Raw genomic sequence first — 45,738 nt, forward strand, 5'->3', positions numbered from 1 at the left:
CGACCCGGTCGCCGACCACCGCGCTTTTGCGGCCCAGTTCGCGGGCCTTCATGGCGGTGACCGTGCGGCCCTCGATCAGGCAGGTCAGGCGGCCCCGGTCGACGGTCAGGACCAGGCCCTCAAGGGCGTCCTCGTGCTTGGGGCGGATGCTCGTCCGCGGGCGGTTGCCCTTGCGGTTGGGGCGGACGCGGACGTCGTCCTCATCGGGGTTCTTGCCGTAGCGGCGCATCGTGCGACGACCCTCAAGCTCTCCGGGCGGGGGCCGACGTCGGATCGAGCATCCGTGTCCACAGTGCCGGGAAGTCCGGCAGGGTCTTGGCGGTGGTGGCGACGTTCTCCACCTCCACGCCCTCGACGGCCAGGCCGATGATCGCGGCGGCGGTGGCCAGCCGGTGGTCCTCGTAGGTGTGGAAGATCCCGCCGTGCAGCGGGCGCGGCCGGATGTGCAGGCCGTCGGCGGTCTCGGTGACGTCGCCGCCGAGCTCGTTGAGCTCCTTGGTGAGCGCGGCCAGGCGGTCGGTCTCGTGCAGCCGGAGGTGGGCCACCCCGCGCAGCGTGGAGGGCGAGTCGGCGAGCGCGGCGACGGCGGCGATGCCCGGGGTCAGCTCGCCGACCTCGCCGAGGTCGACGTCGATGCCGTGGATCCGGCCGCTGCCGGTGAGGGTCAGGCCGTCGTCGGTCAGCTCGCAGGAGCCGCCCATGGCGGTGAAGATCTCGCGCAGCGCGTCGCCGGGCTGGGTGGTGTGCTCGGGCCAGTCCGGGATGGTGACCTTGCCGCCGGTGACCAGGGCCGCGGCCAGGAACGGCTGGGCGTTGGAGAGGTCCGGCTCGACGACCAGGTCGCGGCCGAGCAGCGCGCCGGGGGTGACCCGCCAGACGTTCGGCTCGCCGCCGGCCTCCGGGGTGTCCACCTGGGCGCCGACGCTGCGCAGCATGTCGACGGTCATCCGGATGTGCGGCATCGAGGGCAGCGCCGCGCCGACGTGCCGGACCTCGACGCCCTGGTTGAAGCGCGGCGCGGAGAGCAGCAGGGCGCTGACGAACTGGGAGGACGAGGAGGCGTCGATCTCCACCGCGCCGCCCTCCAGGGCGCCGCCGCCGAAGACCGTCATCGGGAGCGCGCCGCGGTTGTCGTCGTCGATCCGGGCGCCGAGGGCGCGCAGTGCGTCGATGACGCCGCCCAGCGGGCGCTCGTAGCAGCGCGGGTCGCCGTCGAAGCGGACCGGGCCGTCGGCGAGCGCGGCGACTGGGGGCAGGAAGCGCATGACCGTGCCGGCGTTGCCGACGTCGACGGTGGCCGGGCCGTGCAGGCCGGCGGGGATGATCCGCCATGCCTCGCCGCCGGAGCCGGCGGAGCCCGAGGAGACGGTCTCCTCGATGCCGACGCCCATGGCGCGCAGCGCCTCGGCCATCAGCAGGGTGTCGCGGGAGCGCAGCGGGCGGCGCAGCCAGCCGGGCTCGGAGGACAGTGCGGCCAGCACCAGGCCGCGGTTCGTGACCGATTTGGAGCCGGGCACGGTGACGGTCGCATCGACCGCCCCCGGGGCTACGGGGGCGGGCCACAGGGCAGGGGGAGCGGGGCTCTCGGTCATGCCCTTACTTTAATGGCTGGACAAGGGTCCCGATCTTGATCAAAAGCGGCGCAACCTGTGCGAAACACGGCCCTGCCAGAACAACCGCAGGCAGATGGCGTCTTCGGGGCAACAGGGGCGAGCCAGACATACGGAATGTGGGTTACTGGATGCCGTCGAGAGGGACATCGGCTCCTCATATACCGAGCAGCCAGCGCCCGCCGCCCAAAAGGGAGCAGACCGTCACCACGTGGAAGAAACCGAGCCAGACCGCGGCCGGGACGTGGGTGAGCCGCGCCAACTGGTCGGGGTCGGAGTCCACTGCGCCGCCCCGGCGCCGCTTCCCCTGGAGTTCGAACGGCGGCCGCACCCCGCCCAGCAGCAGGAACCACACCACCGCGTACGCGAACACCGCCTGCACCTGGGGATCGGTCAGCCAGGACACCAACAGGAAGGTGCCGCCGGCCAGTACGACGGTGAGCACGCCGTACGCGTTGCGGATCATCACCAGCATCGCCAGCAGCAGCGCGGTGGCCCCCCACAGCAGCGCCGTGATGTGCCCGGTGGCCAGCAGCGCGGCGCCGGCCAGGCCCAGCAGGGACGGGGCGAGGTAGCCGGCCGCGGCGGTCAGGATCATGCCGAGGCCGTGCGGCTTGCCCCGGGAGACCGTCAACCCCGAGGTGTCCGAGTGCAGTTGGATGCCGTCCAGCCGGCGGCCGGTGAGCAGGGCGATCAGGCCGTGGCCGCCCTCGTGGGCGATGGTGACGGCGTTCCGCGACAGCCGCCAGGCGGTGCGCGGGACGATGGCCCCCAGGGCCAGCACGCCGGTGATGATCACCAGCCAGAGCGCCGGGCCGGGTTGGGCCGAGACGACCCGGTCCCAGACGTCGGTGATGCTGTGGGTCTCCATGGTCTCCGCGTCTCCCTTCGAGGTGCATGGCAGTGTGGCATGCATGTGCGGTAGGTATGCAGCGAGCCGGAAGCCCGAGGACCTGGTGGGGATCTTCGGCGTCCAGCAGTGGGAGCCCACGGAGACCCTGGCGCCCAGTTGGAACATCGCCCCGACGGACAACGTGCAGGCGGTGTTGGAACGTCCCCTCAAGGGCGAGGCGGCCGCCGCCTTCCCTCCGGGACCGGTGCGTCAGCTCCGGACGCTCAAGTGGGGCCTGGTCCCGTCGTGGGCGAAATCACCCGAGGGCGCCGCGCGGATGATCAACGCGCGGGCCGAGACGGTGCACGAGAAGCCGTCGTTCCGGCAGGCGTTCGCCGCGCGTCGCTGCCTGCTCCCCGGGGACGGCTACTTCGAGTGGGTCACCGGCGCCGGCGAGCGGGAGCTGGAGGAGCAGGGGCGCAGGAAGCGGCCCCGCAAGCAGCCGTACTTCGTCACGCCGGCGGACGGCTCGGTGATGGCGATGGCCGGCCTCTACGAGTTCTGGCGGGACCGCACCCTGCCCGGGGACCACCCGCTGGCCTGGTGGGTGACCTGCACGGTCGTCACCACCGAGGCCGAGACCACGCCGCTGGCCGGGGCCACCGGCGGCGAGGGCCCGCAGTCGCTCGCCGCCATCCACCCGCGGATGCCGCTGGTGCTGCCGCCGGACCGCTGGGACGCCTGGCTGGACCCGACCCGTACCGACCCCGACGAGCTGCGCGCCCTGCTGGCCCCGCCGCCGCCCGGGCTGATGCGCGCCTACCCGGTCCCCACCGACGTCAGCAACGTCCGCAACAACGGTCCCGAGCTGGTCACCGAGCTCGACGGTCCCGAGGTCGGCACGCTGTTCTGAGCCGCCGCGCGGGCCGGGCCGCCCCGTGCGGGGCACCGCGGGGCAGGATGGGCGTATGAGCACGAGGGCGAATGAGAGCGAGACGGTCACGACGCCGGTGGGCGACGCGCGGATCTCCTGGTTCCGCGAGGCCCAACCGGCCCGGGCCGTGGTCGCCGTGAGCCACGGGGCCGGTGGGGGCATCGAGGCCCGCGACCTGATGGCCCTGGCGGCCGCGCTGCCGGCCCGCGGCTACACCGTGGCGCTGGTCGAGCAGCCGTGGCGGGTGGCCGGCAAGAAGGTGGCGCCCGCGCCGAAGACCCTGGACGCGGCCTGGACCGCGCTGTGGCCGGCGCTCACCAAGCCCGGGCTGCCGGTGGTCGCGGGGGGCCGGAGCGCCGGCGCCCGGGTGGCCTGCCGCACGGCCCGGGAGCTGGGCGCGCACGCCGTACTGGCGCTGAGCTTCCCGCTGCACCCGCCGGGCAAGCCGGAGAAGTCCCGGGTCGAGGAGCTGACCGGCGCCGGGGTGCCGACCCTGGTGGTGCAGGGCGGCCGGGACCCGTTCGGGCGGCCGGCGGAGTTCCCCGCGGGCACCGAGATCACCGAGGTGGCCCACGGGGACCACGGCTTCGCGGTGCCGAAGTCGGCCGGGGTGAGTGAGGCGGAGTCGATGGCGGTGCTCACCGACGCGGTGCTGGCGTGGCTGGACAGGGTGTGCGGCTGACCCGGCCCAGGCAGTGCGGCTTCCGGTGACTTTGGGCCCCGGCGCCGCCTGCCGCAGCGCGCGGAAACGGCCGGCCGGACCGGGAATGATCTGGCGGGGTGCCGCTGTTGTGCCATGCGTACGCAGTGGAGAACGTTCAGCGCGCAACGAGGAATGGGAGCCCGCCGCATGGGAATCGCTTGCCCGGCCCGCCCGGCCGCCGACCTGCAGTGGCCGAAGACGCAGGTGACCCAGTCCGCCCTTGTTGGAGCGGCGGGGGCACCGGATCGTCGTCTATTCTCCGAATCGAGAGGGTCCGCGGCGCAGGCAGCGGGGCCCGCCACGGTGTTGGAGGAGGTGGGTCCGGTCACCGGAGCCGACGAAGGGACCGACGGCCCGGCCGCGGGGCAGACCGCGGGCGGGGCGGAGAGCGACGCCGAGCGCAATGCGCGCTTCGAGCGGGACGCCCTCGTCTTCCTGGACCAGATGTACTCCGCCGCCCTGCGCATGACGCGCAATCCGGCCGACGCGGAGGACCTGGTGCAGGAGACGTACGCCAAGGCGTACGCGTCCTTCCACCAGTTCCGGGAGGGCACCAACCTCAAGGCATGGCTGTACCGGATCCTCACCAACACCTTCATCAACTCGTACCGCAAGAAGCAGCGCGAGCCGCAGCGCAGCGCCGCCGACGAGATCGAGGACTGGCAGCTCGCGCGCGCCGAGTCCCACATGTCGACGGGGCTGCGCTCCGCCGAGTCGCAGGCGCTGGACCACCTCCCGGACTCGGACGTGAAGGCCGCGCTCCAGGCGATCCCGGAGGAGTTCCGAATCGCCGTCTATCTGGCGGACGTTGAGGGCTTTGCGTACAAGGAGATCGCGGACATCATGGGGACACCCATCGGCACGGTGATGTCCCGTCTCCACCGCGGTCGTCGCCAACTGCGCGGCATGCTGGAGGATTACGCCCGTGAGCGCGGGCTGGTCCCGGCGGGGGCGGCTGCCGCCGAGGCGCAGTCCGCGGGCACGCCGGAGTCGCACGACCGGAAAGGCTCGGGATCATGAGCTGCGGAGAGCCGCACGAGAAGGACTGCTCAGAGGTCCTTGACCACCTTTACGAGTACCTCGACCGCGAGATGCCGGCCGGGGAGTGCGCCGAGTTCCAGGTCCATCTCGACGAGTGCTCGCCGTGCTTGGAGAAGTACGGCCTGGAGCAGGCCGTCAAGAAGCTGGTCAAGCGGTGCTGCGGGCACGACGACGTCCCCACCGACCTGCGTTCCAAGGTCATGGGCCGGATCGACCTGATCCGGGCCGGGGAGGCCGTGCCCGAGGTGAGCGTGTTGGACCAGGCGCGGCACGAACAGGCCCAGCGGGAGCGGGCGGACGCCGCCGGCACCACGCCGCCGCCCGCCCCGCAGGCCGACTCGGCCGGCAACACCGCGCACGCCGAGTAGGACCCGCCCCAACGCCCGCGCGCCGAACAGGTGCGCGTCGCACTCACCCCTGGGAGTGAGGGCGGAGCGGTCCGTCCCACCCGATTCATCGATGCGCCCCCTGTGGCGCCCCGGTCCCTCTATCCTCGCCGGACCCCGAGGCACGCGGCGCTCCGCCGCGACGGAGCGCCTTGGGCAGGGTGAGGAGGGCGCGATGCGGGAACTTCCGGCGGCCGCGCGGGTCTACATCGGCTGCGCCGCCCTGGCCGCGGCGCTCTGCGCGGCCCCCGCCCTGCGGCTCGGCGCCGCCGCCCCCTGGACCGGCGCCCTGGCGCTGGCCACCCTGCACGGCCTGTGCGAGCGGATCCGCCGCTGCCCGTTGACCGACGGAGAGCCGCGCCGCGCCCCGGGCCCCGACGGACCGCCCGGCACCTTCCCGCCGGGCTGGGCCGCCCCCGTGCTGCTTGCCGGATCCTTCCTGCTGCCCCCGCCGTTGGCCGCCCTGGTGGCCGCCCCCGGCGCCGCGCTGGCCCCGGCCGCCCGGCCCTGGCCGATCGCCCGCCGCCTGTGGCACACCGCCGAACTCGCCCTCGCCGCCTGGGCGTCGGCCCAGGTCTTCCGGGCCGTCGGTCCCGCCGCGCCGGCCGCGGCCCCCTTCCCGGAGCTGCTGCCGCCCGCCCTGGCCGGCGCCGGCGCCTGCTGCGCCGTACTGGTCGGGCTGGGCGGCGGGGTGTTGGTCCTCGCCGAGCGGCATCCGGCGCGCACCGCCTGGCGCGGCCTGGCGGCCCGGCTGCCGCTGGCGTACCTCGTCCACGGGCTGACCGGGCTGATGATGGCGGTGCTCTGGCGCAGCGTCTACGGGCCGCCCGCGGCGCTGTTGGTGCTGCTGCCGGTCCATCTGACCTGTTGGGCGTGGGCCCAGTACCAGCGCGAGCGGGCCGCCCACCAGGCCACCGTCCGCGCCCTCGTCCGGGCCGTCGACCTCAAGGACCGCTACACCCGCGGGCACAGCGAGCGGGTGGGTCGGGCCTCGGTGCTGATCGCGCGGGAGTTGGGTCTGCCGGAGGACCGGCTGGAGGTGCTGCGGTTCGCCGGGATCCTGCACGACGTCGGCAAACTCGGCGTGCCCACCCGGGTGTTGCGCAAGGACGGGCCGCTGACGCCTCAGGAGCGGCGGATCATCGAGCTGCACCCGGAGTACGGGCACGAGATCGTCCGCGGCATCGGCTTCCTGGGCGAGGCCCGGGCGGCGATTCTCCACCACCACGAGCGGATGGACGGCAGTGGTTACCCCTACGGCCTGAGTGGCGCCCAAATCCCCGAGTGCGCCCGGGTGGTGGCGGTCGCCGACGCCTTCGACGCGATGACCTCCACCCGCTCCTACCGGCGCGCCCGCCCGGTGTCGGCCGCCGTCGCCGAGCTCCGCCGGTGCGCCGGGACGCAGTTCGACCCGCGGATGGTCCGGGCGCTGGCCGCCGCCCTGGACCGGTACGGCTGGCGGCCGGAGCGGGTGACCGCGGGGGAGGGGCGGGCGCCGGAACCGGCCCCGGCCGGGCGCGGAAACGTCCCGCCAACTCGGCTGTCCCACGGGCCCGGTGCGGCCCGCGGCGCCGCCCGATGACCGGCCGACCGGCCGGCTGGCTGCACGCCCCGGCCGTCGCGTTGGCCGGTTGGGGCCTGGGGCACACCCTGTGGCACGGGATCGCCGGGCCGCGCGCCGCGCTGGCCTTCGGGGCGCTGATCGCGGCGGGCGAGGCGGTGCGCCGGGTCCCGGTCGGGGCCGGCCGCGGGCCCGAGCGCCCCGCGGCGCGGCCCTCTCGGACGCCGTACCCGGACGCCGTCCGCGCGGCGCCGCCGGTGCCCGGTCTGCGGGAGGGCGCCCCGCTCGGCGCCGCCGGGGCGCTCGGCTACGCGCTGCTCGGCGAGGTGGGCGGCCGGCCGGCGGTCCACGGGGTGCCGGGGACCCTCGCGGTGGTGGTGGCGGCCCAACTGGTCGGCCTCGTCCCGTACTTGGTGCGCGGCGGGGGCCCGGTGCTCGATCCGTTGGCCCGCCGGGTGCTGACCGTCGCGTTCGCCGCCACCTGCTGCCAACCCCTCTACGCCGCGGGCGTGTTGCGCGCCTGGGGCGTCGCCGGTCCGGCCCGCCCGCTCTTCCTGGCGGTGCTGCTGGCGCTCACCGCGCTGTGCGACGCGGTGGTGGCGGCCGCGCTGATCCGGGCCCGGACCGGCTGGCCGTACGGGCCGCTGCTGCGCGACGAGTTGCGGGCGCTGCCCGGCATCGGCACCGCCATCTGTGCCACCGGGGTGGTCAGCGCGCTGGGCGTGGCCGTCGCCGGGCTGTGGGCGCTGCCCGTCTTCTGCCTGCCGCTGCTGCTCGCCCAGAGCGCCATTGGCCGGTACGCCGCGGTGCGCGCCACCTACCGGCAGACCGTCGCCTCGCTGGCCCGGGCCACCGAGGTCGCCGGCTGCACCCCGCCGGGGCACGCCCGTCGGGTGGCCGCGCTCGGCCGCGAGGTGGGGCGCGAACTCGGGCTCGGCGGGCCGGACTTGGAGGTCCTCGAACACGCCGCGCTGATGCACGACATCGGCCAGCTCTCGCTCGTCGACCCGGTGCCGGCGGGCGCCACCGCCCCGTTGCCGCCCGCCGAACAGCGCCGGATCGCGTTGCTCGGCGGCGCCGTGGCCCGGCAGACCGGGGCCCCGCCACAGGTCGCGGTGATCGTCGAGCGGCAGGCCGATCCGTACCGGGATCAGCCGCTCACGGCCCGTATCGTCCGCACCGTCAACGCCTATGAGGACCTGGTGGCTCAGGGCGTGGGGCCCGCGGCGCGGCTGCGGGCGCTGGAGCGGCTGCGGCTGGCCACCGCCCGGGACCACGAGCCGCGGGTGGTCGAGGCGCTGGCCCGGGTCCTGGCCCGCGCGGACCGGGCGGGTTGAGGGGCGCCCGGGGCGCGAACACCGGCGATTGCGCCCCGTGGAGGGCTCCCGCGCACACCGTTGCGCAGTGTTCCGGGGCCGTCCACCGCCCGGGAACCCATGGGTAATGAGCGGCCCGCGAGATGGGCATGGTTGGATGCGAAGGGAGCCCCCTGAAGGGGGGTTCAGGGGGTCGGCGCAGGGCATGAGCCGCACGGGGGTGCTGTGCACCGGGCTGAGCCCGACGGCAATCTGTGGCAGGTTGTCGAGTGGGTCCCCAGCAAGCCCCGGGCGCCGCCCGGGACACCTCCGGAGCGGCACAAGAGCAACCAGCAGGCGGGAATCGTGAGGATCTTCGGCAAGGTACGGCACCGGCCCTCCGCCTCGTGGCGGCAGGCGACCGACCGGGCTTTCACGCTGATCGGCGACGGCCGTTACGAGGACGCGGGGGCGCTGCTGACGCGCGCGGCCGACATGGAGCCCTGGCTGTCGGAGTCCTGGTTCAACCTCGCGCTGCTGCACAAGTTCCGGCACGACTGGGAACAGGCCAGGGCCGCGGGCCTGCGCGCGGTGGCGCTGTTGGACCGCGAGACCGGAGCGCCCGACTGGTGGAACGTCGGCATCGCGGCCACCGCCCTCCAGGACTGGCCGTTGGCCCGCCGTGCCTGGCAGGCGTACGGCCTGAAGGTCCCCGGCGAGGGCTCGCCGACCGGGGAGCCGCTGGGGATGGCGCTGGGCAGCGCCGCGGTGCGGCTGTCCCCGGAGGGCGAGGCCGAGGTGGTCTGGGGCCGCCGGCTGGACCCGGCCCGGATCGAGGTGCTCTCCATCCCGCTGCCGTCCTCGGGCCGGCGCTGGGGCGAGGTGGTGCTGCACGACGGCGTCCCGCACGGCGAGCGGACCACCACCGGGGCCGGCGGCGAGACCCGGACGTTCCCGGTCTTCGACGAGATCGAACTGTGGGCGCCGTCTCCGGTGCCCACCTGGGTGGTGCTCCTGGAGGCCGCCACCGAGGACGACCGGGACGCCCTGGAGCAACTGGCCGCCGACGCCGGCTTCGCGGCCGAGGACTGGTCGTCGTCGGTGCGGCTGTTGTGCCGCACCTGCTCCGAGAGCCGGATGCCCAGCGACGAGGGCGACGGCGAGCACCTGGACCCCCACGACCACAGCGAACCGGGCCACCCCGGGCCGCTGGGCCACCGCACCGCGGGCTCCGGCTCGCTGTGGGTGCCCGAGCGCGAGTGCGGGATCGCGGCGCCGGCGGCGTTGGTGCGCGGGCTGCTGGACGGCTGGGTCGCGGACAGCCCGGACACCCGGGAATGGCGCGATCTCGAAGAGGTCTGCTGAGGCGGCCGACGGCGTTTCGCCGGCCCCGGAAACCGTCGCCCGCAACGGATTAGGCTGTAGGGCGTTACCCGAGGGTTTTGCAGGAAGGCGTACGGCGGAGATGGCCCAGCAGGACAGCGAGCAGCAAGCGAGCGACGAGTTCGTCGACGACGTCACGGACGCCAAGGAGCGCGAGGAGGCCCACCGGGAGCGCGGTACCTCCCGTCCGATCACCGTGGTCGGCAACCCCGTGCTGCACAAGGAGTGCAAGGACGTCACCGAGTTCGACGACAAGCTGGCGCAGCTGATCGACGACATGTTCGCCAGCCAGCGCACCGCCGAGGGCGTCGGCCTGGCCGCCAACCAGATCGGCGTGGACCTCAAGGTCTTCGTCTACGACTGCCCGGACGACGAGGGCGTCCGGCACGTCGGCGCGGTCTGCAACCCCGTCCTGGAGGAGCTGCCGGCCGGGCAGCGGGTGCTGGACGACTCCAACGAGGGCTGCCTGTCCGTCCCCGGCGCCTACGCCCCGATGCCGCGCCCGGACTACGCGGTGGTCCGCGGCCAGAACGCCAAGGGCGAGCCGATCGTGGTGCAGGGCACCGGCTACTTCGCGCGCTGCCTCCAGCACGAGACCGACCACCTCTACGGCTACCTCTACATCGACCGGCTCTCCAAGCGGGAGCGCAAGGACGTGCTCAAGCAGATGGCCGAGCAGGAGCCCCGCTACGACGTCGTGCCCAACGACTGAGCGCGGCGGCGAGCGGGGCTTAAGGCCCTGCGCGGGCCCGTGCGGCCCTACGTGGCGTTCTGATAGGCGGCCCAGACCCGGGGCGGGAGCGAGGTGCCCAGTCCGGTGTCGGGGCCGCCTACGCCGTTCATCGGCAGCAACTGGGGTGCGCCCGGCTTGTTCCGGAACAGTGTGATCGCCGTGGTCGGTTCGGCGCCGTCCGCCTCCTTGGGGGCGCGGTCGGCGCGGACCCCGGCGCCGGGGGCGACCTTCGACGACGGGCCCCAGGCGTCGGCCGGCGGCGGGGTGCCCACGAACCACGCCGACTTCATCCGGTCCCCGGACTCGGTGGCCCCGGCCGCGACCGGCTGCCGCGCCGACTCGCCGCCCACCGGACTCAGCGCGCGCCAGCCCAGCCCCTCCAGCGTGGCGGTCATCTCCTGCGCCACCGCCGGGGCGAGCACCTGCTGCGGCTCGCCGCGCGCGAAGCCGGCAACGCCCTTGCCCTGGTGGGACATGCGGGTCACCGCGTACGGCTCGGCATGCTGGCCGCCGTTGGCGAACGTGGTGTACGCGCTGGCCAGCCGGATCGCGCTGGGCGCCGAGGTGCCCAGCGGGAAGGTCTGCTCCAGTTGCGCCAGGCTCTCCTTGTGCAGCCCGGCGCGCAGCACCAGGTCCCGGATGCGGGCAAGCCCCAGCTTCTTGCCGGCCTGGACGAACGGGGCGCTCTCGCCGCGCATCAGGGCGCCGCGCAACTCCTCGGCGCCGCCGGCGGATTCCGCCGGGCGCGGCTGGTCCCCGTACTGCTCGGCCTCCTGCTGGAGGGCGGTGGCCAGGACGAACGGCTTGAAGGCGGAGCCGGCCGGGACCGCGGAGGTGTCCGCGTTGTTGACGAAGTGCTTGGTGGCGTCGGCCCCGCCGTAGAGCGCGACGATGGCGCCGTCACCGGGGCGCACCGAGGCCGCGCCGAATTCCGCGTAGCTGTCCTCGGCGCGCTTCTTCGGGTCGAGGTTCTTCTTGCGGACGTCGGCGACCGCCTTCTCCAGTTGGCGGGTGCGCCGTTTGTCGAAGGTGGTGTGGATGCGGTAACCGCCGCGGGCGAGGTCCTTGTCGGTCAGCCCGGTCGCGCTCTTGACGAACTTGTTGGCGACGTCGACGAGATAGCCGATCTGGCCGGCCTGGCTGGTGGGTTTGGTCACCGGGCGCGGCTCGGGGAAGGTGCGGTACTGCGCCCTTTCCTGCTTGCTCATCGCGCCGGTGGCGACCAGCCGGTCGAGTATCCACTTCCAACGCGCCACCGCCCGCGCGTGGTTGGCCTTGCTCAGTCCCGGGTCGTACTGTTCCGAGCCCTTCAACAGGGCCGCCAGCAGGGCCCCTTGGCTGGGATTGAGATCCTTGGCGTCGATGCCGTAATAGGCGTGCGCGGCCGCCTGTATTCCGTTCGAACCGCGGCCGAACCAGCTGGTGTTGAGATATCCCCGCAGGATCTCGTCCTTGGACTTCCGGTTGTTGACCTTCAGCGCGATGATGAATTCCTTCACCTTGCGGGTGGCGGTCTGGTCCGGCGAGAGATAGGTGTTCTTCACATACTGCTGGGTGATGGTCGAACCGCCCTGGGTGTCCCCGCCGGAGACCATGTTCACCGCGGCCCGGGCGATTCCGGTGAGCGAGACCCCGTGGTCCTGGTAGAAGGTGGCGTTCTCCGCCGCTATCACCGCGTTCCGGACGTGCTTGGGCACCTTGTCGAGGGCGATGTTCTGGCGGTTGACGGCGCCGACACTGACCATCTGGCTGCCGTCCGCCCAGTAGTAGACGGTGGCCTCCTGGGCGGCCAGCGCGTTCTCGTTGGGAATGTCGATCTTCACATACACGACCGCGAACAGCCCCGCGAGGCAGAGCAGGACGAACCCGCCCGACCCCAGCCAGAGCCGCCAGGACGGCAGCCAACGGCGCACTCCCGTACGGCCCTTGCGGGGATAGTCGATGTATCGGCGTCTTTTCCTTCCCTCCATGCATGCGTAGATGCGGTGGGCAGGACTCCGGTTGCCGCTCCGGCCGCCCGCTAATCGAACGCTCACATTCGGCGGGCGGCCCCGGGAAGACCGGACGGCCGGACGGCGGGGCAGGCCGCCGTCCGGCCGTCGGACAGTCAGTCGACCAGGATCAGAAGTCGTCGTCGAACGAGACCGAGCCCTCGACGGCGACCTGGTAGGCCGAGGCACGCCGCTCGAAGAAGTTGGTCAGCTCCTGGACGTTCTGCAACTCCATGAAGGAGAACGGGTTCTCCGAGCCGTAGACGGCCGGGAAGCCCAGGCGGCGCAGCCGCTGGTCGGCGACGCACTGGAGGTACTCGCGCATCGACGCGGTGTTCATCCCCGGCAGGCCCTCGCCGCACAGGTCGCGGGCGAACTGGAGCTCGGCCTCGACGGCCTCCTTGAGCATGTCGGTGACCTCCTGCTCCAACTTGTCGTCGAAGAGGTCGGGCTCCTCCTGGCGGACCGTGTCCACCACGGAGAACGCGAAGTCCATGTGCATCGACTCGTCGCGGAACACCCAGTTGGTGCCGGTGGCCAGGCCGTGCAGCAGGCCGCGCGACCGGAACCAGTAGACGTAGGCGAACGCGCCGTAGAAGAACAGGCCCTCGATGCAGGCCGCGAAGCAGATGAGGTTGAGCAGGAAGCGACGGCGGTCGGCCTTCGTCTCCAGCTGCCCGATCTCCTCGACGTGGTCCATCCACGTGAAGCAGAACTGGGCCTTCTCCCGGATGGACGGGATGTTCTCCACCGCGGCGAAGGCGGCGGCCCGGTCCTCCGGGTCGGGGAGGTAGGTGTCCAGCAGGGTCAGGTAGAACTGGACGTGCACCGCCTCCTCGAAGAGCTGACGGCTCAAGTACAGCCGCGCCTCGGGGGAGTTGATGTGCTTGTAGAGCGTCAGCACCAGGTTGTTGGCGACGATCGAGTCGCCGGTGGCGAAGAAGGCCACCAGACGGCCGATGAGGTGCTGCTCGCCGGGGGAGAGCTTGGCGAGGTCGGCGACGTCGGAGTGGAGGTCGACCTCCTCCACGGTCCAGGTGTTCTTGATCGCGTCCCGGTACCGGTCGTAGAAGTCCGGGTACCGCATGGGGCGCAGGGTCAGCTCGAAGCCCGGGTCGAGGAGGTTCTTCTTGCCGTCGGTGGTGGCGGTGTGCGCGGCCGCGGCGTTCGTTTCGGGTGCGGTGGTCATTACTGGCATGCCTCGCAGGACTCGGGGTTTTCCAGGGAGCAGGCGACCGCCTCGGGGTCGGTCACCGGCAGTTGGGCGGGGACGGACGCGGCGCGGGCCGACTGGGCGATCCGGGTCGCCGGCCGCGAGCGCAGGTAGTACGTGGTCTTGATCCCGCGCTTCCAGGCGTAGGCGTACATCGAGCTGAGCTTGCCGATGGTCGGCGACGCCATGAAGAGGTTGAGCGACTGGCTCTGGTCCAGGTAGGGCGTGCGGTCCGCGGCCATGTCGATCAGGGCGCGCTGGGGGATCTCCCAGGCGGTGCGGTAGCGGTTCCGGACGTCGGCAGGGATCCAGGACAGCTCCTGGATCGAGCCGTTGGCCTCGCGCAGCGCGTCCCGGGTCCGCGCGTCCCACAGGCCCAGCTCCTTGAGCTCCTCGATCAGGTACGTGTTGACCTGGAGGAACTCGCCGGAGAGCGTCTCGCGCTTGAAGAGGTTGGAGACCTGCGGCTCGATGCACTCGTAGACGCCGGCGATCGAGGCGATGGTGGCGGTCGGCGCGATCGCCAGCAGCAGCGAGTTGCGCATGCCGGTCCGCGCGATCCGGGCACGCAGCGCCGCCCAGCGGTCCGCCCAACGCACCTCGGCGTTGGGGTAGTGGTCCGGGTGCAGCACCCCGCGGGCGGTCCGGGTCGCGGCCCAGTTCGGGTGCGCGCCGTGCCGCTCGGCGAGGTCGGCGGACGCCTCGTAGGCGGCGAGCATGATCCGCTCGGAAATACGGGTCGACAGCTCCCGGGCCTCGGCCGAGTCGAACGGCAGCCGCAGCCGGAAGAAGACGTCCTGAAGGCCCATCAGGCCCAGACCGACCGGCCGCCAGCGGGAGTTGGAGGCGGCGGCCTGCTCGGTCGGGTAGAAGTTGATGTCCACGACCCGGTCGAGGAAGGTCACGGCGGTGCGGACGGTGGCGTCCAGCCGCTCCCAGTCCATCTGGCCGTCCTCGCCCAGGTGCGCGGCGAGGTTGACCGACCCCAGGTTGCAGACCGCGGTCTCGCCGTCGTCGGTCACCTCCAGGATCTCGGTGCACAGGTTGGAGGAGTGCACGACCCGGCCGGGCTCGGCGGTCTGGTTGGCGGTGCGGTTGGCGGCGTCCTTGAACGTCATCCAGCCGTTGCCGGTCTGCGCCAGGGTGCGCATCATCCGGGAGTACAGCACCCGGGCCGGCACCTGCTTGAGGGCCTTGCCCGCGGCCTCCGCGGCCCGGTAGGCGGCGTCGAACTCGTCGCCCCACAGGTCGACCAGCTCGGGCACGTCCGCGGGGGAGAACAGCGACCAGTTGGCGTCCGCCTCGACCCGGCGCATGAACTCGTCGGGGATCCAGTGCGCGATGTTGAGGTTGTGGGTCCGGCGGGCCTCCTCGCCGGTGTTGTCCCGCAGCTCCAGGAATTCCTCGATGTCGGCGTGCCAGGACTCCAGGTAGACGCAGGCCGCGCCCTTGCGACGACCGCCCTGGTTGACCGCCGCGACCGACGCGTCCAGGGTGCGCAGGAACGGCACGATGCCGTTGGAGTGCCCGTTGGTGCCGCGGATCAGCGAACCGCGGGCGCGGATGCGGGAGTACGACAGCCCGATGCCGCCGGCGTGCTTGGAGAGCCGGGCCACCTGGTGGTAGCGGTCGTAGATGGAGTCCAGCTCGTCCAGCGGGGAGTCCAGCAGGTAGCAGGAGGACATCTGCGGGTGCCGGGTACCGGAGTTGAACAGCGTGGGGGAGGACGGCAGGTAGGAGAGCGTGCTGGTCATCCGGTACAGCTCGGCGACATCCGCCAGCGCCCGCTCGGAGGTGTCCTCGGCCAGGCCGCAGGCCACCCGCAGCAGGAAGTGCTGGGGCGTCTCGACCACGTTGCGGGTGGTGGGGTGGCGCAGCAGGTAGCGCGACTGGAGGGTGCGCAGCCCGAAGTACCCGAAGCGGTCGTCAGCGCCGGCGGCCAACGCCCCGTCCACCAGGGCGTCCAGCCGCTCGGCGTGCGCGGCGACGAACTCCGCGGTGGCGTCCGCGATCAGCCCCTCCCGGTGGCCGACCGCGATCGAGGCGGAGAAGGACGTGGCGCCCTGGCCGGCAGCCTCCTCGGCGATGGCGAGGGTGAGCAGGCGCGCGGCCAGCTTGGAGTACTGCGGCTCGTCGCCGATCAGCCCGGCCGCGGCCTCGGTGGCCAGGGACCGCAACTCGGCCGCGTCGGAGCCGGGATGGCGGCCGCGGAGCGCGGCGGCGGCCACCTTGCCCGGGTCGGTGGCGGTCAGGTCCGCGGTCAGCTCGGTCAGCGTGCGCAGCAGGGCGACGCCCGGGCCGTCTTCGGCCACGGGAGGCGCGGCCACCGCGGGCTGCACGACCTCGGCGTCTGACGCGGGCTCCGTTGGCGCGATGGTCACCTGATGCTCTCCCTCACTCGGCGGGGGGCCGGAGGGCGCAGCAGGGGCGGTGCGCGGGCAGGCAAGAGGGCACCCCGCGGCGAACCGGGGGTGCGCGGGCCGGCCGCGCTCCGTCCACCAACCCATCCCTCGGGGCCCGGACGTCTCGACGCCGCACCAGTGGCGGTGCGGACGTACCATCGGCAGGTCTTCGGACTCGTGAGCGCGTAAGACCGCCAGAAACTGGCCGTGTCCTGCGCTCTCATACCGTTGCGGGACAGTTCCGGATTCGCACCGGATTCCCCTGCGACGACAGCGAGGACGAGCATACATCTTGTGTTGCTCCCCGCGCGCAGCCCCACATCTTGTGTCGCACCTCATGTGGTCCCTGCGCGGGTGCGAACGGCCGCACCGCCTTGCGGGGCCGGAAACAAGCCGTCAGGTCAGCTCCCGGGCAAACGCCCACAGGCGCAGGCCCGGCACCGGCTCCCAGTCCCGCCCGGCCGCCCGCGCGAACCCCAGCCGCCGGTAGAGCCGGTGCGCCGGCAGCAGGTGCCGCTGGCTCGACAGCACCATGGCGCGCAGCCCGAGCCCCCGGGCCCGCTCAAGGCAGGCCCGCACCAGCGCCTCGCCGACGCCGTGCCCGCGCCCCTCATCGCGGACCGCCAGCATCCGGAACTCGCCCTCGCCGGGCCCGGCCAACTCCGCGTACGGACTGCCGTACGCGGCGAATGTCACAGCACCCACAACCGCGCCGTCCGCCTCGTTCTTCCCGTCAACGGCCACCCATATCTCGGCGTGTTCGGCCCGGTGCGCCACCCGCCGCAGCACCGCCGCATACGGGTCGTCCGCCCCGCTGAGCAACCCGTCGGCCAGGTACACCTGGACCACCAACTCCCCGACCGTCTCGAACTCCGCCTGGCGTATGGGCCTGATCGTGATGTCCATGGGGTCAGTGTGGCGGGGGCAACCGGGTTGTGGGGAAGGGGTGTTGGCGCGCGGCGGTGACTGTCAGTGCCCGCCGCTATGGTCGAGAGCAGTAGTCGCACGGCTCCCGCCGTCCGGCTCCGATCGCCCCGTTCCGCCTGACCGTTGGAAGGAGGAGGTTCCATGACCCCGCCCGCCGATCGGCTGCCGCGCACGTCCCCCGAGCACTTCGAGGAGATCGCCCGGATACACGCCCGCGAAGAGGAGGGCGCGTGGCTTGAGTTGATCGGCGGGACGGTGCGGCCCAAGGCGAGAATGGACGGCGGCCGCGGCCTGGCCGTGGAGTGGCTGACCCGCGGTGCCCTCGCGCAGCGCCCCGAGCTCTGGTTCCACCCGGGGCAGGGCATAACGGGCGGGCGGTGCCGCGACGATCGGCTCCGGGTGGACGGTGTGCTCGCCCCCAGCGAAGCCTTCGTCGGTCAGGGCGAATGGGCCGATCCGGCGCCGGTGTTGATGGCCGTGGAGGTCACCTCGTACGAGCCGGAGACCGACCGATGCGCGCGAGCGGTGAAGCCGGCGGTGTACGCGGCCACAGGCATCCCGGTCTCGCTGCTGATCGACCGGGAGGCGGGCGAACTGGTCGTCCGCAGCCGGCCGCAGAGGGCGGGGTATGCCGAGCGGCGCACCGTGCCGTTCGGTGCGCGGCTGCGCCTCCCGCCGCCCGTGGGCCTGGAGCTCGACTCCCGACGACTGAGGGCGGCGGCGCCCTCGCCGCGGGAGTGCCCACCACGCCCGCGGGCCGCCGGGTATCCGGGGATATCCGACGGCCCGTAGGGGATTTCGGGGTCAGTGCCCGCCCGGCGCCCCCGCCGTGGCCGGCGGCAGGTCGGCCGTGACGCCCTCGTCGCCGACGTCGGCGGTGTAGTCGCCGGGGGCGGTCTCGTCGACGCCCTCGGGGGCCTTGAGGGCCTTCAGGACGAGGGTGAGCACGACCGTCACCAGCACGTTGAGCACGAAGGCGGTGAGGCCGATGTAGCCGATCTCGCCGATGCCGGGGATCTGCGCGCTGGAGCCGCCGAAGTGCTTCTGGGTCGGGCTGGCCACGCCGTACGCGGCCAGGGTGCCGTAGAGCATGCCGATCGCCCAACCGGCCAGCAGCGCCCAGCGGTGGAACCAGCGGGTGAACAGCCCGCCCACCAGCGCCGGCATGGTCTGGAGGATCCAGATGCCGCCCAGCAGTTGGAAGTTGATGGCGACGGTCTTGTCCATGGTCAGGACGAAGACCAGGGCGCCGACCTTGACCAGGAGGGAGACCAGCTTGGCCACCTTGTGTTCCTGCTCGGGCGTGGCGGTGGGCTTCAGGAAGTCCTTGTAGACGTTCCGGGTGAAGAGGTTGGCGGCGGCGATCGACATGATCGCGGCGGGCACCAGCGCGCCGATGCCGATCGCGGCGAACGCCACCCCGGCGAACCAACTCGGGAACATGTCCGCGAACAGCTGCGGGATCGCCAGCTGCGCATTGCCGTGGGTGTCCGTCCCGGCCTTGAGCGCCATGAAGCCGAGCAGCGCGAGGAAGCCCAGCATCAGCGAGTAGATCGGGAGGATGGTGGTGTTGCGACGGATCACGTTGCGGCTGCGCGAGGAGAGCGTCGCGGTGATCGAGTGCGGGTACATGAACAGCGCCAGCGCCGAGCCGAGCGCCAAAGTGGCGTACGCCCACTGGGCGTTGGGGCCGCTGGCCAGTTCGCCGCGCGGTTTGCCGGTGGGGCCGGGCTGGGCGAGCGCCTTGCCCGCCGCGTGGAAGATCTCGCCGAAGCCGCCCAGTTTGAGCGGGATGTAGATGATCGCCACCGCGATGACCAGGTAGATCAGCCCGTCCTTGACGAACGCGATCAGCGCCGGCGCGCGCAGGCCCGAGGAGTAGGTGTAGGCGGCCAGCACGGCGAACGCGATCAGCAGCGGCAGGTCCTTGACGAACCAGTTGGCGTGCTCCCCGCCACCGACCCCCATCACGTCCAGGACGGCCTGGATGCCGACGAGTTGGAGCGCGATATAGGGCATCGTGGCCAGCAGGCCGGTCAGCGCCACGGCCAGCGACAGCCCCTTGGAGCCGAACCGCCCGCGGACGAAGTCGGAGGTGGTGACGTAGCCGTGGCGGTGCGAGACCGACCACAGCCGGGGCAGGAAGGTGAAGATCAGCGGGTAGACCAGGATGGTGTACGGGACGGCGAAGAAGCCGGACGCGCCCGCCGAGTAGATCGCCGCCGGGACGGCCACGAAGGTGTACGCGGTGTAGAGGTCGCCGCCGAGCAGGAACCAGGTGATCCAGGTGCCGAAGCTGCGTCCGCCCAGGCCCCATTCGTCGAGGTTGGCGGACTGTTCGGCCCGGCGCCAGCGCGCGGCCAGGAAGCCCATGACCGTGACGGCGAGGAAGAAGAAGACGAAGACGGCGAGGGCCACGCCGTTGACGCCCTGGGAGCCGGCGGCGAGTGCGGTGGACGGGTGCGTCATCGGCCCGCACCGCCCTTGCGGGCGCGCTGCTCGCGCCGGACCAGCGTGTAGGCCACGGTCGTCAGCACCGTCGAGATCAGCACCCAGGCCATCTGGTACCAGTAGAAGAACGGGATCCCGATCAGCGTCGGCTCGACCCTCGCGTACGAACTCACCCACAGCATCGCGACGAACGGGGCGAGCAGGCACAATCCGGCCACCACCCGTGTGGGGGTGACGACCGGTCTGCGGTCCGGTGATGCGGCGTTCTCGGCCATGGCCGTTGGCTCCCGTCCCTGGTGAACTCCGGTGTAATCGGCTGGAAATCTATGCCAGGGGCGTGGTGCGCGTCACTAGCCGTCCGCATATCGGTACGCACCAGTGACCGTAGGGGAGTTGGGGGGGCGGGGGCCGTCAGTCCGTCGGGCGTCGCAGGCGGGCGACGAACTTGTAGCGGTCGCCGCGGTAGACCGAGCGCACCCACTCCACCGGCTGGCCCCGGGCGTCCAGCGAGTGCCGGGAGAGCATCAGCATCGGCAGGCCGACGTCGGTGCCCAGCAGCCCGGCCTCGCGCGGGGTGGCCAGCGAGGTCTCGATGGTCTCCTCGGCCTCCGCCAGTCGGACGTCGTAGACCTCCGCCAACGCGGTGTAGAGCGAGGTGTACTTGACCAGGTTGCGGCGGAGCGCCGGGAAGCGCTTGGCGGACAGGTGGGTGGTCTCGATCGCCATCGGCTCGCCGCTGGCCAGCCGCAGCCGCTCGATGCGCAGCACCCGGCCGCCGGGGGCGATGTCCAGCAGCCCGGCCAGCCGGTCGTCGGCGGTGACATAGCCGATGTCCAGCAGTTGGGAGGTCGGCTCCAGGCCCTGGGCCCGCATGTCCTCGGTGTAGGAGGTCAGTTGCAGCGCCTGGGAGACCTTGGGCTTGGCGACGAAGGTGCCCTTGCCCTGGATGCGCTCCAGGCGGCCCTCGACGACGAGTTCCTGGAGGGCCTGACGGACGGTGGTGCGGGAGGTGTCGAACTCGGCGGCGAGGGTGCGCTCGGGCGGCACCGGGGTGCCGGGCGGCAGGGTCTCGGTGATCTGAAGCAAGTGCCGCTTGAGGCGGTAGTACTTGGGCACCCGGGCGGACCGCACGCCCCCGCCACCGTGCTCGGCGCTGCCCGCGTCGGTCTCCATGACCCGCCTCTCCGATGCCTGTCGTGCTGCCGTCACCGGCTCCTCCGTACGTAGCGGCTCACATCGTGGCACGGGCGGGATGCCCATGCGTCCACACGGGTCGCGGCCCGCCCCAGATGTCGGTCCGGTAACGGACCTGACAGCGACTCTTATACACCCTTGACACCCCTAAAGGTCTAGGCCAAGCTGCGAGAACTGGTCTAAACCATTAAAGCCACACCCGTCCTTGAGGGGGAGAGCGCAATGAAGCGTGGGCTCATAGCGGCGACCGCGGCCGCGGGAATGCTGGTGAGCGTCGCTGCCTGTGGGTCGAGCGGCGGCAAGAATGCGGGCGCCGACGGCTTCAAGGGCCAGAAGTTGACGGTCTGGGTGATGTCCGGATCCAATCCGCAGCAGTGGACCAAGCAGGTGTCCGAGCAATTCAAAAAGAAGACCGGCGCCACCGTTGAATTCAAGGTCCAGCAGTGGAACGGAATTCAGCAGAAGTTGAGCACCGCGCTGTCCGAGGACACCCCGCCGGACGTGGTCGAGATCGGCAACACCCAGACCGCCGCCTACGCCAAGGCCGGCGCCCTGGTCGACCTCGGTGACCTGAAGAAGGAGATCGGCGCCGACTGGAGCGACGCCTTCAACAAGGCCGCCGTGGTGGACGGCAAGCAGTACGCGCTGCCGTGGTTCGCCGGCAACCGCGTGGCGATGTACAACAAGAAGATCTGGGCCGCGGCCGGGATCAAGAAGAACCCCACCACCCGCGCCGAACTCTTCCACGACTTCGACACCATCAAGAAGAAGACCGACGCCGAGCCGCTCTATCTGCCCGGCCAGAACTGGTACTTCCTCGACGGCCTGACCATCGGCACCGGCGCGCAACTGGTGAAGAAGGCCGGCGACAAGTGGGTTTCGAATATCGCCGACCCCAAGGTCGCCAAGGCCATGGACATTTACCAGCAGTACCAGGCGTTCGGCAACGCGCCCAAGAACAAGGACGAGGCCACCCCGCAGCAGGCCGAGATCTTCGCCAAGGGAAAGACCGGCGCCATCATCGCCATGGGTTATGAGGCGGCCACCGCCATCAAGGCAAACCCCAAGATCAAGGACGACATCGGCTTCTTCACCATTCCCGGTGAGACCGCCGACAAGCCCGAGGGCGTTTTCCTCGGCGGCTCCAACTTCGCGGTCGCCGGGCTGAGCAAGAACCAGGACCTCGCCAAGGAATTCCTCAAGGTCGCGCTCTCCAAGGAGAACGACGCCCAGATGGTGCGCGAGTCCGGCTGGACGCCCAAGTCCCCGGCCCTGGCGAGCGCGGCCAAGGGCAACCCGGCCGCCGCGGCCGCCGCCCCGGCCGCCGAGAAGGCCGGCGGCACCACCCCGTTGATCCCCCAGTGGGCCGCGGTCGAGAACGTGCCGAACCCGATCAAGAACTACATGACCGCGGTCCTGAACGGTAAGGCCCCGACCGACGCGGCCAAGGACATCGAGTCCGAGATCAACGCCCGGCTCGCCAAGCAGTAGCCGGCCCCCGACGCGTACGGGCCGGCCGCCCCCGGCCCGTACGCCCGTCCGCCGCTGACCCCCCGAGCACCCCGGCGGGGCCGGCGGCGGCAACCACCGGAACCACCAGGCGCATTCACGGGAACGAGGGGACCACAGCTCATGGCAGTGCAGCTCGACGAAGCGGCCGGGAGGACCGCGCCGCGGACCCGCAAGCGCGGCGCACCGCCCGGCCGGAGCGGCCCCGGCGGCCGGCGGGCGGCCCGCGGCGCGCCGTACCTCCTGCTGCTCCCGGCCCTGCTCGCCACCGCGGTCTTCCTCGGCTGGCCGCTCGTCCGCAACCTGGTGCTCTCCTTCCAGAACCTCAACATGAAGGAGCTGATCCAGCACCTCACCGACTGGCGGGGCCTGGGCAACTACCAAGAGGTGCTGGGCAGCGACCAGTTCTGGCGGGTCACCCTCCGCACCATCGCCTTCACCGCCGTCAACGTCGTACTGATCATGGTGCTCGGCACCCTGCTCGGGCTGCTGCTGGCCCGGCTCGGCAAGAAGATGCGGCTGGTGCTGTCCGCGGCGCTGGTGCTGGCCTGGGCGATGCCGGTGATCGCCGCCACCACCGTCTTCCAGTGGCTCTTCGACTCCCGCTACGGCGTCGTCAACTGGCTGCTGGCGCACCTCGGTTGGCGCTCCATGGCGCACTACGACTGGGTCGGCACCCAGTTCTCCACCTTCTTCGTCATCACCGTGCTGATCGTCTGGCAGTCGCTGCCCTTCGTGGCCCTCAACCTCTACGCGGCCACCACGACCATCGCCAAGGAGCTCTACGAGGCGGCCCGGATGGACGGCGCCGGCGCCTGGAAGATCTTCACCTCCGTCACCTTCCCCTTCCTGCGCCCCTTCTTCCTGGCCACGACGTTCCTCGAAGTCATCTGGGTCTTCAAGGCGTTTCCGCAGATCTTCGCGATCAACCAGGGCGGCCCCGACCGGCTCACCGAGACGCTGCCGATCTACGCCTTCACCGAGGGCGTCGGCAACCTCCACTTCGGCATGGGCGCCGCGATCTCCGTGCTGACCATCGTCGTGCTGCTCGCCCTCACCGCGTACTACCTGCGCCTGACGCTCAAGCAAGAGGAGGACGCGCTGTGAGGCGCTCACTCGCCGGCCGGATCTGGCCCAACGCGACCGCCGCCGTCCTCGCCCTCGGCTTCGTCTTCCCCGTGTACTGGATGTTCGCCACGGCCTTCAAGCCGACCGGGGACATCCTCAGCGAGGACCCCGTGTGGTTCCCGCTCCACGGCACCCTCAGCCACTTCGCGACGGCGGTGAACGCGCCCAACTTCTGGCAGCTGGCCACCAATTCGATCGTGGTGACCGTGCTCGCCGTCGGGCTCTCGCTGGTCATCGCGTTGTGCGGCGCGTTCGCCATCGCGCGGATGCGCTTCAAGGGCCGCAAGGGCATCCTGCTGACCTTCATGGTGGCCCAGATGGCGCCCTGGGAGGTCATGGTGATCTCGATCTACCTGATCGTCCGGGACGCGGACCTGCTCAACAGCCTGCTGCCGCTCACCTTCTTCTACATGCTGATGGTGCTCCCCTTCACCCTCCTCACGCTGCGCGGCTATGTCGCCGCGGTGCCCAAGGAGTTGGAGGAGTCCGCGCTGGTCGACGGCTGCACACGCCGCCAGGCGTTCGTCAAGGTCGTGCTGCCGCTGCTGGCCCCCGGCCTGATGGCCACCTCCCTCTTCGGCTTCATCACCGCCTGGAACGAGTTCCCGCTGGTCCTGGTGCTCAACAAGGAGCCCGGCGCCGGCACCCTGCCGCTCTGGCTCTCCCAGTTCCAGTCCCAGTTCGGCGACGACTGGGGCGCCACCATGGCCGCCGCCTCGCTCTTCGCCCTGCCGATCCTGATCCTGTTCCTCTTCCTCCAGCGCAAGGCGGTCGGCGGTCTCGCCTCCGGCGCCGTGAAGGGATGACCGATGGCCACCGCTCTCCGCCCGACCGACACCCTCACCCGGGACGCGCTCGCCGTCCTCCAGCCCGGCTTCACCGGCACCACCGCGCCGGACTGGCTGCTGCGCCGCCTCGACGAGGGGCTGGCCTCCGTCGCCCTCTTCGGCCGCAATGTGCACGGACCCGAACAACTCGCCGCCCTCACCGGCCAATTGCGCGGTGCTCGTGACGAACTCCTCGTCGCCATCGACGAGGAGGGCGGCGACGTCACCCGCCTCGAAGTGCGCGGCGGCTCCTCCTTCCCCGGCAACCTCGCCCTCGGCGCCGTCGACGACACCGCGCTGACCCGCGACGTCGCCCGCGAACTCGGCCGCCGACTGGCCGATTGCGGCGTCAACTTCAACTGGGCACCCTGCGCCGACGTCAACTCCGACCCCGCCAACCCCGTCATCGGCGTCCGCTCCTTCGGCGCCGACCCGGCCCTCGTGGCCCGGCACACCGCCGCCTACGTCGAGGGGATGCAGTCCGCCGGCGTCGCCGCCTGCGCCAAGCACTTCCCCGGCCACGGCGACACCGCCGTCGACTCCCACCACGACCTGCCCCGCGTCACCGCCGACCTGACGACGCTCCGGGAACGCGAACTGGTCCCGTTCCGCGCCGCGGTGGCCGCCGGCACCCGCGCCGTGATGACCGCCCACCTCCTCCTCCCGGCGCTGGACCCCGAACGCCCCGCCACGCTCAGCCCGGCCGCCCTGCACGGCCTGCTGCGCGCCCCCGTCGCCGCCGGCGGCCTCGGCTTCGACGGCCTGATCGTCTCCGACGGCATCGAGATGCGGGCCATCTCCGCCACCTACGGCATCGAGCGCGGCACCGTCCTGGCGCTCGCCGCCGGCGCCGACGCGATCTGCGTGGGCGGCGGACTGTCCGACGAGGCCACCGTGGACCGGCTGCGGGACGCGCTGGTCCGGGCCGTCAGGGAAGGCCAACTGCCCGAAGAGCGGCTCGCCGACGCCGCGGCGCGGGTGCGCGCCCTGGCGCACTGGACCCGGGTCGCGGGTGCGGGGGAGGGGGCCGCGCCCGCCCCCGGGATCGGCCTGGCCGCCGCCCGCCGCGCCGTCCGGCTGACCTCCGTCACCCCGCACCGCCCGCTCACCGTCCCCGCCTACGTCGCCTCGTTCACCCCGCGCGCCAACATCGCCGTCGGCGACGAGACCCCCTGGGGCGTCGCCGCCGAACTCGCCCGCCTCCTCCCCGGCACCGGGTCCACCACCTACACCGCCGCCGACGCCGCGGCCGGCCCCGCCGCCCTCGTCGACGCCCTGCTCACCGCCGCCGGCGACCGCCCGATCGTGGCCGTCGTCCGCGACCTCCACCGCCACCCCTGGATGGCCGACACCCTGCACGCCCTGCTGACCGCCCGCCCCCACACCGCCGTCATCGAAATGGGCGTCCCCCAGGCCCCACCCCAGGGCGCCCCCCACATAGCCACCCACGGCGCGGCCCGCATCTGCGCCCAAGCAGCCACGGAGGCCCTGACGGGAAGGGGAGCTTGGGCGGAGGGCGCGGACACCTGAGACGCCACGACGCGGGCACGCTGGAGGCACCAACAGCCCGCCGCGCCAACCAGTGCCCACGCCCGCCTCACCCACGCCCGCCTCACCCCCGGGCGCCCGCCCCCGGGCGCCCGCCCTCAGGCGCCGGGCTCATCGACTCGCCACATCCCGGGCCCCCTCCGCCCACGCGAAGGCACCCGATCCACCAACCCACCGGGTACGCCAGCCTGTTGCGTCCTGCCATTACGCCCCAGACACGCCTTCCACCACCCCGCCAGTCATGCCGCCCCGTTGACCCCTCAGGCGCGCTCACATCTTGGCCCTGGGGCATGAGCGGCTGGTGGGCTGGTCGCTCCTGGGGCCGGATGCCTGTGGTCGGCTGCTCGCGGCGCGGACCCTCGCGGGCCGACGGGCCGACGGGCCGACGGGTCGACGGGCCGACGGGCTGACGGGCCGACCGGCCGACCGGCCGATGGGCCAACGGGCTGGCCTGCGCCGGAGGTTGCGACGCCCGACGGGCTGCGGACCTGTCACCTGACGGGCTGGGGCGCGTGACGGCCAGCCCCCAGTCGGCCGCTCCCGTAGTCGGGAACACCTCCGGCGGGACGCATGCCCCCGCAATCCGACGCAATCTGACGCAATCCGACTCGGACGAATCCGACTCGGCCACCACCCGCCCAACTCCCCAACGCCGGCTGCTCGTAGGCCACCCCCGCAAACACACCGAGGGCCCGCCCCGCGCCGGCATCCCGTCAAGGCCCGTCGCTGGTGCGGGCCCTCGGGCCGCCGGTCGGTTCCGTCAGAGGCCCTGCCACTCCGGCTTGGCGGCGTAGGTCGCGCGGAAGTACTCGGCCAGCTTCAGCTTGGACGCCGCGGCCTCGTCGACAACCACCGTCGCGTGCGGGTGGAGCTGTAGCGCCGAGGCCGGCACCAGCGCGGCCACCGGGCCCTCGACGGCCTGGGCCACCGCATCGGCCTTGCCCTCGCCGGTGGCGAGCAGCACCACGTGCCGCGCCTCCAGGATGGTGCCGATGCCCTGGGTGATGACGTGGTGCGGAACCTCGTCCAGGCTGTCGAAGAAGCGGGCGTTGTCCTCCCGGGTCTGCTGGGTGAGGGTCTTGATGCGGGTACGCGAAGCCAGCGACGAACAGGGCTCGTTGAAGCCGATGTGCCCGTCGGTGCCGATGCCCAGCAACTGGAGGTCCACGCCGCCGGCCTCGCGCAGCGCCCGGTCATACGCCTCGCACGCGGCCTGGACGTCCTCAGCCGTGCCGTCCGGCCCCATGAACGCGCCCTCGTCGAGCCCCAGCGGCTCCACCACCTCGCGCAGCACCACCGAGCGATACGACTCGGGATGCCCGGCCGGCAGCCCCACGTACTCATCGAGCTGGCAGATCCGCGTCCGCGAGGCGTCCACCTCGCCGGCCCGGACCTTCGTCGCCAACGCCTCGTAGATGGGCAACGGCGTCGAGCCGGTGGCCACGCCGAGGAGCGCCTCGGGCTTGCGGCGCACCAGGGTGGCGATCGCCTCCGCGATGAGCTCGCCGCCTGCCGCGGCATCCTGGACGATGACAACTTCCACGCTGGGCCTGCCGTTCTGGAGAATGGGCTATGTGGTATAGACCAATCTAGCAGAGGCGGGCCCACGCGGTCCCGTGGCGCCGTTGAACGACAGGGCACGTTTTCCCGACCGCTAACCGTCGATCCGGTGGCCGGACGACGGGCCGATGGACGGACCGAGGAGCGGACGGAAGAGCGGGCCGAGTGCCTCACCGAGTGATCCACCGCGCGACGTACCGATTGCCCCATCGAGTGACCCGCCGAGCGACGTACCGGTGGACGCACCGATTGACGGGGCGGCCGACGGTTCGACGGGTGTACCGGTCGTGGGTGGGGGCGAGTCGCCGCCGGGCGGCGCGGCGCCGGCCGGTCACAGCAGGGCGCCACCCGTGGCGTCTATCCACTGGCCCGTCACCCAGCGGCTGTCGTCCGAGGCGAGGAACCCCGCGATGTCGGCGATATCGGTGGCGTCCGCCACCCGTCCCAGCGGGGAGAGCGCACCGGTCGCGGCGCGCGCCTCGGCGTTCTCCTCGCCGCGCAGCCAGGCGGCGTTCATGTCCGTGTCGGTGGCGCCGGGTGCCACCGCGTTGACCGTGATGCCGCGGGGGCCGAGCTCCTTCGCCAGCGAGCGGGTCAGCACATCGATCGGCCCCTTCGACATCGCGTAGGCGATCAGATCGGACTTGGCCGCGCCGTGCGTCAGCCGCGTGGAGACGTTGATGATCCGTCCACCGTCCCGCAGTCGGGACAGGCCCTCCTGGATGACGAAGTACGGCGCGGTGGCGTTGACCGCGAAGAGGTGCTCGACGTCGGCGCGGGTCATCTCGCCGAAGGGGCGCAGCGCGCCGTCCAACGTCTTATTGATTCCAGCGTTGTTGACCAGGATGTCCACCCCGTCCGCCTGCTCGTCGAACGCGGCCCACAGCGCCTCGGTGTCGCCGGACACCCCCAGCGCGGCGCGGAGCGTGAACGCCTCGCCGCCCGCCGCCTCGATCGCCGCGGCCGTCTCCTTCGCCGCCGTCTCGTCGCTCCCGTAGTGCACGCCGACCCGCGCGCCGTCCCGCCCCAGGCGCTCCGAGATCGCCCGGCCGATGCCCCGGCTGCCGCCCGTCACCAGTGCCGTCCTGCCGCTGAGCACACCCATTGCGAGCTCCTCCCCATCGTTCGCCCGCGCGCCCCTCGGCGCGCACGCCTGCTCGTCCGCGAACGATTTCTGTATCGCTCGCTACACAAAAACCGTAGCACGCGTTTCTTAGCGGCCGCTATAGAATTCACTCCATGGTGGCCAAGGAGACCAAGCAGCGCGGCCGACCCCGGTCCTTCGACCGGGAGACGGCCCTGGAGAAGGCGATCCGCTCCTTCTGGGAGTACGGCTACGAATCCACGTCCATCGCCGACCTCACCCGCGAGATGGGCATCAGCGCCCCCAGCCTCTACGCCGCCTTCGGCGACAAGCGGGCCCTGTTCGACGAGGCGATAGCGGTGTACGGGGAGGTGTACGGCGGCTTCATCCACCGCGCCCTGGCCGAGGAGCCGACCGCCCGCCGTGGCGTCGAACGGGCCCTGCGCGAGGCCGCGGCCGAGTACACCGCCCCAAACCGCCCGCGCGGCTGCATGGTCATCAGCGCCGCGCTCAACACCGCCCCCGCCTCCGCCGAGGTCGCCGCGTCCCTGCGCGACAAGCGGCAGTCGAACGTCCGGGAGATCGAGCGCGCGATCCGCGCGGACGCCGCCACCGGCGAACTCCCCGCCGACACCGACGCGCACGCCCTCGCCGAGTACGTGAGCGCGATCATCGCGGGGATGTCGCAGTCCGCCCGGGACGGCACGGACCGCGCGACGCTGGAGGCGGTCGCCTCGCTGGCGATGAACGCCTGGCCGGAAAAGGGGGATCGGGCCCAGAGGGCGCGCGGCGCGGACCCCACCGACGGACGCTGACCCCCGAAAACACCCGCGGGCCGCGGCGCCGGGACAGGACCCTCAACCTGTCCGGCACCGCAGCCCGGAGCTGACATCGGCCGGCCCCGTAGTGCGGGCGGTTGGTGCTCCCTGTGCGGTAGGGGGCACGGCCCCGTCCCGGGACCGGTCGATCTTAAGGCCCGGGCGCAGTCAGGGCAGAGAGCGCCGTGGGCCTCGGTCCGCCCTCCTGTGCGGGGAGAGCGGAGGTTCCAGCGGTTCGGGGCTTCGCCCCGGTGTGCCGCACCGCACATTCTGGACTAGACCATTCTTGTCTGTCCATGGCCGTGCAGGCACAACACATACCGTACGCCGGTAGGCTCCGAGGTGTGCCCTCGATGAACGATCTCGTACGCCAGCACACCGCTCTGAGCGATTCCGACCTGGAGTGGCTCCACCTGCTGGTCTCGGAGTGGCAGTTGCTCTCCGACCTCTCCTTCGCCGACCTCGTCCTGTGGGTCCCCACCCTCGACGGCACCCGCTATGTGTCGGTCGCCCAGATGCGCCCCAACACCGGACCGACCTCCTACCAGGACGACATGGTCGGCCACCTCGTCCCCCGGGGCCGCCGCCCGATGTTGGACTCCGCACTGGACGAGGGCCGCATCGTGCGCGAGGGCGACCCCGAGTGGCGCGAGGAGGTGCCGGTCCGGGTGGAGTCCATCCCGGTCCGCCGCGAGGGGAGGGTCCTCGGGGTGATCGCCCGCAACACCAACCTGCTGACCGTACGGACGCCCAGCCGGCTGGAGTTGACCTACCTCCAGAGCGCCTCCGACCTGGCCCAGATGATCGCCGCCGGAACGTTTCCCTTCCCCGGCCAGCAGGTCGACATGGACGCCTCGCCGCGCGCCGGCGACGGTCTGATCCGGCTCGACGCCGACGGCGTCGTCCAGTACGCCAGCCCCAACGCGCTCTCCGCCTACCACCGGCTCGGCCTCGCCGCCGACCTCGTGGGCCACCACCTCGGCCAGGCCACCGCCGAACTGGCCCCGGCCCGCGGCCCGGTGGACGAGGCCCTGGTCAAACTGGCCAGCGGCTGGGCGCCGCGGGAATTCGAGGTCGAGGGCGACGACGGAGTGATCCAATTGCGGGCCATTCCCCTCAAGCCCAAAGGAACGCATATCGGTTCGCTCGTCCTGCTGCGCGACGTCACCGAACTCCGCCGCCGCGAACGGGAACTGATCACCAAGGACGCCACCATCCGGGAAATCCATCACCGGGTGAAGAACAACCTCCAGACCGTGGCCGCCCTGTTGCGGCTGCAGTCCCGCCGGATGGATTCCGAGCAGGGCCGCGAGGCCCTCAACGAGGCGGTGCGCAGGGTCGGTTCGATCGCGATAGTCCACGAGACGCTCTCCCAAACCCTCGACGAGCGGGTGGAGTTCGACGAGATCGCCGACCGGGTGCTGGCCATGGTCGCGGAGATCGCGCCCGGGAAGGTGGCCACCCGCCGCACCGGACGCTTCGGCATCCTGGACGCCGAGGTGGCCACCCCGCTGTCGATGGTGCTCACCGAGGTGCTCCAAAACGCCCTGGAACACGCCTTCGAGCAGGTGCAGCACGGCGCCGTCGAGGTCGCCGCGGTGCGCGGCGGCAGCCGCACCGAGCCCCGACTGCTCGTCACCGTCCAGGACAACGGCCGCGGACTGCCCGAGGGTTTCGATCCGCAGCGCGCCGGAAACCTGGGGCTGCAGATCGTACGGACCCTGGTGGAGGGGGAGTTGGGCGGAACGTTCGATATGGCCCGCCGGCCCGAGGGCGGCACCCAGGTGCTCCTCGACATCCCCGTACGGGCCGACAAGAAGCACTGAGCGGCGGGCCGCCGCCCGCCGCCCATCCGACACAGCAACAAGCCCCGGACCGATCCCGGTCCGGGGCTCAAAGCTGTGGTGATGCGCTGTCGACCGGGTCTTCAACTCCGGGCGGGCATCGAAGGTACTGCGCGCTGCGGCTCGGGGGCCACGGGGAGGTCGTCTCAGGCGCTGGCGTTACGCGCCCGGTTACGAGCAGCACGGCGCTTCATGGCGCGGCGCTCGTCCTCGCTCAGACCACCCCAGACGCCCGAGTCCTGACCGGACTCAAGCGCCCACTGCAGGCACTGCTCCATGACGGGGCAGCGGCGGCAGACGGCCTTGGCTTCCTCGATCTGCAGCAGCGCGGGACCGGTGTTGCCGATGGGGAAGAAGAGCTCGGGGTCTTCTTCGCGGCAAACGGCGCGGTGACGCCAGTCCATGGCTGCTCCATCTCCTCGTGTGACGGGAACGTTGCTTGTGAATGTGAACGCTTTCACGAATCCCTCCACAAGGGAAGGGCCGAAAGCCAGTCAAGGACTGGTGCGGTCCTGTGGAATGAGGAGGAGGATTCGGGCTCTCAAGGGGGCCGGTAAAGCGGCCGTCCCGATCGCCATGAAGAGACTCGCAAACCTCGGCGACGGATACAACCCCTTCCGGAAACTTTTTTTTGATTCCTTGGTGTCGCCTAGCTCACAGCCGTCATTCCAGGGGGTGGAGGCCAGCCTAAACGTTCGAGTGAAAGGACTTTAGGCCCTACTGCTCACACAATCACACGCAGTGCACGGCGTACGCCTGTGAACGTCACACTCGTCCGCAGTCCCAGGTGGTCACCGTCCATCTGAAACGGCAGGGGAACCTGCGAATGCAAGGTGAAGTCGGTGAGGTCGTGGAGCGAGAGGACGTGCTTGCCGCGTGGGCCGCGATCCGGCGTCGAGGCGAGGAGCTGGGAACCGTAACGGGTCACCGCCGGCACCGAGAACTTGTCCAGCGCGAAGAGGTCCAGGGCCGTGTCGAAGGACGCCTCGGGGGAGGGGTAGATCGGGCGGTTGCCCAGGTACGACCAGGGGGCGGTGTTGCAGATTATGGACATCGCGAGGTTCTCGGTGACCTCCGTGGTGCCCGGCTCCGCGCCCGGTCGTTCGAGCGTGATGGTGCCCTGCCGGCGGTTGGCCTCGCCCAGGAACTGCCGGACGACCTGCCGCACGTACAGCGCGTGGGTGGACCGCTTGCCGCGCTCGCGCTGCTGCTCGACCCGGCCGACCACGCCCGCGTCGAAGCCGAAGCCGGCGCAGAAGGTGAACCACCGGCCCGGCACTCCCTCGTCCGGGCTGCCGACGGTGCCCGAGGCGAGGCCCAGGCCGACCGTGCGCTCGCTCTTGTCGCGCAGCGCGTCCAGCAGGGCGCCGGTGGCCTCCACGACGTCGTTGGGGAGGCCCAGGGCGCGGGCGAAGACGTTGGTGGAGCCGCCGGGGACCACCGCGAGCCGGGGGTGCGAGTCCGGGTCGGGGCCGGTGGTCAGCAGGCCGTTGACGACCTCGTTGACCGTGCCGTCGCCGCCGAGCGCCACCACCAGGTCGGTCTCCCCGCCCTCGGCGGCCTCCCGGGCCAGGTCGCGGGCGTGTCCGCGGTACCGCGTCTCGGCGACCTCCAGCTTGAGGTCGCTGGCCAGCGCGTGGGTGAGTACCTCACGGGTGCGGGCGCTCGTGGTGGTTGCTGCGGGATTGACCACGAGAAGTGCGCGCATATGCAGCAGCGTACCTACCTGCCGGTACCGGCCTCACTCCTGTCCACGCTCCGGGCGACCGACGATCCGGGCTCCGGGTGACCGACGGTCCGGCCGGGGCCCGGCGCTACCCTGCTGGGGTGACCAGTCAGCAGAAGCAGTCCCCGAAGCGAGCCGCCGGCACCCCCGCGGTGTCCGAGCCGGAGGGCCCGCGTCCCGCCCGGCTGAGCGCCGCCGCGGCGCTCACCGCCGTCGAGGGGTTGGCGCTGGCCGCCCTCGGCGCCTACATGCTGATCAACGGGCTGGTCGGGGCGCCCGACAGCCCGCAGCAGGCGGAGATGGGCGGGGTGACCATCCTGGCGCTGGCGGTGCTCCCGTTGGTTGCCGCGCGCGGTCTGTGGCTCCGCCGCCGGTGGAGCCGGGGGCCTTCACTGATCACCCAGATCGTGGCCCTGCCGGTCGCCTGGACGCTCATCAAGGGCGGCGGCGCGCTGATCGCCGCCGGCGCCGCGCTGGCGGTGGCGGCGCTGGTCGTGCTCGTCCTGCTGGTCAACCCGACGGCGACCACCGCGCTGGGCATCGGCCCGCGGGAGACGCCGTAGGCCCAACGACGGCCGGAGAGCGCGTAGATGGCCCCGTAAGCGGGTGCGCCGTGAACGTGCGAGTGGCCCCGTAGGGGAGGGGCGAACGGATCCCGTAGGGGACGTCGCCGCCCCCTGCGGGGCCATAACGGTGTGGGGGCGGGGTGGTATTCCCGGGCCGCGCCCCGCCGGGGTGGGATCGACGGCGGGGGACGGGCAGGGGGACGTGACGGGGCAGGGGGGAGTGGGGCTACTACTCCTCCACCAGGAGCTTGTCGCGGAGTTGGGCCAGGGTGCGGGCCAGCAGGCGGGAGACGTGCATCTGGGAGATGCCGACCTCCTGGGCGATCTGCGACTGGGTCATGTTGCCGAAGAACCGCAGCAGCAGGATCTTCTTCTCGCGCGGCGGGAGGTCCTCCAGCAGCGGCTTGAGGGACTCGCGGTACTCCACGCCCTCCAGCGCCTCGTCCTCTGCGCCGAGGGTGTCGGCGACCGCCGGGGACTCGTCGTCGGTGTCCGGGACGTCCAGCGACAGGGTGCTGTACGCGTTGGCCGACTCCAGGCCCTCCAGGACCTCCTCCTCGGAGATCCCCAGATGCTCGGCCAACTCGTGGACCGTGGGCGCGCGGCCGTGCCGCTGGGACAGCTCGGCGGTCGCGGTGGTCAGCGACAGTCGCAGCTCCTGGAGGCGGCGCGGGACGCGGACCGCCCAACCCTTGTCGCGGAAGTGCCGCTTGATCTCGCCGACGACGGTGGGCGTGGCGTACGTGGAGAACTCCACGCCGCGCTCCGGGTCGAACCGGTCCACCGACTTGATCAGACCGATCGTGGCGACCTGGGTCAGGTCGTCGAGCGGCTCACCGCGGTTGCGGAACCGCCGGGCCAGGTGCTCGACCAGCGGCAGGTGCATCCGCACGAGGGTGTTGCGCAGCTCCGCGCGCTCCGGGGAGCCGGCGGGGAGCTCGCGCAGCTCGTAGAAGAGCGCGCGGGCGCCGCCGCGGTCGTGCGGATCCTCCGGCCCCGGGGACTGCTGTTCCTGGGGCCGGTCGCCGGCGGCCGGCGGATCCTGCCGGCCGGCCTGCCGGTCCTGCTGCTCGCTGTGGTCCATGTGGTCCGCCCGCTCTGCCTGCTCCGCCGCGTCCAACGGGACGCCGTGGTCGTCCCCACCCACCGGATGCGGCCGGGCGTGCTGCCCGGGGATGACCGCGCCCGCCGCCATCCTCGCGCCGCGTTCGACATCTTTCACGGGGCCCCCTGTTCGGTCATGACGGTCCGGGACCGGCGCCGCGCTCCTTGTACAGACTGATGGTGACCGTACGGTCCTCGGCAACGCTGGAGTCGACCTTGCCGGCCAGTGCGGAGAGCACCGTCCAGGCGAAGGTGTCGCGCTCGGGAGCGCGGCCGTCGGTCGTCGGGGCCGACACCGTCACCTGCAGCGCGTCGTCGATGAGCCGGAAGACGCAGCTGAGCACGCTGCCGGGGACGGCCTGTTGCAGCAGGATCGCGCAGGCCTCGTCCACCGCGATGCGCAGATCCTCGATTTCGTCGAGGGTGAAGTCCAAGCGGGCTGCGAGACCGGCCGTGGCGGTACGCAGCACTGACAGGTAGGCACCCGCAGCGGGCAGACGGACTTCGACGAAGTCCTGAGTCCCGGGCTCGCCTGCGATCTGGGACACCCTCACCTCCAAGGTGGCACAAGCTGGTAAAGCTGGAATGCGTCCGGAAGCACCAGCAGTTGGCGTGCTTCACGTTCTTGCGGGGTATCCGTGCCGGTGGTCCTCCCGACGGGAGAACGATCGGCGCGGCTCGTGGTTCGGCTGTGACGCTATCGCGATCCGCGGGCCGGTGTCGCCCGGAAGGAGCAGGGCAGCCGTCCGGACGGCGACGACCGGCCCGCCGACGCCACGTCTGTTACAGAGTGTAAAACTTCAGGCACGGACAGTGGTAGGGGTCGGGGTCGTCAAATCGAGGCCGATTACGCTCCGTTGGGGTGCGCGGTCTCCGCGAGCGACCGGAGCGCATCTCCAGTGAGCCGGAACACCGTCCATTCGTCCATGGGCCGGGCGCCGATGGACCGGTAAAAACCGATGGACGGTTCGTTCCAGTCCAGGACCGACCACTCGAAACGCTGGTAGCCGCGCTCCACGCAGATCCGGGCGAGGGCCGCCAGCAGCGCCTTGCCGTGGCCGCCGCCGCGCGCCTCGGGGCGCACGTACAGGTCCTCCAGGTAGACACCGTGCGTGCCCGTCCACGTGGAGAAGTTCCGGAACCACAGGGCGAAGCCGACCGGTTCGCCGGCGTCCTCGGCGAGCAGCGCGAAGGCGGCCGGCTGTGGGCCGAACAGCGCCTCCTTCAGCTGCGGTTCGGTGGCCTGCGCGGCCTCGGGAGTGCGTTCGTAGGCGGCCAGTTCGCCGATCATGGCGAGGATGACGGGGACGTCGTCGGGGGTCGCTGCGCGGATCATGCGGCAAGGCTAGACCGGGGGCCTTGAGGGGCCTGCGGCGGTACCTGCCGTCACCCGGCGGCGACCCTCAGACCAGTACCTCGTCCACGAAGCACCACCGCCAGGACGCGCCCGGCTCGAACGACCGCATCACCGCGTGACCGGTCTCCTCGTAGTGGCCGGTGGCGTGCCGGTACGGGGAGGAGTCGCAGCAGCCGACGTGCCCGCACACCAGGCAGAGCCGCAGCTGCACCGGGTGGCTGCCCGCGGCCAGGCACTCCAGGCAGGTCTCGCTCAGCGGCGCCGGCTCGGCGCGCGGCAGTTCGGGAACGTGCGTGCACTCACTCATGATGGCCAGGTTAGATCGCCGGGACGGCCGGCGGGGGAGCGTGGGGACGGTGCGGTTGTGAACGTGATGCCGCTGTTGCTGCTGGTCGCGGGCAGCGCGGGGATCGCCGGGCTGGCGCGGCGGACGCCGGTGCCGGCGCCGCTGCTGTTGGTCACCGCGGGGCTCGGCGTCGCGTTCATCCCCGGCGTCCCGGATTACACCCTCGACCCGCACGTCGTACTGCCGCTGCTGCTGCCCCCGTTGCTGCACACCGCCGCGCTGGACAGCTCCTACCTGGACCTGCGGGCCAACGTGCGGCCGGTGGCGCTGCTTTCGGTCGGCTATGTGCTGTTCGCGACGCTGGCCGTCGGGTACGCGGCGTACCTGCTCGTGCCGGACCTGCCGCTGACCGCCGCGCTCGTCCTGGGTGCCGTGGTCGCCCCGCCGGACGCCGTCGCGGCCACCGCGATCGCCCGCAGGCTGGGGCTGCCGCACCGGATCACGACGATCCTCCAGGGCGAATCGCTGGTCAACGACGCCACCGCGATCACCGCGTACAAGGTGGCGCTGGCCGCGGCCGTGGGGGCGAGCGCCACCTGGGGCGCCGGTCTGAAGGAGTTCGCCGTGGCCTCCCTCGGGGGCATCGGCATCGGCGTCGTCCTGATGGTGCCGCTGCACTGGCTCCGCTGCCGGCTGCGGGAATCGACGCTCCTGGAGAACACCCTCTCGCTGCTCATCCCGTTCACCGCGTACGCCGCCGCCGAGCAGGTCGGGGCCTCCGGGGTGCTGGCCGTCGTGGTGGTCGGCCTCTACCTGGGCCACCGCTCCTGGCAGGTGGACTTCGAGACCCGGCTCCAGGAGGAGGCGGTCTGGAAGATGGTCTCCTTCGTGCTGGAGTCCGCGGTGTTCGCGCTGATCGGGCTCCAACTGCCGGTCGTGTTGCGGGGGTTGGGGAAGTTCAGTACGACGCAGGCGCTCGGGTACGCGGCGGTGGTGTTCGCCGTCGTGGTGCTGGCGCGCTTCCTGTGGGTCTTCCCCGCCACCTACCTGCCGCGGCTGCTCTCGGCCCGCATCAGGACCCGGGAACCGGACACCACCTGGCGGGCACCGGTCATCGTCGGCTGGGCCGGGATGCGCGGCGTGGTCTCGCTGGCCATCGCCTTCTCCATCCCCGCGACGGTGCAGGCCGGCGGCCCCTTCCCGGCCCGCAACCTCGTGCTCTTCCTGACCTTCACCACCGTCATCGCCACGCTGGTCGTCCAGGGGCTGACGCTGCCGCCGCTGATCCGGGCGCTGCGGCTGCCGGGCCGGGACGCCCAGGCCGAGACGCTGGCCGAGGCGCAGGCCCAGAACGAGGCGTCCCGGGCCGCCGAGGCCCGCCTCGACACCCTGCTGAAGGACGAGCGCAACGCCCTGCCGGGGCCGCTCGCCGACCGGCTGCGCACGGTCCTGGAGCGCCGCCGCAACGCGGTCTGGGAGCGGCTGGGCGCGGTGAACGAGGTGACCGGGGAGTCCGCCGACGACACCTACCGACGGCTGGCCCGGGAGATGATCGACGCCGAGCGGCGGGTCTTCGTCGAACTGCGGGACGCGCGACGCATCGACGACGAGATGATGCGGACGCTGCTGCGCCGGCTGGACCTGGAGGAGGCGGCGGCCTACCGGGAGGGCGCCTCATGACCCGTCCCGTAGGCGGCGGGGCGGCTAACCGGTCCCGGTGACGACGGCGACGACGGTGCTGCCGGACGGGAAGGCTCCCTGCTCGACCAGGGTCGTCAGCGCGAACAGCAGCTTGGCGACGTAGACCCGCTCGACGGGCAGGCCGTGCCGCGCCTCGAACGCCTCGGCGAACGCGTCGAGTTCGGGGGTACGGCGGGCGTAGCCGCCGAAGTCGAAGCCCTCCGCCAGCGTCCAGTCGCCGCGCACCCCGCCGAAGGCCGCACGCTGGAGCTCCGCGACCGTCTCGTGCAGGAAGTGCGGGCTGCCGCCCCTGAGCACCGGAACGCCCAACGCGCGCTGCCCGGGCCCGAGTCCGGCGGCCAGCCCGGCCAGGGTGCCGCCGGTCCCGCACGCCACCGCGACCGTGTCCGCGCGCCCGCGCAGCTCCCGGCCGAGCTCCGTACAGCCCTGCGCGGCAAGGGAGTTGCTGCCGCCCTCCGGTATGAGGCGGAAGGCGCCGAAGCGGTCCCGCAGGGCGGCCAGGACGTCCGGGTCGGACTTGCGGCGGTAGGTGGCGCGGTCGACGAAGTGCAGGCGCATCCCGTCGGCGGCGCAGCGGGCCAGGGACCAGTTGAGCGGAGCGTGAGCCAACTCGTCGCCGCGGACCACGCCCAGGGTGTCGAACCCCAGCAGCCGGCCGGCCGCGGCCGTGGCGCGCAGGTGGTTGGAGTACGCGCCCCCGAAGGTGAGCAGCGCGCGGTCGCCCGCCTCGGCGGCGGCGCGCAGATTGGGCGCCAACTTGCGCCACTTGTTGCCCGGAAGGGCGCTGTGTATGAGGTCGTCCCGCTTGAGGACGAGGCGGACGCCGCGGCGGGTGAACGGCTCGTCGTCGACGGGCTGGAGGGGGGACGGGAGGTGGGGGCGGAGCGCCTGGGGCGCGGGGGAGGGACGGGACACGGGAGCGGAGGGGCAGGAGGGGGACGGGGGTGCGGTGCGGGCGGGCGTCAGTCGTGCAGGAAGCCGTCGCCGTGGGTGCTGATGTGGGCTTCGAGGGCGGACAGGGCGCTCTGGGTGGCATCGGGGGTGCCGCTGCCGCGGCGCTCGGCGTAGTAGGCGGCGCCCAGCTTCCTCAGCAGGTCGTTGCCGGCGCGCTGCTGCTGCAACTCGTCGACCTTCTGCCGGCCTTGCGCCAGCCCCTGCTTGGCCTGCTCCTTGGCGCGGTCGAGAAACCCTGACATTGCTGCCTCCCTGGGCGTGTGGGTCGGTGGCCCGACCCGGTGTCGGAATCGTTATGGGATCAACGGCGGGGAGGGCCGTGCGGTTCCCGTGCCAGGCTGGGGGATGTGGACGAGGAGCGCGACATGGGTGACCCGGTCGGCGCACCCGGTCCGGGTCCCGACCGGGCGGGCCCGGGGGCGTACCGGGAGTGGGTGTCGCGGCTGGCGGGGGCGGTGCTGTGGACCACCACGACGGTGCCGGGGGAGGGCCCCGTACTTCCCGACGGCTGCACGGACCTGATCTGGGGCGACGGGCGGCTGTTGGTGGCCGGGCCGGACACCGGGCCGCAGCCGAGGGACGGGGCGGTGGCGGCCGGGACGCGCTGGGTCGGCCTGCCGTTCGCGCCGGGGCAGGGGCCGGCGGTCCTCGGGGTGCCGGCGCACGAACTGCGGGACCGGCGGCTGCCGTTGGCGGACCTGTGGGGCGCCCGACGGGCGCGGGAGCTGGCCGAGCGGGCGGCGACCGGCGGTCCGGGCGCCGTCCTGGAGGAGGCGGCGCGGGACCGGCTGCGGGCGCGGGAGCGGTGGGCCGACGGGCCCGGGGCGCTGCCGGGCCGCTCGGGGCGGACCGGGGCGATCGTCGCCGGGCTGGCGCGCGGCCTCCCGGTGGCGGAGGTGGCCCACCTGGTCGGGATGGGCGAGCGGCAACTGCACCGGCACGGCCTGGCGGTGTTCGGGTACGGGCCGAAGACGCTGGCCCGGGTGCTGCGGCTGGTGCGGGCGCTGGAACTGGCCCGCGCCGGCGTCCCGTACGCCGAGGTCGCCGCGCGGGTCGGGTGCGCGGACCAGGCCCACCTGGCGCGTGAGGTGAGGTCGTTGGCGGGGGCTCCGATGGGGGCGCTCCTGCGGGCGGGATAGCGTGGCCGGTATGGACTACCAGGCCGTTCTTGAGGAGGTAGCGGCCTATGCGAGGCCGTTCGTGGGGCGCGGGCACGTCGCCGACTACATTCCGGCGTTGGCGAAGGTGTCACCGGACCAGTTCGGGATCGCGGTAGCCGACATCAACGGCGAGGTGTACGGGACCGGCGACTGGGAGGTCCCGTTCTCGGTCCAGTCGATCTCCAAGGCGTTCTCGCTGGCGCTGGTGATGGCCGGGTCGCACGGCCACGACGACATCTGGCAGCGGGTCGGGCGGGAGCCCTCGGGGACGCCGTTCAACTCCCTGGTGCAGCTGGAGTGGGAGAACGGGATTCCGCGGAATCCTTTCATCAACGCGGGCGCGCTGGTGGTGACCGACCGGCTGCTGACCATGACGGGCGATGCGAGCACCTCGATGCTGGAGTTCCTCCAGGCCGAGAGCGGGAACCCGGAGTTGGCGTTCGACCAGGCGGTGGCCGGTTCCGAGGCCGACCACGGGGACCGGAACGCGGCGCTGGCCCACTTCATGGCGTCGTTCGGGAACCTGGAGAACCCGGTGCCGAGCGTGATCGAGCACTACTTCTGGCAGTGCTCGATGGAGATGTCGTGCCGGGACCTGGCGGTGGCCGGTGGGTTCCTGGCCCGGCACGGGCTGCGGGCCGACGGCAGCCGGCTGCTGGAGGCGCGCGAGGCCAAGCGGATCAACGCGGTGATGCTGACCTGCGGGACGTACGACGCGGCGGGCGAGTTCGCCTACCGGGTCGGGCTGCCGGCGAAGAGCGGGGTGGGCGGCGGCATCGTGGCCGTGGTGCCGGGGCGGTGCACGCTGTGCGTGTGGAGCCCCGGGCTGGACGCGCGGGGGAACTCGGTGGCCGGGATGGCGGCGCTGGACCAGTTCACGACGCTGACCGGCTGGTCGATCTTCTAGCCGGCGGCCGCGTACGCGGGCTCCCGGCCCCGGGCTGGCGTTGTGGGGTCGGGGGCGGCGGCGCATGGTGGGCGGTAGGAGGTGCACCTGCCATGGAGCATGAGATGCGCGCTGAGTATGCGGAGGGCGTGCTGCCGCACGAGGACACGCCGGTCAAGAAGTGGCACATGACCAGGGTGGGCGCGACGACCGCGATGTGCGGGCAGCCGCTGGCCCCGGCCGCCGCCACCCAATCGGCCGGCAAGTGGGGAACGACCGAGGCGCAGCCGTTCTGCCGCACCTGCGGCGTGATGTACCTGGAGGAGCACCCGCAGGACGCCGGGTGAGCCGCGCCGGGTGACGGACAGGTCCGGCCGCCCGGCGGCTGGCGGGCGGCGTCAGGGGCTGGCGACGACCTGGCCCGCGTAGGAGAGGTTGCCGCCGAAGGCGAACAGCAGGACGGGGGCGCCGGAGGGGATCTCGCGGCGCTCCACCAGCTTGGACAGCGCGAGCGGGACCGAGGCGGCGGAGGTGTTGCCGGAGTCGACGACGTCCCGGGCGACGACCGCGTTGACCGCGCCGATCCGCTCCGCGACCGGCTCGATGATCCGCAGGTTGGCCTGGTGGAGGACGACGCCGGCGAGGTCCTCGGGGCGGATGCCGGCCCGGTCGCACACCTGGCGGGCGATGGCGGGGAGTTGGGTGGTGGCCCAGCGGTAGACGGTCTGGCCCTCCTGGGCGAAGCGGGGCGGGGCGCCCTCGATGCGGACCGCGTTGCCCATCTGCGGGACCGAGCCCCACAGGACCGGGCTGATCCCGGGTTCGTCGGCGGCGGTGACCACCGCGGCGGCGGCGCCGTCCCCGACCAGGACGCAGGTGGAGCGGTCGGTCCAGTCGACGACGTCGGTGAACTTCTCCGCGCCGATGACCAGGGCGCGCCTCGCCGAGCCGGCCCGGATGGCGTGGTCGGCGGTGGCCAGGGCGTGGGTGAAGCCGGCGCAGACCACGTTGAGGTCCATCGTGGCGGGGGAGGCCAGGCCCAGGTGGGCCGCGACCCGGGCCGCGGTGTTGGGGCTGCGGTCCACGGCGGTGCAGGTGGCGACCAGGACCAGGTCGATGTCCGCGGCGGCGAGGCCCGCGGTGGCCAGCGCCTTCGCGGCGGCCGCGGCGGCCATCGCGTCCACCGTCTCGTCCGGTGCCGCGACGTGTCGGGTGCGGATGCCGACGCGGCTGCGGATCCAGGCGTCGTCGGTGTCGACCATCCCGGCGAGGTCGTCGTTGGTGAGCACGCGGGAGGGCTGGTAATGGCCGAGGGCCAAGATGCGCGACCCGGTCATGAGGTCCCCTGGGGTACGTGGAGCGGGTGGTACCCGGACAGTCTCGCCGGTCGGCGGCGGGGGACGGCTGTGCGAACCGCCAACGTTCGGCGGCGAGAACTGGAGGCTTCCGACGCCCGCCGGCCCCAGGCGCGGTGCGCGGGCGGGGCCGGCGGGCGGGGCGGGACGGGCGTCAGCGCAGGGCGCGGAAGCGCCGCAGGCGGAGGCTGTTGCCGACGACGAAGACCGAGGAGCAGGCCATTGCGGCGCCGGCGATCATCGGGTTGAGCAGCCCGGCGGCGGCCAGCGGCAGCGCGGCGACGTTGTAGCCGAACGCCCAGAAGAGGTTGGTGCGGATGGTGCCGAGGGTGGCCCGGGCCAGCCGGATGGCGTCCGCGGCGGTGCGCAGGTCGCCGCGGACCAGGGTGAGGTCGCCGGCCTCGATGGCGGCGTCGGTGCCGGTGCCCATCGCCAGGCCGAGGTCGGCGGTGGCCAGCGCGGCCGCGTCGTTGACGCCGTCGCCGACCATGGCGACCGAGCGGCCCTCGGCCTGGAGGCGCTCGACCACGGCGACCTTGTCCTCGGGCAGCACCTCGGCGATCACCTCGTCGATGCCGACCTCCGCGGCGACCGACTCGGCGAGCGCGCGGTGGTCGCCGGTCAGCAGGACCGGGGTCAGCCCCAGGGCGCGCAGCCGGCGGACCGCCTCGGCGCTGGTCGGCTTGACCGCGTCGGCGACCACCAGCACGGCGCGGGCGGCGCCGTCCCAGCCGACCGCGACCGCGGTGCGCCCGGCCCGCTCGGCCGCGTCCTTGGCGTCGGCCAGCGCGGGCGGCAGCGGCTGACCGCGGTCGGCCAGCAGCCGCTCCCGTCCGACGAGGACGGCGTGCCCCTCGACGGTGCCGCGGACGCCGAGGCCGGGGACGCCGGCGAAGTCCTCGGGCACCGGGAGGACGCCGGTGGGCTCGGCCTCCTGGGCGGCGCCGGCGACGGCCCGGGCGATGGGGTGCTCGGAGGAGTGCTCCAGCGCGCCGGCCAGCCGCAGCGCCTGCGCGCGGGTCACGCCGTCGGCCAGGTGCACGTCGGTCAGGGCCATCACGCCGGTGGTGACGGTGCCGGTCTTGTCCAGGACGACGGTGTCGACGGTGCGGGTGGTCTCCAGGACTTCCGGGCCCTTGAGGAGGATGCCGAGCTGGGCGCCGCGGCCGGTGCCGACCATCAGCGCCGTCGGGGTCGCCAGGCCCAGCGCGCACGGGCAGGCGATGATCAGCACCGCGACCGCCGCGGTGAAGGCGGCCACCGCGCCGTGCCCGGTGGCGAGCCAGCCGACGAGGGTGCCCAGGGCGAGCACGATGACGAGGGGGACGAAGACCGCGGAGATCCGGTCGGCGAGCCGCTGGGCCGCCGCCTTGCCGTTCTGCGCGTCCGTCACCAGCTTGGCCATACGGGCGAGTTGGGTGTCCGAGCCGACCCGGGTGGCCTCGACGACCAGCCGGCCGCCGGCGTTGACGGTGGCACCGGTGACAGTGTCGCCGGGAGCCACCTCCACGGGCACCGACTCCCCGGTCAGCATCGAGGCGTCCACGGCAGAGGAGCCCTCCACCACCCGCCCGTCGGTGGCGATCTTCTCCCCGGGACGGACCACGAAGCGGTCGCCGACGGCCAGTTGACCCACCGGGACGCGGACCTCGCGACCGGCCCGGAGGACGGCGACGTCCTTCGCGCCCAGCTCCAGCAGGGCCCGCAGCGCGGCGCCGGCCCGGCGCTTGGCGCGGGCCTCGAAGTAGCGGCCGGCCAGGATGAAGCTGGTGACGCCGGCCGCGGTCTCCAGGTAGAGGGCGTCGCCGCCGTCCGTGCGGGCCAGGGTCAGCTCGAAGGGGTGGGTCATCCCGGGCGCGCCCGCCGTCCCGAAGAACAGCGCCCACAGCGACCAGCCGAAGGCGGCGAGGGTGCCCAGGGAGATCAGGGTGTCCATGGTGGCCGCGCCGTGCCGGAGGTTGGTCCAGGCGGCGCGGTGGAAGGGCCACGCCCCGTACACCACCACGGGGGCGGCCAACGTCAGCGAGAGCCACTGCCAGTTGGTGAACTGGAGGGCGGGGACCATCGCCATCAGGATCACCGGGACGGCGAGCGCCAGGGAGACCGTGAGGCGCTGCCGGAGGGCGGCGAGCGGGCCGTCGTCCGCCGCGGCCGGGCCGTCGCCGGCGTCCTCGGTGGGCGGCTGGGGAGCGGGCGGCTCGGGGACGGTGGCGGTGTAGCCGGTCCGCTCCACGGTGGCGATCAGGTCGGCGGTCGCCACGCCGCTGCCGTCCGCGAGCGTCACCTGCGCCTTCTCGGTGGCGTAGTTGACGGTGGCGGTGACCCCGTCCATGCGGTTGAGCTTCTTCTCGACGCGGGCCGCGCACGAGGCGCAGGTCATCCCGCCGATCTCCAGCTCGACGACGGGCCCGTCGATCGCGGTGGTCATGACGGCTGGTCCTCCTGTTCGCGGGGGAGTGGGGCGCCGGTGGCGGCCGGCGTGGCGACCGCCCTGCGTCGATCCCGACCAACACTTTACCCCCCTGGGGTATTCCCGTCGCTCGGCCCCGCCGCTCCGTCCGCCGCGCCGCCGGTCGCTCCGTCCGCCGCCCGCACCGCCCGGCCCCCCAGGTCCCGCACGTACGCGGTCAGTTCGGCCGGCTCATGGACGGTGAACTCGAAGCCCAGCAGCATCAGTCGCATCGCCAGCCACTCCAGCGAATCCGGCGTGCTGTGCCAGCGGCAGCTGCCCTCGTCGAGCGGGGTGACCTCGCCCACCGCCGGCCCGCCGAGCCGCGCGGCCACCTCCGCCGCCGGCCCCCACACCGTCGCCACCGCCCGGTACCCGACCGCGAGCCCGCGCATCCGCTCCCGGACGTACGTCCCGGCGTCGGCGGCCGGCAGTTCGCGCGGCGGGGTCCGCACCCCGGTGGCGAACGGCTCGGTCAGCCGGTCCACCCGGAAGATCCGCCAGTCGTCGCGGTCGTTGTCGTAGCCGACCAGGTACCAGCGGCGGCCGGCGGCGACCAGGCGGTGCGGCTCCACCAGGCGCCGGCTCTGCTCGCCGGTGTGCGCCCGGTAACGGAAGCGCACCCGCTCGTGGTTGGCGATCGCCGCGGCCAGCACCGTCAGATGCTCCGGGTCGACGGTCGGGCCGTCGCCGCCGGGCATCGGGACGGTGGCGGTGCCCAGGGTGCTGACCCGGCGCCGCAGCCGGGCCGGGAGCACCTGCTCCAGTTTGGCCAGCGCCCGCACCGACGCCTCCTCGATGCCGACGAGGGTGTGCCCGGCGGTCGAGCGCAGGCCCACCGCGATGGCCACCGCCTCCTCGTCGTCCAGCAGCAGCGGCGGCATGGCGGTGCCCGCGGCCAGCCGGTAGCCGCCGTCGGCGCCCATCGTGGCGTGCACCGGATACCCCAGCTCGCGCAGCCGCTCGATGTCGCGGCGGATGGTGCGGGTGGTCACCCGCAGCCGATCGGCCAGCTCCCGTCCCGGCCACTCCCGGGGCGTCTGGAGCAGGGACAGCAGGTTCAGCAGGCGTGCCGACGTCTCACTCATGGGGACGATGATGGGGGAGGGAATAGGACGGGGGCTGTCCTAGGCCCTGTCGTCAAACTCCCGCCTGCCGTCCGGCGCCCGGCACGCACTCTCGCCGCACCGGGCGACGACCCCAGTACGTCCAGTACAGGG

General features: G+C 72.6%; 43 protein-coding genes and 1 riboswitch (1 of these 44 cut by a window edge). Of the genes, 20 read left to right on the forward strand and 23 right to left on the reverse strand.

Features of this window, described 5'->3' with window-relative positions; translation table 11 throughout:
* The 3 genes from rsgA to ACFVFQ_RS24190 form a co-directional block, all read right to left on the reverse strand.
* Nucleotides 1-229: the beginning of a ribosome small subunit-dependent GTPase A gene (gene rsgA, locus ACFVFQ_RS24180; protein ID WP_383419451.1), read on the reverse strand. 779 nt of this gene lie to the left of the window's left edge; the window shows 229 of its 1,008 coding nt (coding positions 1-229); its start codon is at nucleotides 227-229; its stop codon lies off the left edge, out of view.
* Nucleotides 230-242: 13 nt separating this feature from the next.
* The gene (gene aroA / locus ACFVFQ_RS24185) at nucleotides 243-1,592 is read right to left on the reverse strand and encodes a 3-phosphoshikimate 1-carboxyvinyltransferase (protein WP_383419453.1); all 1,350 of its coding nucleotides are present in this window, start codon (nucleotides 1,590-1,592) and stop codon (nucleotides 243-245) included.
* A gap of 175 nt (nucleotides 1,593-1,767) precedes the next feature.
* Nucleotides 1,768-2,481, reverse strand: a complete 714-nt coding sequence (locus tag ACFVFQ_RS24190) for a M50 family metallopeptidase (RefSeq protein WP_383419455.1) — start codon at nucleotides 2,479-2,481, stop codon at nucleotides 1,768-1,770.
* Between the two features lie 43 nt (nucleotides 2,482-2,524).
* Here ACFVFQ_RS24190 and ACFVFQ_RS24195 point away from each other — a divergent pair, with 43 nt between their 5' ends.
* The 8 genes from ACFVFQ_RS24195 (at nucleotide 2,525) to def (ending at nucleotide 10,457) form a co-directional block, all read left to right on the forward strand.
* Nucleotides 2,525-3,355, forward strand: a complete 831-nt coding sequence (locus ACFVFQ_RS24195) for an SOS response-associated peptidase (RefSeq protein WP_383419457.1) — start codon at nucleotides 2,525-2,527, stop codon at nucleotides 3,353-3,355.
* Between the two features lie 55 nt (nucleotides 3,356-3,410).
* Nucleotides 3,411-4,058: an alpha/beta family hydrolase gene (locus tag ACFVFQ_RS24200; protein WP_383419460.1), complete on the forward strand. Its 648-nt coding sequence runs from the start codon at nucleotides 3,411-3,413 to the stop codon at nucleotides 4,056-4,058.
* Between the two features lie 336 nt (nucleotides 4,059-4,394).
* A complete protein-coding gene (locus ACFVFQ_RS24205; RefSeq protein WP_383419535.1) occupies nucleotides 4,395-5,099 on the forward strand; it encodes a sigma-70 family RNA polymerase sigma factor in 705 nt (234 codons plus the stop codon).
* A complete protein-coding gene (rsrA, locus tag ACFVFQ_RS24210; RefSeq protein ID WP_383419463.1) occupies nucleotides 5,096-5,488 on the forward strand; it encodes a mycothiol system anti-sigma-R factor in 393 nt (130 codons plus the stop codon). Before ACFVFQ_RS24205 ends, rsrA begins: the two co-directional genes overlap by 4 nt.
* 193 nt (nucleotides 5,489-5,681) lie before the next feature.
* Nucleotides 5,682-7,088 (forward strand): HD-GYP domain-containing protein, encoded by a 1,407-nt coding sequence (locus ACFVFQ_RS24215; protein WP_383419465.1) that lies wholly within the window; start codon nucleotides 5,682-5,684, stop codon nucleotides 7,086-7,088.
* A complete protein-coding gene (locus tag ACFVFQ_RS24220; protein ID WP_383419467.1) occupies nucleotides 7,085-8,404 on the forward strand; it encodes an HD-GYP domain-containing protein in 1,320 nt (439 codons plus the stop codon). Before ACFVFQ_RS24215 ends, ACFVFQ_RS24220 begins: the two co-directional genes overlap by 4 nt.
* A gap of 324 nt (nucleotides 8,405-8,728) precedes the next feature.
* Nucleotides 8,729-9,727: a hypothetical protein gene (locus ACFVFQ_RS24225; protein WP_274913383.1), complete on the forward strand. Its 999-nt coding sequence runs from the start codon at nucleotides 8,729-8,731 to the stop codon at nucleotides 9,725-9,727.
* A gap of 100 nt (nucleotides 9,728-9,827) precedes the next feature.
* Complete coding sequence (gene def / locus ACFVFQ_RS24230) at nucleotides 9,828-10,457, forward strand: peptide deformylase (protein ID WP_383419469.1); 630 nt, start codon at nucleotides 9,828-9,830, stop codon at nucleotides 10,455-10,457.
* A gap of 47 nt (nucleotides 10,458-10,504) precedes the next feature.
* Here def and ACFVFQ_RS24235 read toward each other — a convergent pair whose 3' ends face one another.
* The 4 genes from ACFVFQ_RS24235 to ACFVFQ_RS24250 form a co-directional block, all read right to left on the reverse strand.
* Nucleotides 10,505-12,448 (reverse strand): transglycosylase domain-containing protein, encoded by a 1,944-nt coding sequence (locus tag ACFVFQ_RS24235; protein WP_383419471.1) that lies wholly within the window; start codon nucleotides 12,446-12,448, stop codon nucleotides 10,505-10,507.
* A 151-nt stretch (nucleotides 12,449-12,599) separates the two neighbouring features.
* A complete protein-coding gene (locus ACFVFQ_RS24240; RefSeq protein ID WP_383419473.1) occupies nucleotides 12,600-13,658 on the reverse strand; it encodes a ribonucleotide-diphosphate reductase subunit beta in 1,059 nt (352 codons plus the stop codon).
* On the reverse strand, nucleotides 13,658-16,063 hold the full coding sequence (locus ACFVFQ_RS24245; protein WP_383419475.1) for a ribonucleoside-diphosphate reductase subunit alpha: 2,406 nt from the start codon (nucleotides 16,061-16,063) through the stop codon (nucleotides 13,658-13,660). The genes ACFVFQ_RS24240 and ACFVFQ_RS24245 overlap by 1 nt, the downstream gene beginning before the upstream one ends.
* Before the next feature lie 163 nt (nucleotides 16,064-16,226).
* Nucleotides 16,227-16,388: riboswitch (cobalamin riboswitch) on the reverse strand.
* 92 nt (nucleotides 16,389-16,480) lie between these two features.
* Nucleotides 16,481-16,990 carry a GNAT family N-acetyltransferase gene (locus ACFVFQ_RS24250; protein ID WP_383419477.1) on the reverse strand — a complete coding sequence of 170 codons (510 nt, stop codon included), beginning with the start codon at nucleotides 16,988-16,990 and terminating at the stop codon, nucleotides 16,481-16,483.
* Nucleotides 16,991-17,152: 162 nt separating this feature from the next.
* Here ACFVFQ_RS24250 and ACFVFQ_RS24255 point away from each other — a divergent pair, with 162 nt between their 5' ends.
* Nucleotides 17,153-17,803, forward strand: a complete 651-nt coding sequence (locus ACFVFQ_RS24255) for a Uma2 family endonuclease (RefSeq protein ID WP_383419481.1) — start codon at nucleotides 17,153-17,155, stop codon at nucleotides 17,801-17,803.
* Nucleotides 17,804-17,815: 12 nt separating this feature from the next.
* Here the strand turns inward: ACFVFQ_RS24255 and mctP are convergent, their stop codons facing one another.
* The 3 genes from mctP to ACFVFQ_RS24270 form a co-directional block, all read right to left on the reverse strand.
* Nucleotides 17,816-19,480, reverse strand: coding sequence for a monocarboxylate uptake permease MctP (mctP, locus tag ACFVFQ_RS24260; RefSeq protein ID WP_383419483.1), 1,665 nt, complete (start codon nucleotides 19,478-19,480; stop codon nucleotides 17,816-17,818).
* Nucleotides 19,477-19,737, reverse strand: coding sequence for a DUF3311 domain-containing protein (locus ACFVFQ_RS24265; protein ID WP_383419485.1), 261 nt, complete (start codon nucleotides 19,735-19,737; stop codon nucleotides 19,477-19,479). Before ACFVFQ_RS24265 ends, mctP begins: the two co-directional genes overlap by 4 nt.
* Nucleotides 19,738-19,873: 136 nt before the next feature.
* On the reverse strand, nucleotides 19,874-20,635 hold the full coding sequence (locus tag ACFVFQ_RS24270) for a GntR family transcriptional regulator (protein ID WP_383419537.1): 762 nt from the start codon (nucleotides 20,633-20,635) through the stop codon (nucleotides 19,874-19,876).
* A gap of 243 nt (nucleotides 20,636-20,878) precedes the next feature.
* Here ACFVFQ_RS24270 and ACFVFQ_RS24275 point away from each other — a divergent pair, with 243 nt between their 5' ends.
* The 4 genes from ACFVFQ_RS24275 to ACFVFQ_RS24290 all read left to right on the forward strand — a co-directional run bounded on the left by ACFVFQ_RS24275 (nucleotide 20,879) and on the right by ACFVFQ_RS24290 (nucleotide 25,650).
* On the forward strand, nucleotides 20,879-22,147 hold the full coding sequence (locus ACFVFQ_RS24275) for an extracellular solute-binding protein (protein WP_383419487.1): 1,269 nt from the start codon (nucleotides 20,879-20,881) through the stop codon (nucleotides 22,145-22,147).
* Nucleotides 22,148-22,288: 141 nt separating this feature from the next.
* A complete protein-coding gene (locus ACFVFQ_RS24280) occupies nucleotides 22,289-23,272 on the forward strand; it encodes a carbohydrate ABC transporter permease (protein ID WP_383419489.1) in 984 nt (327 codons plus the stop codon).
* Entirely contained in the window at nucleotides 23,269-24,099 is an 831-nt protein-coding gene (locus ACFVFQ_RS24285) for a carbohydrate ABC transporter permease (RefSeq protein WP_383419491.1), read from the forward strand. Before ACFVFQ_RS24280 ends, ACFVFQ_RS24285 begins: the two co-directional genes overlap by 4 nt.
* Nucleotides 24,100-24,102: 3 nt before the next feature.
* Nucleotides 24,103-25,650, forward strand: coding sequence for a glycoside hydrolase family 3 protein (locus ACFVFQ_RS24290; RefSeq protein WP_383419493.1), 1,548 nt, complete (start codon nucleotides 24,103-24,105; stop codon nucleotides 25,648-25,650).
* A gap of 778 nt (nucleotides 25,651-26,428) precedes the next feature.
* Here ACFVFQ_RS24290 and nagB read toward each other — a convergent pair.
* Together nagB and ACFVFQ_RS24300 are read right to left on the reverse strand one after the other, a co-directional pair.
* Entirely contained in the window at nucleotides 26,429-27,211 is a 783-nt protein-coding gene (gene nagB / locus ACFVFQ_RS24295; protein WP_383419495.1) for a glucosamine-6-phosphate deaminase, read from the reverse strand.
* A 348-nt stretch (nucleotides 27,212-27,559) separates the two neighbouring features.
* Nucleotides 27,560-28,333 (reverse strand): SDR family oxidoreductase, encoded by a 774-nt coding sequence (locus tag ACFVFQ_RS24300; RefSeq protein WP_383419497.1) that lies wholly within the window; start codon nucleotides 28,331-28,333, stop codon nucleotides 27,560-27,562.
* Nucleotides 28,334-28,467: 134 nt separating this feature from the next.
* Here ACFVFQ_RS24300 and ACFVFQ_RS24305 point away from each other — a divergent pair, with 134 nt between their 5' ends.
* Both ACFVFQ_RS24305 and ACFVFQ_RS24310 read left to right on the forward strand, forming a co-directional pair.
* Nucleotides 28,468-29,127, forward strand: a complete 660-nt coding sequence (locus ACFVFQ_RS24305) for a TetR/AcrR family transcriptional regulator (protein WP_383419499.1) — start codon at nucleotides 28,468-28,470, stop codon at nucleotides 29,125-29,127.
* Nucleotides 29,128-29,483: 356 nt separating this feature from the next.
* Nucleotides 29,484-30,956 (forward strand): sensor histidine kinase, encoded by a 1,473-nt coding sequence (locus ACFVFQ_RS24310; RefSeq protein WP_383419501.1) that lies wholly within the window; start codon nucleotides 29,484-29,486, stop codon nucleotides 30,954-30,956.
* Nucleotides 30,957-31,120: 164 nt separating this feature from the next.
* Here ACFVFQ_RS24310 and ACFVFQ_RS24315 read toward each other — a convergent pair whose 3' ends face one another.
* Complete coding sequence (locus ACFVFQ_RS24315; protein ID WP_003983230.1) at nucleotides 31,121-31,378, reverse strand: WhiB family transcriptional regulator; 258 nt, start codon at nucleotides 31,376-31,378, stop codon at nucleotides 31,121-31,123.
* 320 nt (nucleotides 31,379-31,698) lie between these two features.
* Nucleotides 31,699-32,682, reverse strand: coding sequence for a diacylglycerol/lipid kinase family protein (locus ACFVFQ_RS24320; protein WP_383419503.1), 984 nt, complete (start codon nucleotides 32,680-32,682; stop codon nucleotides 31,699-31,701).
* A gap of 119 nt (nucleotides 32,683-32,801) precedes the next feature.
* On the opposite strand from ACFVFQ_RS24320, the gene ACFVFQ_RS24325 reads away from it, so the two are divergent.
* Nucleotides 32,802-33,263: a hypothetical protein gene (locus ACFVFQ_RS24325; protein ID WP_383419506.1), complete on the forward strand. Its 462-nt coding sequence runs from the start codon at nucleotides 32,802-32,804 to the stop codon at nucleotides 33,261-33,263.
* Between the two features lie 232 nt (nucleotides 33,264-33,495).
* Here the strand turns inward: ACFVFQ_RS24325 and ACFVFQ_RS24330 are convergent, their stop codons facing one another.
* The 4 genes from ACFVFQ_RS24330 to ACFVFQ_RS24345 form a co-directional block, all read right to left on the reverse strand.
* Nucleotides 33,496-34,461, reverse strand: a complete 966-nt coding sequence (locus ACFVFQ_RS24330; RefSeq protein ID WP_383419539.1) for an RNA polymerase sigma factor SigF — start codon at nucleotides 34,459-34,461, stop codon at nucleotides 33,496-33,498.
* Nucleotides 34,462-34,504: 43 nt separating this feature from the next.
* Entirely contained in the window at nucleotides 34,505-34,918 is a 414-nt protein-coding gene (locus ACFVFQ_RS24335) for an anti-sigma regulatory factor (protein ID WP_018536172.1), read from the reverse strand.
* 299 nt (nucleotides 34,919-35,217) lie between these two features.
* A complete protein-coding gene (locus ACFVFQ_RS24340) occupies nucleotides 35,218-35,706 on the reverse strand; it encodes a GNAT family N-acetyltransferase (RefSeq protein WP_383419508.1) in 489 nt (162 codons plus the stop codon).
* A 67-nt stretch (nucleotides 35,707-35,773) separates the two neighbouring features.
* Entirely contained in the window at nucleotides 35,774-36,034 is a 261-nt protein-coding gene (locus tag ACFVFQ_RS24345; protein WP_383419511.1) for a UBP-type zinc finger domain-containing protein, read from the reverse strand.
* Nucleotides 36,035-36,100: 66 nt separating this feature from the next.
* Here ACFVFQ_RS24345 and ACFVFQ_RS24350 point away from each other — a divergent pair, with 66 nt between their 5' ends.
* Entirely contained in the window at nucleotides 36,101-37,693 is a 1,593-nt protein-coding gene (locus ACFVFQ_RS24350) for a Na+/H+ antiporter (protein ID WP_383419541.1), read from the forward strand.
* Between the two features lie 24 nt (nucleotides 37,694-37,717).
* Here the strand turns inward: ACFVFQ_RS24350 and ACFVFQ_RS24355 are convergent, their stop codons facing one another.
* A complete protein-coding gene (locus ACFVFQ_RS24355) occupies nucleotides 37,718-38,629 on the reverse strand; it encodes a 1-aminocyclopropane-1-carboxylate deaminase/D-cysteine desulfhydrase (RefSeq protein ID WP_383419513.1) in 912 nt (303 codons plus the stop codon).
* A 47-nt stretch (nucleotides 38,630-38,676) separates the two neighbouring features.
* On the reverse strand, nucleotides 38,677-38,910 hold the full coding sequence (locus ACFVFQ_RS24360; protein ID WP_383419515.1) for a hypothetical protein: 234 nt from the start codon (nucleotides 38,908-38,910) through the stop codon (nucleotides 38,677-38,679).
* A gap of 123 nt (nucleotides 38,911-39,033) precedes the next feature.
* On the opposite strand from ACFVFQ_RS24360, the gene ACFVFQ_RS24365 reads away from it, so the two are divergent.
* The 3 genes from ACFVFQ_RS24365 to ACFVFQ_RS24375 all read left to right on the forward strand — a co-directional run bounded on the left by ACFVFQ_RS24365 (nucleotide 39,034) and on the right by ACFVFQ_RS24375 (nucleotide 41,061).
* Nucleotides 39,034-39,807, forward strand: coding sequence for a helix-turn-helix domain-containing protein (locus tag ACFVFQ_RS24365; RefSeq protein WP_383419517.1), 774 nt, complete (start codon nucleotides 39,034-39,036; stop codon nucleotides 39,805-39,807).
* Between the two features lie 10 nt (nucleotides 39,808-39,817).
* Nucleotides 39,818-40,735, forward strand: coding sequence for a glutaminase (locus ACFVFQ_RS24370; RefSeq protein WP_383419519.1), 918 nt, complete (start codon nucleotides 39,818-39,820; stop codon nucleotides 40,733-40,735).
* Nucleotides 40,736-40,827: 92 nt separating this feature from the next.
* On the forward strand, nucleotides 40,828-41,061 hold the full coding sequence (locus tag ACFVFQ_RS24375) for a hypothetical protein (RefSeq protein WP_383419521.1): 234 nt from the start codon (nucleotides 40,828-40,830) through the stop codon (nucleotides 41,059-41,061).
* A 51-nt stretch (nucleotides 41,062-41,112) separates the two neighbouring features.
* On the opposite strand, the gene ACFVFQ_RS24380 is transcribed toward ACFVFQ_RS24375, so the two are convergent.
* The 3 genes from ACFVFQ_RS24380 to ACFVFQ_RS24390 form a co-directional block, all read right to left on the reverse strand.
* Complete coding sequence (locus ACFVFQ_RS24380) at nucleotides 41,113-42,051, reverse strand: beta-ketoacyl-ACP synthase III (RefSeq protein WP_383419523.1); 939 nt, start codon at nucleotides 42,049-42,051, stop codon at nucleotides 41,113-41,115.
* A gap of 172 nt (nucleotides 42,052-42,223) precedes the next feature.
* Complete coding sequence (locus ACFVFQ_RS24385) at nucleotides 42,224-44,497, reverse strand: heavy metal translocating P-type ATPase (RefSeq protein ID WP_383419525.1); 2,274 nt, start codon at nucleotides 44,495-44,497, stop codon at nucleotides 42,224-42,226.
* Nucleotides 44,498-44,583: 86 nt separating this feature from the next.
* The gene (locus ACFVFQ_RS24390) at nucleotides 44,584-45,606 is read right to left on the reverse strand and encodes a helix-turn-helix transcriptional regulator (protein ID WP_383419527.1); all 1,023 of its coding nucleotides are present in this window, start codon (nucleotides 45,604-45,606) and stop codon (nucleotides 44,584-44,586) included.
* Between the last annotated feature and the right edge of the window lie 132 nt (nucleotides 45,607-45,738).

This window comes from Streptomyces sp. NPDC057743 (genome assembly GCF_042798755.1).
Taxonomy (GTDB): Bacteria; Actinomycetota; Actinomycetes; order Streptomycetales; family Streptomycetaceae; genus Streptomyces.

What these genes read in the sequence shown, in the direction of transcription:
- ACFVFQ_RS24300 (WP_383419497.1), bottom strand. Translation starts at nt 28,333, where the DNA reads ATGGGTGTGCTCAGCGGCAGGACGGCACTGGTGACGGGCGGCAGCCGG.
- def (WP_383419469.1), top strand. Translation starts at nt 9,828, where the DNA reads ATGGCCCAGCAGGACAGCGAGCAGCAAGCGAGCGACGAGTTCGTCGAC.
- aroA (WP_383419453.1), bottom strand. Translation starts at nt 1,592, where the DNA reads ATGACCGAGAGCCCCGCTCCCCCTGCCCTGTGGCCCGCCCCCGTAGCC.
- mctP (WP_383419483.1), bottom strand. Translation starts at nt 19,480, where the DNA reads ATGACGCACCCGTCCACCGCACTCGCCGCCGGCTCCCAGGGCGTCAAC.
- ACFVFQ_RS24255 (WP_383419481.1), top strand. Translation starts at nt 17,153, where the DNA reads ATGACCCCGCCCGCCGATCGGCTGCCGCGCACGTCCCCCGAGCACTTC.
- ACFVFQ_RS24250 (WP_383419477.1), bottom strand. Translation starts at nt 16,990, where the DNA reads ATGGACATCACGATCAGGCCCATACGCCAGGCGGAGTTCGAGACGGTC.
- ACFVFQ_RS24345 (WP_383419511.1), bottom strand. Translation starts at nt 36,034, where the DNA reads ATGAGTGAGTGCACGCACGTTCCCGAACTGCCGCGCGCCGAGCCGGCG.
- ACFVFQ_RS24380 (WP_383419523.1), bottom strand. Translation starts at nt 42,051, where the DNA reads ATGACCGGGTCGCGCATCTTGGCCCTCGGCCATTACCAGCCCTCCCGC.
- ACFVFQ_RS24370 (WP_383419519.1), top strand. Translation starts at nt 39,818, where the DNA reads ATGGACTACCAGGCCGTTCTTGAGGAGGTAGCGGCCTATGCGAGGCCG.
- rsrA (WP_383419463.1), top strand. Translation starts at nt 5,096, where the DNA reads ATGAGCTGCGGAGAGCCGCACGAGAAGGACTGCTCAGAGGTCCTTGAC.
- ACFVFQ_RS24200 (WP_383419460.1), top strand. Translation starts at nt 3,411, where the DNA reads ATGAGCACGAGGGCGAATGAGAGCGAGACGGTCACGACGCCGGTGGGC.
- ACFVFQ_RS24330 (WP_383419539.1), bottom strand. Translation starts at nt 34,461, where the DNA reads ATGGCGGCGGGCGCGGTCATCCCCGGGCAGCACGCCCGGCCGCATCCG.
- ACFVFQ_RS24215 (WP_383419465.1), top strand. Translation starts at nt 5,682, where the DNA reads ATGCGGGAACTTCCGGCGGCCGCGCGGGTCTACATCGGCTGCGCCGCC.
- ACFVFQ_RS24290 (WP_383419493.1), top strand. Translation starts at nt 24,103, where the DNA reads ATGGCCACCGCTCTCCGCCCGACCGACACCCTCACCCGGGACGCGCTC.
- ACFVFQ_RS24385 (WP_383419525.1), bottom strand. Translation starts at nt 44,497, where the DNA reads ATGACCACCGCGATCGACGGGCCCGTCGTCGAGCTGGAGATCGGCGGG.
- ACFVFQ_RS24320 (WP_383419503.1), bottom strand. Translation starts at nt 32,682, where the DNA reads ATGCGCGCACTTCTCGTGGTCAATCCCGCAGCAACCACCACGAGCGCC.
- ACFVFQ_RS24360 (WP_383419515.1), bottom strand. Translation starts at nt 38,910, where the DNA reads ATGTCAGGGTTTCTCGACCGCGCCAAGGAGCAGGCCAAGCAGGGGCTG.
- ACFVFQ_RS24190 (WP_383419455.1), bottom strand. Translation starts at nt 2,481, where the DNA reads ATGGAGACCCACAGCATCACCGACGTCTGGGACCGGGTCGTCTCGGCC.
- ACFVFQ_RS24220 (WP_383419467.1), top strand. Translation starts at nt 7,085, where the DNA reads ATGACCGGCCGACCGGCCGGCTGGCTGCACGCCCCGGCCGTCGCGTTG.
- ACFVFQ_RS24390 (WP_383419527.1), bottom strand. Translation starts at nt 45,606, where the DNA reads ATGAGTGAGACGTCGGCACGCCTGCTGAACCTGCTGTCCCTGCTCCAG.
- ACFVFQ_RS24350 (WP_383419541.1), top strand. Translation starts at nt 36,101, where the DNA reads ATGCCGCTGTTGCTGCTGGTCGCGGGCAGCGCGGGGATCGCCGGGCTG.
- ACFVFQ_RS24315 (WP_003983230.1), bottom strand. Translation starts at nt 31,378, where the DNA reads ATGGACTGGCGTCACCGCGCCGTTTGCCGCGAAGAAGACCCCGAGCTC.
- ACFVFQ_RS24240 (WP_383419473.1), bottom strand. Translation starts at nt 13,658, where the DNA reads ATGACCACCGCACCCGAAACGAACGCCGCGGCCGCGCACACCGCCACC.
- ACFVFQ_RS24270 (WP_383419537.1), bottom strand. Translation starts at nt 20,635, where the DNA reads ATGGAGACCGACGCGGGCAGCGCCGAGCACGGTGGCGGGGGCGTGCGG.
- ACFVFQ_RS24365 (WP_383419517.1), top strand. Translation starts at nt 39,034, where the DNA reads ATGGGTGACCCGGTCGGCGCACCCGGTCCGGGTCCCGACCGGGCGGGC.
- ACFVFQ_RS24275 (WP_383419487.1), top strand. Translation starts at nt 20,879, where the DNA reads ATGAAGCGTGGGCTCATAGCGGCGACCGCGGCCGCGGGAATGCTGGTG.
- ACFVFQ_RS24375 (WP_383419521.1), top strand. Translation starts at nt 40,828, where the DNA reads ATGGAGCATGAGATGCGCGCTGAGTATGCGGAGGGCGTGCTGCCGCAC.
- ACFVFQ_RS24265 (WP_383419485.1), bottom strand. Translation starts at nt 19,737, where the DNA reads ATGGCCGAGAACGCCGCATCACCGGACCGCAGACCGGTCGTCACCCCC.
- ACFVFQ_RS24195 (WP_383419457.1), top strand. Translation starts at nt 2,525, where the DNA reads ATGTGCGGTAGGTATGCAGCGAGCCGGAAGCCCGAGGACCTGGTGGGG.
- ACFVFQ_RS24305 (WP_383419499.1), top strand. Translation starts at nt 28,468, where the DNA reads ATGGTGGCCAAGGAGACCAAGCAGCGCGGCCGACCCCGGTCCTTCGAC.
- ACFVFQ_RS24235 (WP_383419471.1), bottom strand. Translation starts at nt 12,448, where the DNA reads ATGGAGGGAAGGAAAAGACGCCGATACATCGACTATCCCCGCAAGGGC.
- ACFVFQ_RS24280 (WP_383419489.1), top strand. Translation starts at nt 22,289, where the DNA reads ATGGCAGTGCAGCTCGACGAAGCGGCCGGGAGGACCGCGCCGCGGACC.
- ACFVFQ_RS24340 (WP_383419508.1), bottom strand. Translation starts at nt 35,706, where the DNA reads ATGATCCGCGCAGCGACCCCCGACGACGTCCCCGTCATCCTCGCCATG.
- ACFVFQ_RS24310 (WP_383419501.1), top strand. Translation starts at nt 29,484, where the DNA reads ATGAACGATCTCGTACGCCAGCACACCGCTCTGAGCGATTCCGACCTG.